The 57671-nt window shown below is 60.3% G+C and carries 54 protein-coding genes (2 of these 54 only partly in view); 9 read left to right on the top strand and 45 right to left on the bottom strand.

The window, feature by feature from the left end:
- On the bottom strand, positions 1 to 487 hold the 5' end (the start) of the coding sequence (locus O3300_RS18485; protein WP_305053772.1) for an MBL fold metallo-hydrolase. The gene continues 557 nt to the left of window position 1, outside the view; the window shows 487 of its 1044 coding nt (coding positions 1-487); the start codon lies at positions 485 to 487; its stop codon lies off the left edge, out of view.
- Between the two features lie 169 nt (positions 488 to 656).
- Between O3300_RS18485 and O3300_RS18480 the strand changes: the two genes are divergently transcribed.
- The gene (locus tag O3300_RS18480) at positions 657 to 1280 is read left to right on the top strand and encodes a TetR/AcrR family transcriptional regulator (protein ID WP_099665834.1); all 624 of its coding nucleotides are present in this window, start codon (positions 657 to 659) and stop codon (positions 1278 to 1280) included.
- Here O3300_RS18480 and O3300_RS18475 read toward each other — a convergent pair.
- Together O3300_RS18475 and O3300_RS18470 are read right to left on the bottom strand one after the other, a co-directional pair.
- The gene (locus tag O3300_RS18475; protein WP_305053771.1) at positions 1253 to 2359 is read right to left on the bottom strand and encodes an exo-alpha-sialidase; all 1107 of its coding nucleotides are present in this window, start codon (positions 2357 to 2359) and stop codon (positions 1253 to 1255) included. The two genes, O3300_RS18480 and O3300_RS18475, sit on opposite strands and share 28 nt — an antisense overlap.
- Before the next feature lie 4 nt (positions 2360 to 2363).
- Positions 2364 to 2633 (bottom strand): MoaD/ThiS family protein, encoded by a 270-nt coding sequence (locus O3300_RS18470; protein ID WP_251349478.1) that lies wholly within the window; start codon positions 2631 to 2633, stop codon positions 2364 to 2366.
- 92 nt (positions 2634 to 2725) lie between these two features.
- On the opposite strand from O3300_RS18470, the gene O3300_RS18465 reads away from it, so the two are divergent.
- The gene (locus O3300_RS18465) at positions 2726 to 3037 is read left to right on the top strand and encodes a hypothetical protein (protein ID WP_070258491.1); all 312 of its coding nucleotides are present in this window, start codon (positions 2726 to 2728) and stop codon (positions 3035 to 3037) included.
- A 1-nt stretch (position 3038) separates the two neighbouring features.
- Here the strand turns inward: O3300_RS18465 and O3300_RS18460 are convergent, their stop codons facing one another.
- The 13 genes from O3300_RS18460 to O3300_RS18400 all read right to left on the bottom strand — a co-directional run bounded on the left by O3300_RS18460 (position 3039) and on the right by O3300_RS18400 (position 16170).
- Positions 3039 to 3335 (bottom strand): 2Fe-2S iron-sulfur cluster-binding protein, encoded by a 297-nt coding sequence (locus O3300_RS18460; RefSeq protein WP_099665838.1) that lies wholly within the window; start codon positions 3333 to 3335, stop codon positions 3039 to 3041.
- A 9-nt stretch (positions 3336 to 3344) separates the two neighbouring features.
- Entirely contained in the window at positions 3345 to 4496 is a 1152-nt protein-coding gene (locus tag O3300_RS18455) for a Gfo/Idh/MocA family protein (RefSeq protein ID WP_305053770.1), read from the bottom strand.
- A 9-nt stretch (positions 4497 to 4505) separates the two neighbouring features.
- Positions 4506 to 5558, bottom strand: coding sequence for a sugar phosphate isomerase/epimerase (locus tag O3300_RS18450; RefSeq protein ID WP_305053769.1), 1053 nt, complete (start codon positions 5556 to 5558; stop codon positions 4506 to 4508).
- Between the two features lie 93 nt (positions 5559 to 5651).
- A complete protein-coding gene (locus O3300_RS18445; RefSeq protein WP_226941190.1) occupies positions 5652 to 6587 on the bottom strand; it encodes a substrate-binding domain-containing protein in 936 nt (311 codons plus the stop codon).
- 88 nt (positions 6588 to 6675) lie between these two features.
- Positions 6676 to 7701 (bottom strand): ABC transporter permease, encoded by a 1026-nt coding sequence (locus tag O3300_RS18440; RefSeq protein ID WP_305053768.1) that lies wholly within the window; start codon positions 7699 to 7701, stop codon positions 6676 to 6678.
- A complete protein-coding gene (locus tag O3300_RS18435; protein ID WP_305053767.1) occupies positions 7682 to 9169 on the bottom strand; it encodes a sugar ABC transporter ATP-binding protein in 1488 nt (495 codons plus the stop codon). Before O3300_RS18435 ends, O3300_RS18440 begins: the two co-directional genes overlap by 20 nt.
- Entirely contained in the window at positions 9169 to 10194 is a 1026-nt protein-coding gene (locus O3300_RS18430) for a LacI family DNA-binding transcriptional regulator (protein ID WP_305053766.1), read from the bottom strand. Before O3300_RS18430 ends, O3300_RS18435 begins: the two co-directional genes overlap by 1 nt.
- A gap of 169 nt (positions 10195 to 10363) precedes the next feature.
- A complete protein-coding gene (locus O3300_RS18425; protein WP_251349484.1) occupies positions 10364 to 10951 on the bottom strand; it encodes a hypothetical protein in 588 nt (195 codons plus the stop codon).
- A gap of 28 nt (positions 10952 to 10979) precedes the next feature.
- Positions 10980 to 11891: a glycerophosphodiester phosphodiesterase family protein gene (locus O3300_RS18420; RefSeq protein ID WP_305053765.1), complete on the bottom strand. Its 912-nt coding sequence runs from the start codon at positions 11889 to 11891 to the stop codon at positions 10980 to 10982.
- Positions 11866 to 13470, bottom strand: a complete 1605-nt coding sequence (locus O3300_RS18415; protein ID WP_305053764.1) for a hypothetical protein — start codon at positions 13468 to 13470, stop codon at positions 11866 to 11868. Before O3300_RS18415 ends, O3300_RS18420 begins: the two co-directional genes overlap by 26 nt.
- Before the next feature lies 1 nt (position 13471).
- Positions 13472 to 14347, bottom strand: a complete 876-nt coding sequence (locus O3300_RS18410; RefSeq protein ID WP_305053763.1) for a hypothetical protein — start codon at positions 14345 to 14347, stop codon at positions 13472 to 13474.
- A gap of 27 nt (positions 14348 to 14374) precedes the next feature.
- Entirely contained in the window at positions 14375 to 15409 is a 1035-nt protein-coding gene (locus tag O3300_RS18405) for a hypothetical protein (RefSeq protein ID WP_305053762.1), read from the bottom strand.
- Positions 15406 to 16170 (bottom strand): hypothetical protein, encoded by a 765-nt coding sequence (locus tag O3300_RS18400; RefSeq protein ID WP_305053761.1) that lies wholly within the window; start codon positions 16168 to 16170, stop codon positions 15406 to 15408. The genes O3300_RS18405 and O3300_RS18400 overlap by 4 nt, the downstream gene beginning before the upstream one ends.
- A gap of 187 nt (positions 16171 to 16357) precedes the next feature.
- Between O3300_RS18400 and O3300_RS18395 the strand changes: the two genes are divergently transcribed.
- The 4 genes from O3300_RS18395 (at position 16358) to O3300_RS18380 (ending at position 20863) form a co-directional block, all read left to right on the top strand.
- Positions 16358 to 17734 carry a caspase family protein gene (locus O3300_RS18395; RefSeq protein ID WP_305053760.1) on the top strand — a complete coding sequence of 459 codons (1377 nt, stop codon included), beginning with the start codon at positions 16358 to 16360 and terminating at the stop codon, positions 17732 to 17734.
- Between the two features lie 85 nt (positions 17735 to 17819).
- Positions 17820 to 18644, top strand: coding sequence for a hypothetical protein (locus tag O3300_RS18390; protein ID WP_305053759.1), 825 nt, complete (start codon positions 17820 to 17822; stop codon positions 18642 to 18644).
- 175 nt (positions 18645 to 18819) lie between these two features.
- On the top strand, positions 18820 to 19551 hold the full coding sequence (locus tag O3300_RS18385) for a hypothetical protein (RefSeq protein WP_305053758.1): 732 nt from the start codon (positions 18820 to 18822) through the stop codon (positions 19549 to 19551).
- 46 nt (positions 19552 to 19597) lie between these two features.
- Complete coding sequence (locus O3300_RS18380; protein WP_305053757.1) at positions 19598 to 20863, top strand: DUF6445 family protein; 1266 nt, start codon at positions 19598 to 19600, stop codon at positions 20861 to 20863.
- A 211-nt stretch (positions 20864 to 21074) separates the two neighbouring features.
- Here the strand turns inward: O3300_RS18380 and O3300_RS18375 are convergent, their stop codons facing one another.
- The 17 genes from O3300_RS18375 to O3300_RS18295 all read right to left on the bottom strand — a co-directional run bounded on the left by O3300_RS18375 (position 21075) and on the right by O3300_RS18295 (position 44702).
- Positions 21075 to 22016, bottom strand: a complete 942-nt coding sequence (locus tag O3300_RS18375; protein ID WP_035823672.1) for a LysR family transcriptional regulator — start codon at positions 22014 to 22016, stop codon at positions 21075 to 21077.
- 93 nt (positions 22017 to 22109) lie between these two features.
- The gene (locus tag O3300_RS18370) at positions 22110 to 23084 is read right to left on the bottom strand and encodes a glycoside hydrolase family 43 protein (RefSeq protein WP_151092107.1); all 975 of its coding nucleotides are present in this window, start codon (positions 23082 to 23084) and stop codon (positions 22110 to 22112) included.
- A 4-nt stretch (positions 23085 to 23088) separates the two neighbouring features.
- Positions 23089 to 24063, bottom strand: a complete 975-nt coding sequence (yjfF, locus tag O3300_RS18365; RefSeq protein WP_070279994.1) for a galactofuranose ABC transporter, permease protein YjfF — start codon at positions 24061 to 24063, stop codon at positions 23089 to 23091.
- Entirely contained in the window at positions 24060 to 25142 is a 1083-nt protein-coding gene (locus O3300_RS18360) for an ABC transporter permease (protein ID WP_099665855.1), read from the bottom strand. The genes yjfF and O3300_RS18360 overlap by 4 nt, the downstream gene beginning before the upstream one ends.
- On the bottom strand, positions 25139 to 26680 hold the full coding sequence (locus O3300_RS18355) for a sugar ABC transporter ATP-binding protein (RefSeq protein WP_305053756.1): 1542 nt from the start codon (positions 26678 to 26680) through the stop codon (positions 25139 to 25141). Before O3300_RS18355 ends, O3300_RS18360 begins: the two co-directional genes overlap by 4 nt.
- A gap of 9 nt (positions 26681 to 26689) precedes the next feature.
- The gene (locus O3300_RS18350) at positions 26690 to 27664 is read right to left on the bottom strand and encodes an ABC transporter substrate-binding protein (RefSeq protein ID WP_077398584.1); all 975 of its coding nucleotides are present in this window, start codon (positions 27662 to 27664) and stop codon (positions 26690 to 26692) included.
- A 162-nt stretch (positions 27665 to 27826) separates the two neighbouring features.
- Positions 27827 to 30184 (bottom strand): glycoside hydrolase family 127 protein, encoded by a 2358-nt coding sequence (locus O3300_RS18345; protein WP_305053755.1) that lies wholly within the window; start codon positions 30182 to 30184, stop codon positions 27827 to 27829.
- A gap of 9 nt (positions 30185 to 30193) precedes the next feature.
- Positions 30194 to 31228 carry an arabinan endo-1,5-alpha-L-arabinosidase gene (locus O3300_RS18340; protein WP_305053754.1) on the bottom strand — a complete coding sequence of 345 codons (1035 nt, stop codon included), beginning with the start codon at positions 31226 to 31228 and terminating at the stop codon, positions 30194 to 30196.
- A 68-nt stretch (positions 31229 to 31296) separates the two neighbouring features.
- Positions 31297 to 32847, bottom strand: a complete 1551-nt coding sequence (locus O3300_RS18335; RefSeq protein ID WP_305053753.1) for an alpha-N-arabinofuranosidase — start codon at positions 32845 to 32847, stop codon at positions 31297 to 31299.
- A gap of 223 nt (positions 32848 to 33070) precedes the next feature.
- Positions 33071 to 33838, bottom strand: a complete 768-nt coding sequence (locus tag O3300_RS18330; RefSeq protein WP_305053752.1) for an SDR family NAD(P)-dependent oxidoreductase — start codon at positions 33836 to 33838, stop codon at positions 33071 to 33073.
- An 86-nt stretch (positions 33839 to 33924) separates the two neighbouring features.
- Positions 33925 to 35502, bottom strand: coding sequence for an aldehyde dehydrogenase (NADP(+)) (locus O3300_RS18325; protein ID WP_305053751.1), 1578 nt, complete (start codon positions 35500 to 35502; stop codon positions 33925 to 33927).
- Positions 35499 to 36491, bottom strand: a complete 993-nt coding sequence (araD1, locus tag O3300_RS18320) for an AraD1 family protein (protein ID WP_305053750.1) — start codon at positions 36489 to 36491, stop codon at positions 35499 to 35501. Before araD1 ends, O3300_RS18325 begins: the two co-directional genes overlap by 4 nt.
- 12 nt (positions 36492 to 36503) lie before the next feature.
- Positions 36504 to 38246, bottom strand: coding sequence for an IlvD/Edd family dehydratase (locus tag O3300_RS18315; protein ID WP_305053749.1), 1743 nt, complete (start codon positions 38244 to 38246; stop codon positions 36504 to 36506).
- A gap of 196 nt (positions 38247 to 38442) precedes the next feature.
- Positions 38443 to 39513 carry an aldose epimerase family protein gene (locus O3300_RS18310; protein WP_305053748.1) on the bottom strand — a complete coding sequence of 357 codons (1071 nt, stop codon included), beginning with the start codon at positions 39511 to 39513 and terminating at the stop codon, positions 38443 to 38445.
- A 17-nt stretch (positions 39514 to 39530) separates the two neighbouring features.
- Entirely contained in the window at positions 39531 to 40478 is a 948-nt protein-coding gene (locus O3300_RS18305) for a glycoside hydrolase family 43 protein (RefSeq protein WP_305053747.1), read from the bottom strand.
- A 24-nt stretch (positions 40479 to 40502) separates the two neighbouring features.
- Positions 40503 to 41855, bottom strand: coding sequence for an MFS transporter (locus O3300_RS18300; RefSeq protein ID WP_305053746.1), 1353 nt, complete (start codon positions 41853 to 41855; stop codon positions 40503 to 40505).
- Positions 41856 to 42044: 189 nt separating this feature from the next.
- Complete coding sequence (locus tag O3300_RS18295; RefSeq protein ID WP_305053745.1) at positions 42045 to 44702, bottom strand: TonB-dependent receptor; 2658 nt, start codon at positions 44700 to 44702, stop codon at positions 42045 to 42047.
- 301 nt (positions 44703 to 45003) lie between these two features.
- On the opposite strand from O3300_RS18295, the gene O3300_RS18290 reads away from it, so the two are divergent.
- Entirely contained in the window at positions 45004 to 45681 is a 678-nt protein-coding gene (locus O3300_RS18290; RefSeq protein ID WP_099665865.1) for a type 1 glutamine amidotransferase domain-containing protein, read from the top strand.
- A 256-nt stretch (positions 45682 to 45937) separates the two neighbouring features.
- Positions 45938 to 46921, top strand: a complete 984-nt coding sequence (locus O3300_RS18285; RefSeq protein WP_305053744.1) for a site-specific integrase — start codon at positions 45938 to 45940, stop codon at positions 46919 to 46921.
- Between the two features lie 21 nt (positions 46922 to 46942).
- Here the strand turns inward: O3300_RS18285 and O3300_RS18280 are convergent, their stop codons facing one another.
- The 12 genes from O3300_RS18280 to O3300_RS18225 all read right to left on the bottom strand — a co-directional run bounded on the left by O3300_RS18280 (position 46943) and on the right by O3300_RS18225 (position 57195).
- Positions 46943 to 47593, bottom strand: a complete 651-nt coding sequence (locus O3300_RS18280) for an RloB family protein (RefSeq protein WP_305053743.1) — start codon at positions 47591 to 47593, stop codon at positions 46943 to 46945.
- A complete protein-coding gene (locus O3300_RS18275; protein WP_305053742.1) occupies positions 47593 to 48933 on the bottom strand; it encodes an ATP/GTP-binding protein in 1341 nt (446 codons plus the stop codon). The genes O3300_RS18280 and O3300_RS18275 overlap by 1 nt, the downstream gene beginning before the upstream one ends.
- Before the next feature lie 280 nt (positions 48934 to 49213).
- A complete protein-coding gene (locus O3300_RS18270; RefSeq protein ID WP_305053970.1) occupies positions 49214 to 49489 on the bottom strand; it encodes a HigA family addiction module antitoxin in 276 nt (91 codons plus the stop codon).
- A 248-nt stretch (positions 49490 to 49737) separates the two neighbouring features.
- Entirely contained in the window at positions 49738 to 51015 is a 1278-nt protein-coding gene (locus O3300_RS18265) for a type II secretion system protein GspD (RefSeq protein WP_305053741.1), read from the bottom strand.
- A gap of 5 nt (positions 51016 to 51020) precedes the next feature.
- The gene (locus tag O3300_RS18260; protein ID WP_305053740.1) at positions 51021 to 52175 is read right to left on the bottom strand and encodes a zonular occludens toxin domain-containing protein; all 1155 of its coding nucleotides are present in this window, start codon (positions 52173 to 52175) and stop codon (positions 51021 to 51023) included.
- 1 nt (position 52176) lies between these two features.
- Positions 52177 to 52479: a hypothetical protein gene (locus O3300_RS18255; RefSeq protein WP_305053739.1), complete on the bottom strand. Its 303-nt coding sequence runs from the start codon at positions 52477 to 52479 to the stop codon at positions 52177 to 52179.
- Positions 52480 to 52489: 10 nt separating this feature from the next.
- Positions 52490 to 52915 carry a hypothetical protein gene (locus O3300_RS18250; RefSeq protein WP_305053738.1) on the bottom strand — a complete coding sequence of 142 codons (426 nt, stop codon included), beginning with the start codon at positions 52913 to 52915 and terminating at the stop codon, positions 52490 to 52492.
- A gap of 2 nt (positions 52916 to 52917) precedes the next feature.
- Positions 52918 to 54459, bottom strand: coding sequence for a hypothetical protein (locus tag O3300_RS18245; protein WP_305053737.1), 1542 nt, complete (start codon positions 54457 to 54459; stop codon positions 52918 to 52920).
- A gap of 68 nt (positions 54460 to 54527) precedes the next feature.
- Positions 54528 to 54743, bottom strand: a complete 216-nt coding sequence (locus tag O3300_RS18240) for a major coat protein (protein ID WP_305053736.1) — start codon at positions 54741 to 54743, stop codon at positions 54528 to 54530.
- Between the two features lie 420 nt (positions 54744 to 55163).
- The gene (locus tag O3300_RS18235) at positions 55164 to 55481 is read right to left on the bottom strand and encodes a single-stranded DNA-binding protein (protein ID WP_305053735.1); all 318 of its coding nucleotides are present in this window, start codon (positions 55479 to 55481) and stop codon (positions 55164 to 55166) included.
- Between the two features lie 29 nt (positions 55482 to 55510).
- Positions 55511 to 56728 (bottom strand): phage/plasmid replication protein, II/X family, encoded by a 1218-nt coding sequence (locus tag O3300_RS18230; RefSeq protein ID WP_305053734.1) that lies wholly within the window; start codon positions 56726 to 56728, stop codon positions 55511 to 55513.
- 5 nt (positions 56729 to 56733) lie between these two features.
- Positions 56734 to 57195, bottom strand: coding sequence for a hypothetical protein (locus O3300_RS18225; protein ID WP_305053733.1), 462 nt, complete (start codon positions 57193 to 57195; stop codon positions 56734 to 56736).
- 427 nt (positions 57196 to 57622) lie between these two features.
- On the opposite strand from O3300_RS18225, the gene O3300_RS18220 reads away from it, so the two are divergent.
- A protein-coding gene (locus O3300_RS18220; RefSeq protein WP_305053732.1) for a hypothetical protein crosses the window boundary here: on the top strand, positions 57623 to 57671 show its 5' portion. Its footprint extends 677 nt past the window's final position; the window shows 49 of its 726 coding nt (coding positions 1-49); it begins with the start codon at positions 57623 to 57625; its stop codon lies off the right edge, out of view.

The following is a 57671-nucleotide window of genomic DNA, read 5'->3' as shown; positions in this document are numbered from 1 at the left end:
CCACGCCCAGCGGCGTCACAAAGTGTTCCGTCTTGGCGGCCAGTTGCAGCACGGCAGCGTGGTCGAGGTGGTCGTAATGGTCGTGCGACAGGATGACGGCCTTGATCGGCGGCAAGTCAGCGATGCTGATGGGCGGCTGGTGGAAACGCTTCGGTCCGGCCCACTGCACCGGCGAAGCGCGTTCGGAAAACACGGGGTCGGTGAGGAAGAATTCATTGTTCAGTTTCAACAGCAGGGTCGAGTGGCCCAGGCGAAACAGGCTGTTGTCGGGCGCGGCCAGCAGTTGCGCCCGGGTCAAGGCTTGCACGGGCACGGCTGCGGCCGGCACGGTGCTGTCGGGCTTATCGAAGAAAAACGTCCACATCAGCTTGAGCGTTGCGGCCGTGCCCAGCTTGTGCATTTGCACGGGGTTGCGGAACTTGCCGTCGAGGCGTTGTGGCGATTCTATGGGCGCGGCAGGCGCGGCGCGCAAGGTGCAAGAACTCATGATGATCAGGACTCCCAAGGATAAGAGACGACGTGCGACTCGGTGCAAGTGCATATGCGGCCCGGCAAAGAATTAACAAGGTTTAAATTACACTACACAGTGTAGTTCCTATTTCTGGCAAAGTAAACCAAGAGGTGTAAAATATTGTTTTCAAAGGAGATTTCCCGCCATGGCCGCACCGCAACGCCTCACCGACCGCAAGCGCGTCGCCATCGTCGATGCCGCCATCGCCGAGTTCCGCGAGCACGGTTTTGATGCGACCAGCATGGACAAGATCGCCGCCACGGCCGCCGTATCCAAGCGCACCGTGTACAACCATTTCCCCAGCAAGGACGAGCTGTTTGCGGAAATCCTGCAGCGCATGTGGGAAAGCAGCATGGCCCAGCCCGCCGTGCCCTATGTTGCCGACCAGCCCCTGCGGCCGCAAGTGCTGGCCCTGGTCGAGCAAAAGATGGACTTGCTGTGCGATCCGGCCTTCATCGACCTGGCGCGCGTGATCTTTGGCGAAACCATCCACTCGCCCGCGCGCGCGCAAGCGATGGTGACGCGCCTGAATGAAAAGGAAACGGGCTTGAATATCTGGATCCGCGCGGCGCAGCAGGACGGGCGCATCAAGGCGGGCGAGACGCTGGAAGTGGCGCACCTGCTGATGTCGCCCTTGAAAACCTTTGCCTTCTGGCCGCAGATCACCCTGGGCGAGCCTTTGCTGGGCCCGGCACGCCGGCGCGAAGTGACGGAACTGGCCGTCGATATCTTCCTGTGCTATTACGGCGTGGCAAAACAGACGGCATAAACGGGCGGCAAGTGGGCGGAAATGGTCTGCCAATGCTCGCCCTCGTCGCCTGAAAACCAGGCGCCGCCTGTCGTCGACGCCATCAACAGACTGCGCCCATCGTCGGCCAGCGCCAGCCCGTGGCGGTAGACGAGGTCGTAGCAATGCTGCTGCGGCAAGCCCGCGCGCAAGACTTCGAAGGTTTTCCCGCCATCGCGCGTGCGCGTCACGGCCAGCGCACCGTCGATGGGAATGCGCAGCACGTCCGCCTGCGCCGGCACGAACCAGGCCGTGTCGCCATCGCGCGGATGCACGGCCACGGCAAAGCCGAAATGCGACAGCGGCGCCGTCGTCACCTCTTGCCAGTGCCAGCCGGCATCGTCCGAGCGCCAGATGCCGTTATGGTGCTGGCACCACAGCGCCTCCGGCGCGCCGGCGCTGCGCACGATGCGGTGCGGGTCTTGCACGGCTTCGTTTTCATCGAGTTCGGGCGGCATGTAATCGGCGCGCATGCCCGTCGCGCTCAAGGCCCAGCTGGCGCCGCCATCGACCGTTTGCCACACGCCGCCGCAGGACACGCCCACCAGCACCTTGGCGCTGTCGCGCGGGTCGACGCAAATGCTGTGGATGCCGGGCACGTCATAGCCGCCGCCAAACCACTGCGCCCGCTGCGGCACGTTCCACAGGGATTCCACCAGTTGCCAGCTGTCGCCGCGGTCGCTGGAACGAAACAGGCCGCCAGGCAGGGTGCCTGCCCACAGCACGCCTGGCTGGTCCGCGCCACCGGCCGCCAGCGACCAGATCTGCCGCAAGGTCCAGTCCACCGTATCGCTGCTGCCTTCCGGCTTGGCGGGATAGGCGGGCACGGCGACTTCTTTCCATTCGCCACTGCCCGCGTCGCGCCGGTGCAGCTTGGCGCCGAAGTGCCCCAGGTTCAGGGCCGCGTACAAGGTGCCGTCACGGCCATCGTGCAGCAGCATGGAGATGGGATCGCCGGCAAACTGCACCAGCGCCAGCTGCCAGGCGCCGGCCGCATCGACATCGAACTGGAACAGGCCCTTGCGGGTGCCGAGATACGCGCGCTGCGGGACTGCTGTCATGGCGTCAACCTCCGGAAAGTGCCTGCAAGATATACACCTGGCTGTCGGGCCGCAAAGCGTCGTCGAGCATGCGCCGCTCGCGGCAGCGGGCGCCGTCGATGAAGATCACCACATTGGGGCGCAAGGCGCCCTGCTCGTCGAGCACGTAGCCGCGCAGGCGCGGCTGCCGGGCAAACGCGGCATCGAGGGCGGCGCGCAGGCGTGGCGCATCCACCTCCACGGCAGGAACGTCGAGGAAACGCGCCAGTTGTTGCGTAAAGTGCAAGTTCGCCATGCTGCCTTCGACGTCATCGGCCTGGTCCTCATTCTAGTCCCCTTTGCGGCCAATACAATTAAAATAGAGGCAAGCACACAAGGAGGCCAGGCATGACGATTACCCCGGAAGAACTAGCGGTGCTGATGCAGGAAGTGGAAGTGGCCGATCCCATCGATTTTGCCGACTTGCCCTTCGACGAGCAGGAATTGCGCGGGCTGATCGCCAACCACCTGTGCGAGATGGCCGACGCCATGGAAAGTTTCAGCCCGGAAGACCGCAACCTGGCCCTGCTGGCCGTGGCGGCCAAGCTGGTGCTGGAAAACCTCGTCTTGCACGTGCAGTTGCTGCGCCGCCACGGCTTGCCCGTCAGCGACAGCGTGGATGCGCTGCTGCAGCGCCTCAAGGGCGGCAAGCCGTCGTGAACTAATTGCCCGTACGCACGGCGCGCGCCTGGATGGTGACATCGCTGTCCGCCACGGCCACGCAAGGCAGGATGTAGCCGTCGAGCCGTTCATCGGGGCTGATGCCGGGCCAGTCCACCGTGTAGCGTATCGTTCCTTCGGGCATGTGGCAGATGCACGTGCGGCAGGTGCCGTTGCGGCAGGAGCTGAGCAGGCGGATGCCGGCCAGCTCGGCGGCAGCCAGGATGGTGCTGCCCGCATCGGCCGGGAATTGCCAACCTTGCGGGACGATTGTGATGGTAAAGGGAAGCGCGCTCATGCCTCCAGTTTAACAGTCCGGCAGCGCGGTCCAGCGGCCGCCATCCGCATGGCTGCGCAGCACGGCTTCCGCAAAGGCCAGGCCCGCCACGCCATCGGTGACGGTGGGCAGCCAGCCCGCTTCCTCGGGCACGGGCAAGCCCGATTGCAGGGCGCGGATGCGCAAGGCCGCATCCAGGTACAGCTGGGCGAACGCTTCCAGATACCCCTCCGGATGGCCCGCCGGCACGCGCGTGGCGTGGCGCGCGGCCGCGCTGTCGACCCGTCCCGGGCGCAGCAGCTGGCGGTTGCCGCCCTGCGGCGTGAACCACAGTGCATTCGGTTGTTCCTGATCAAAGTCCAGCTGCGCCTTGCTGCCGAACAGGCGCAGGCGCACCGTGTTTTCGCAGCCGGTCGCCACCTGGCTGGCCCACAGGGTGCCTTTCGCCCCATTGGCGTAGCGCAACATCACCTGCACGTGGTCGTCCAGCGTGCGGTTCGGAACAAAAGTCGACAATTCCGCCAGCACCTGCTGCGGCGTCAAGCCGCTGACGAATTGCGCCAGGTGATACGCGTGCAAGCCCACGTCGAGCAGCACACCGCCCGGCCCCGCCTTCTGCGGGTCGTTATGCCAGTTGCCCTCGTTCATGCCGCCCGCCGCGATGGCATCGGCCAGCCAATCCTGCGAGTATTCCACCTGCACGAGGCGCAGCTCGCCGATGTCGCCCGCCTCGACCATGGCCCTGGCGTGGCGCAGCAGCGGGTAGCCGCTGTAGGTATGCGTGAGCGCAAACAACAGGTTTTTCTGCTGCGCCAGCGCCGCCAGCGCCCGGCCTTCCGCCAGAGATATTCCCAGCGGCTTGTCGCAGATCACGTGGATGCCCGCTTCCAGGAACGCCGTGGCGACGGGCGCATGTAAATGATTCGGCGTGACGATGGCGACGGCCTCGATGCCGTCCGCGCGCGCGGCCTCCGCCTGCGCCATGGCGCGGTAATCGCTGTAGCAACGCTCCGGCGCCAGATGCAGCGCGGCGCCGCTGTCGCGCGCGCGCTGCGGGTCGGACGACAGAGCGCCCGCCACCAGTTCATACTGGTCGTCGATGCGCGCCGCGATGCGGTGCACGGCACCGATGAATGCGCCCTGCCCGCCCCCTACCATGCCCAAGCGTATCCGTCGCTGCATGTCGTCTCCCTATTTCAAGCCTAGCAAGTGATGAATTTGATCCTGGTCAACCGCGCTGCCCGCGAAATCGTCGAACGCGTGTTCGGCCACGTGGATGATGTGCTCGCGGATGAAGCGCGCCCCTTCGGCCGCCCCATCCTCCGGGTGTTTCAGACAGCATTCCCACTCCAGCACGGCCCAGCCGGGGAAATCGTACTGCGCCATCTTGGAAAAAATGGCCTTGAAATCGATCTGCCCGTCGCCCAGCGAGCGGAAGCGCCCGGCCCGGTCTTGCCAGTCGCCATAGCCGCCATACACGCCCTGGCGCCCGTTCGGCCGGAATTCCGCATCCTTGACGTGAAAGGCCTTGATGCGCGCATGATAAATGTCAATGAAGGCCAGGTAGTCGAGCTGCTGCAGCACGAAGTGGCTGGGGTCGTACAAGATGGACGCGCGCGGGTGGTCGTCGACGGCGGCCAGGAAACGCTCGAACGTCACGCCATCGTGCAAGTCCTCGCCCGGATGCAACTCATAGCACAGGTCCACGCCGGCCGCGTCGAACGCGTCGAGGATGGGCAGCCAGCGCCTGGCCAATTCCGCGAACGCCGTTTCCACCAGGCCGGCGGGGCGCTGCGGCCATGGATACAGGTACGGCCAGGCCAGCGCGCCGGAAAACGTCACGTGCGCCTGCAAGCCCAGGCGCTGCGAGGCGGTGGCCGCCCACAGCAGCTGCTGCGTGGCCCAGGCCGTGCGGGCGGCGGGATCGCCGCGCACCTGTTCCGGCGCAAAGCCGTCGAACAGGGCGTCGTAGGCGGGATGCACGGCGATCAGCTGGCCCTGCAAATGCGTCGACAATTCCGTCACCTGCAAGCCGTGGCGCGCCAGCAGGGCGACCACGTCGTCGCAATACTGCTGGCTGCTGGCCGCTTGTTCCAGATCAAACAATCGCGGCGCCGTTGGCAGCTGCAAGCCCTTGTAGCCCAGGCCGGCCGCCCATTGCGCCAGGTGCTCGAGCGAGTCGAACGGCGGCTCGTCGCCGAGAAACTGGGCCAGGAAGATGGCCGGGCCCTGGATGGTTTTCATATCGATGTCCTGTTAGATAAAGCCGGGGTCAGACCCTCAATGCCGCTAACGCAAAGGTCATTGCTAGCGGGCGAGGGGGTCTGACCCCAGATTTTAAAAAGGCGAGTTCGGAAAGTAGAACTGCTTGGCGTTCTCGCGCGTGATCAGCACCGACGGGATGATGGTGTTGGCCGGCAATTTATCACCTTTCAGGCGCGCTTCCGTCGTCAGCTTGATGGCGTCGTACATGAACTTGGGCGAGTACGACACGTCGGCCACGATCAGCGGGTCGGAACCGTCCATGATCTTCTTCACGGCGCCCTTCGCGCCCGCGCCGCCGAACACTTGCTTGATGTCCGTGCGCTTCGCTTGCGCGATGGCCTTTTGCACGCCGATGGCCATGTCGTCATCGGCAGCCCAGACGGCGTCGATATGCTTGAAGCGGGTCAGGTAATCCTGCATGACCTTGAAGGCGTCGTCGCGATTCCAGTTGCCATACTTGGCATCGAGCACCTTGATGTCGGGATGGCCCTTCATCACGGCGGAAAATGCGTCGTAGCGCTCGTTGTCGAGCGTCGTCGGCATGCCGCGCAGCGCGACGATATTGCCCTTGCCATTCAGACTCTTCGCCAGGTATTCGGCCGGCAGCTTGCCGAAGGCCGTGTTGTCGCCCGCGATGTAGGCATCCTGCGACTGCGTGTTCGTCAAGCCGCGGTCCACCACCGTCACGTACACGCCCTTGTTTTTCACTTGGGCGACGGGCTGCGTCAGCGAGGCCGACTCGATGGGGAAGATGACCAGGGTGTTGATCTTGTTCACCGTCAACATATCCTGCAGCTGGTTCGCCTGTTCGGGCGCCGTGGCGGCCGTCTTGACGATGATTTTCAAGCCAGGATGGGCTTTTTCCAGTTCCGCCTTGGCCTGGTTGGCCCACCACACGATGCCCGAGGTAAAGCTGTGCGTGGCCGTGGGAATGGCCACGCCGACCACCAGCTTTTCTGCCGCTTGCGCACTCGGCAGCGCCCACGCCTGCATCACCAGCACTGCCATCCCTGCTACCCGTATAAAGCTCTTCATGCTGCTCTCCTCCAAGGTTGTGGGCGCCCAGTGGCCGCCCTTTCAGAACGCCGCTCTTGTTTTATTTGCGGCCTCGCTGCAGGAAGGCGACGGCGATGATCACCACGCCTTGCACTGCGGCATTCAGGTAGACACTGATGATGCTGGTCAAATTCAGGATGTTGCTGATCACGGATAATAAAATCGCGCCAATGACGGTGCCGACGATGCGCCCTTCGCCCCCTTTCAGGGCCGTGCCGCCCACGACGACGGCGGCGATGGCTTCCAGTTCCCACAGCAAGCCCGTCGTGGGCGTGGCCGAGCCCAGGCGCGGCACGTACAGCACGGTGGCGATGCCCACGCACACGCCCAGCAGCATGTAGGTGGCGATTTTCACCTTGTCGACGTTGATGGCCGCGTAGCGCGCCACTTGCTCGTTGGAACCAATCGCCTGCACGTGGCGGCCGAACGTCGTGCGGTTCAAAATGATGGCGCCGGCCGCCGCGACGAAGAGGAAAATCCAGATGGGGATAGGCGCGCCCAGCACGCTCGTGTAGTAGACGGGGCTGTACAGCTCGGACAGGGTGGCGTCCAGGGTCAGCGCGCCGCCATCGGCCAGGTACGTCAATACGGCGCGGAAGATGCCGAGCGTACCCAGGGTAACGATGAACGGCTCGATATTGCCCTTGCTAATTAACAAGCCATGCATCAGGCCGAATCCCGCGCCCAGGATCAAGGCCATGGCGATGCCCAGCACCAGCATGGTGATGGGCGCCAGGTCGCCGCCCGCCCCTTGCGCCAGCGCATTCATGAAATAAATCATGCAGCCGGCGATCAGGGCCGCCATGGAGCCGACGGACAGATCGATGCCGCCAGAAATGATGACGAAGGTCATGCCGACGGCGATGATGCCGATGAAGGCCGTGCGCGTGAGCACGTTCATCAGGTTGTCCAGGGTGGCGAAGTCGCCATTGAGCAAGGTGCCCGCGATGCACAGGGATAACAGGCCCAGCACGGGGCCGAAACCCTTGATGCGCGCGCCCAGTCTGGCGATGCTGGCGCCGGGGGCGCCGGTGGAGACAGTGGTGTCAGTGCGTGCCGGTTGCATGGGCAATCAACTCCTCTTCGGTCAGGTGGTCAGCAGACAGGGTGGCTTGCAAGGTGCCGGCGCGCATCACGGCGACCCGGTGGCACAGGCCGATCAATTCGATCAGTTCGGATGAAATCACGATCACGGCGCGCCCTTCGGCGGCCAGGCGGTGGATCAAGAAGTAAATGTCGCGCTTGGCGCCCACGTCCACGCCGCGGCTCGGTTCATCGAGCACGACGACACGGGGGTCCGAATGCAGGTATTTCGCCAGCGCCAGCTTTTGCTGGTTGCCGCCCGACAGCATGCGCGCGCGGCTGTCCAGGTCGCCCGTGCGGATATTGAAGTCCAGCACGGCCTTGGCCAGCGCCGCTTTCTCGCCTGCCACATCCAGCCACGGCCGCGCATAGCGCTCCATCGTCATCAGGGTGAGGTTTTCGCGCAAGCCAAGGTTCACATGTAGACCTTTTCCCTTGCGGTCTTCGCTCAAATACGTCATGCCATGCTGCATGGCCTGTTTGGGCGTGCGGATGTCCACGGGCTGACCATTGAGATGGATCAACCCCGCGCTGCGCGGACGCAAGCCCAGCAGCGCCTCGAACGATTCCGTGCGCCCCGCCCCCACCAGGCCCGCAAAGCCCAGCACTTCGCCGGCCCGCACCTCGAACGACAATTCCTTGGCCCAGCCGGGCACGCACAAGCCATCGACCTTCAACAACACGGGCGCGTCTTTCGCCAGCGCCACTTTCGCCGGGAACATGTCCGACAATTCGCGCCCCACCATCAGGTTCGCCATCTGCTGGCGCGTGAGGCTGGCCGTCGGCTCGCGCGTGACGAAACGCCCGTCGCGCATGACGATGACCTCGTCCGTGTTGCGCTCCACTTCATCGAGCTTGTGGGAAATGTAGAGAATCGTCACGCCGTCCGCTTTCAGCTGCGCCATCACGGCGAACAGGCGCTGGGTTTCCGACGACGTCAGGGTGGCCGTCGGTTCATCCATGATCAGGAAGCGGGCGCGGCGCGACAGGGCCTTGGCGATTTCCACAAGTTGCTTTTCAGCCACAATCAAATCGCGGATTTTCGTCTCGGGCGACACGTCCAGGCCCACCTGTTTCAAATAGCGCGACGCTTCTTCCTGCATGGCGGCCTCGTCGAGCAGCCAGCCGCGCGTCTTTTCGTGGCCGAGAAACATGTTTTGCGCCACCGTCAGGTGCTCGGCCAGGTTGAATTCCTGGTGGATCAGCACGATGCCGGCCGATTCCGCCGCGCGCGAACTGGCAAAGCGCCGGGGCTGGCCATCGATCAGCAGCTGCCCTTCGCTCACCGCCTCGTAGCCGGCGAGAATTTTCATCAGGGTCGACTTGCCGGCGCCATTTTCGCCCAGCAAGCCATACACGCGCCCCGGCGCCAGGTTGAAACTGACGCCATGCAAGACGCGCACGGGGCCGAAATCCTTGCACACCCCCTCGAAACCGACGGCAACGCTCACTATGCACTCCCTCGCAAGACCAAGTTATGGTTAAGCAACACGCCCGGCACCTGCGCCGCCGGGTCCGCCAAGCGCTGCAGCAACAGTCTCGCCGCCGTCTCGCCCAGCTCGCGCATGGGCTGGGCAATGGTGGTGAGGCCCGGATCGATCTGCGCGGCGATGGCGATATCGTCGAAGCCGATGACGGCCACGTCTTCCGGCACGCGCTTCTTCAACTGGCGCAGCGCGCTCAAGACGCCAATGGCCAGGGTGTCGGACACGGCAAAGATGGCCGTGGGCGCGTCGGGCTGCGCCATCATCCGCAAGGTGGCGGCCGTGCCCGCTTCGTAATCGAGGCTTTGCACCGTGTGCACCCACTGCGGCTGCACGGGCAGGCCGGCCCCCGCCAGGGTGTCCAGATAGCCTTGCTGGCGTTGCCGCGCGTACAGATAGCGTTCATCCGAGTTGATCAGCCCGATGCGCGTATGGCCGCGCGCCAGCAGATGCGCGACGGCGTCGGAGGCGGCCCGGTGGTTGTCGATGCCGACATAGGGCACGGCCACGGCGGGGTCGAATTCGCAGCACGCCACCCACGGCAGGCTGACGGATTCATGCGACAAGGCATGCTGCACCGTGTCCGGATCGAGGCAGATGGCGCCGTCGGCGCGGTGCATGCGCAGCAAGTCGAAATACGAGCGCTCGCGGCCCGCGTCGGCGCCCGTGTCGCACAGCAACACGAAATAGCCGTGTTCGCGCGCCACCGTGTCGATGCCGCGCACGATCTGCGCATAAAACGGGTTGCCCACGTCGGGCACCATGGTCAGCAGCATGCGGCTCTCGGCCGTGCGCAGGCTGCGCGCCAGATGGTTCATGCGGTAGCCCAGGGCCGCCACGGAAGCGAGCACCTTGTCGCGTGTGGGCGCCCGCACCCCGGCTTGCTCGTTCATCACGCGCGACACGGTGGCCACCGACACGCCCGCATGCGCGGCAACGGCGCTGATGGAGACGGTTTCTGTCGGCAAAGGTGATGGAACGGCTGGCGGCATGAAGGTGCTCAATAAAATGTAATCGATTACATTTATAGGCCAGTCGCGCGCGCGATGCAAACATTATCGATGCTGCGATGCGCAAAAAAGAGGTAGGAATGCGGCAGGAATGCGACAGAAAAAGGCAAAAACGGGGCAAAAACGGCCCTGCGCGGGCCGTCGGATACAGCTATTTCTGGGCTTGCAAGGCGCTTTGCTGCACGGCAAAACCGGCGCGCACGGCGGACAGGGCCGCCACCCACAGGATCAGGCCGGCACCGAGGCAGCCGATGGGGTGCATGGGCCCATGGCGCACGGTCAGCGGATAACCGATGGCCCACACGCACAGGGCCATGCCGATGGCCAGGTGGCGGCGCGCCTTGAACAGCCAGGCCAGCGGAAAGAAATGCAGGCCCACGATCAAAATGACGGCGGGAATGAACCACGCCTGCAAGCCCATGTTTTTCAGGACGTTGCCGACGATGAAGATGGCGATCCATTGCCCGGCGTTCACGATATTGAACAGCCGCCCCACGCGTTTCGCTTCCGGCGATTGTTCCGCCGCCGCATGCGCGGCGCGGTGGCGCCGGAACTGGCGCCACGCCAGCATGAACAGCAGAACGGTGATGCCGGCGACCGGCAGCAGCCTGAGCGGATGCGCGCCATACGTCTGCACGCACCAGGCGGCCACCCACAGGCCGCCAAACAGGGAAAAGAACATGGCGCCGATGGCGCTACGGGCCAGCGCGGCGGCGGGGTCGGGTTGCGGCAGGGTCATGGCATGGTCTCTCGGCAAGTAAAAACGCTTACTTCATCATCGCACAAAACGTCTCGGGATTGCCGTCAAGAATGACGCCGCTGGGCCAGCGGTGGCTGCGCTGCTGGGCGCGCAACAGGGACGCGGCCAGGGCCGAGTCGCCATCGACGGCGTACACGAAGACGGGCATGTTCAGGCTGGCGGCATCAGCCAGCAGATTCGGATTGGCGTCCAGGCTGCGCGCATCCACATGCACGCCGGTGGGCATGCCGATCTGTTGCTGCACGCGCTGCAGCCACGGCTTGTCCAGCTTGGGCGGGCGGGCATTTTTCGCGATATAGCGGCTGACCCGGTTGGCGCCGGCCGCCTGCGCATTGCGCGCGTCAAACACGAGCAGGCCCAGGTAACCCTGCGGATCGGCGCGGCGCGCGCACGCCAGGTTGTTCGGCACGCCCGACGTCAAAAACCAGTTGCCGTGCTTGATGTTCGCGCGCAACTGTCCCACCAGGGTGGCGATCGGCGCGCACGACGACACCACATCCTTGATTTCCGCATTCAGGGTCTTGGCCGGGAAAGCCGTCGCCAGGTCGGCGACATCGGTGACGAAGGGCGGCGTTTCCGGCGTGGCCACGCCGCGGTTCTTCATGCTGGCGGCGCGCCAGTCGTCGGCCGTCAATTGTTTCACGGTGCGGGGCGAGCCCGTGTCGACGACTCTGCCCGTCAGCAAGTCGTGGTGCACCACCCAGCTGCCGTCGCCCAGCAGCTGCAAATCCGTCTCGACGCCGTCCCAGGTGCCGAAATACGTGTTGCGCAGCGCGCTCAGCGAGTTTTCCGGCGCATTGCCGGCGCCGCGGTGCGCATGCATCTTCATGCCCAGGCAATCGGCTTGCGCGGCCGTGCTGGCCATGGAGAGCAGCAAGGCCAGCGCGGCCGCCTTATTTTTGTTGCGGGTGATAGCCATAGTGAATTCCCTGCAAAACATGGATGCGGATCGCTTCGTTGACGGGGTAACTGTAGCCCTGCCCCACCGCCACGACGTGCGTGATATTGGCCAGGATGGCCTTGCCGGCGAGATTCCAGCGCGTGCTGTCGGACTCGCCCTGGCGCGTCCAGTCCAGCATTTGCCGGAACAGCTCGCTACGCGTGACATTGTTGTCCAGCACCGACAGCATGCCCCAGGTGCCCGCAAAGGCCGTCGCCAGCACGCCCGTGGCGATCCAGGCGGAGCGCCGGCTCAGCTGTCCATCGGCGCCCGCCTGCTCGCCACGGCGTATGGCCAGCAGCAATAGTACGACGGTCGCGATCAGGTACAGCAATTTGGAAAAGTGGCCGATGGCGCCCAGCAGCGAGAAGAACAGGGCCACGGGCGGCACGATGGCGGCGCGCGCCGCTTCCTTGCCTTCGTGGAAGAACCTGCCGCCCGCTTCAAAATCCGTGCGGCTGGCACGGTATTCCACCAGTTTTTCCGCCGTCTGGCGATCCAGGAACTGGTCGAACAGGCGGCCGAACTCGGCCGGACTCGCATACGCGGCCTGCACCGTGGCGCTGGCCGGCAACTTCAACGCTTCGCGCAATTCCGCCTGCACGCCGGGGCGCGCGACAAAAGCGGCAAACGGCAAGCCCGGCGGGATGCGCTCGCCGCGCACGGAGACGCCCTTGCTGGCCGCCTCGGCCGCGTAACGGCGCTTGACGGCGGCGCGGAAGCCCAGCTCATCGTCGGTACGCCAGTTGGCGGGCACGGGCACTTTCTTGCGCACATTGTTGACGACGGCAGCCTGGCGCCGCATCGGCACCGAATGCGGCTGCCAGCCGCGCCGCGACAGGCTGCTCACGTATTCCTGCCACGACGATTGCTGCTTGGCGCGCAAGCCGGCATCGCTGTCGGGGATGATGCCCGCATACAATTCCCACTTGCCGGCCAGCTCGCGCATGGCCTCTTGATATTTGTCATAGTAGCCGGACGGGCCGCCTGCCACCTGGCGCACGTTGGCGCGCACCAGCTGCTCCTTGGCCGGTCCCATGCGCTCGTCGAGATGCCGCACCGAGACAGCCAGGAAGGGGAACAGGGCCAGGAAGGATTTCCCCTCGGGCTTGGCGAACAGGGTGGGATCGTCAACCAGGCCCTGCAGCTGCAAGCTGCCGCCTACCAGCGAACGCTGCAGCAGGGTGGTGTTGAAAGCCATGCGGCGAAATTCCGCGTCGCGCGTATTGACCAGCACATTCACCGTGGTTTTCAGCACGCCGAAGACGACGCCGGCCGTCACCACGCAGCAGACGAGGATCTTGGTCCAGCCCGGCCCGCTGCCATTGTTCTTCAGCCGGCGGCGCCACATCAGTTGCAGCACCACCAGCGCGGCGGCGATGCCCGACAGGCTGCGGCCATAGAATTCCACCCCTTCCACGTCTTCCGGCTTGACGTTGCCCCCCACCACGTCGAGCAGGCGGGCATTGAAGCCCAGCTCGAAGCACAGATACGCGATGGTAAGGACGATCAGGATCAAGGTCTGCCGGATTTGCAGACTGCGCAAGCTGGCGGCCATCCTATTTCCTCAAATCGATGACGACGGGCTTGATTTCTTCCGTCTGGAAACTCATGGCGGCCGGTACGCGCGAAGCGCTGTCGCCGGCACGCGCGGCCGGAGTTGCCGCTGCCGGGGCGCCAGGCACGGTGCGGGCTGGCGCGGGCGCTTCCTGCGCCACCTGGCGGCGGTTCCGGCCGGTGGCGCGCGTGGCGGGCTTGGTGGCGGCTGCCGGTGCGGCGGCCGGAGCGGCGGGAATCACGCGCCCGCTGTCGCTGCCCGGCACGGTGGCGATGACGGGGCCGGCGGCGCGCAAGGCATCGTCGGCAAACGGCTGCGCGCGCGTATCGACGCCGGGCGGCACGGGCACGCTGGCGTTGAGCAGCCGGCTGTCCGTATAAATCATGCGCGCCAGGCGGTTGTAACTGGGAAAGTCGATATTGAGCGATTTGCCATCGGCCGCCAGTTCCACGCGGGGGCGGTCGTTGCAATTGCCGACCGTCCACTGCAGCACGTCCGTGCCCTGGAACGCCAGCACTTCATAGCGGTAGGCACAGCCGCGCTCCTGGGTTTCGACGATCACCACGGTGCGCTCGCCCACGTTTTCCACGCGCGCCACGCGGGCCGTGATGGCCTTGTCCAGCGGCACGACGCGGAAAGCCTGCGACAGCTTGATCGAATACTTGCCCTTCGGATCCTTGCGCAAAGTGCCTTCCGTGCCGTCACGCAAGCGGAAGGTGGAAATCGGCGTGCCGAACAGCTCGGCCGTATCGAGGCCCATCAACACGCCGCCACGGCCATTCGGCGTCATGGCGCAGCCCGTCAACAGGACGCCGGCGGCCAGGCCCATGGCCAGTTTGCGCCAGTGCGCAGATGCAAAATTCTTATACGTTGCCATACTTGATAACTTTCTCTTATTTCGGGGTCAGGGATTGATCACGGCCAGCGGATTGCCCGGGCCTGGCGGCGGCAAGACTTTCTGGCGGTTGCGCGACAACACAGTGAAGGCGCCCAGGGTGTCCGGTCCGGCGACGATTTCCAACTGCTCGCGCTGCAGCCAGGTGCGGATTTCCGCCTCCGTGGCCTCGGCGCGGAACAGCACGCGCGTGCGCACGCCCGTCTCGACGCCGCTGCCCTGTGGAGCACCATTGCGGAATTCCGCATTGCCGACGACGGCGCCCTCTTTCGGCAGGAACAGCCACGCCGATTGCACCACCATCACGCTGGCGGCCACGGCCGTGACAAGTTTGAGCCAGCGGCTGGAATTTGCCGCCTGCATTGGCACCTTCACCGGTGGCGAAGTAGCATCGGCCGGAGCGATCTGCAACTGCTGCAAGCCCTGGCGCAGCAATTGCCGGTAGGCCACGCGGCCATCCGTGCCCAGCTCGCTCGACAAGGGCGTGCCCGTCAAGGCGTAATCGTCGCCCGGCAAGGCCACGCGGGCGATCACGCCCGGTGCGGCTGCCGCCCCGTTGGCGCGGCCATGCAGCTCCAGCCAGCGCGCCGCCTGCAGGCGCTCCTGGCTGAATACGCCCAGGCAGGCGCCCAGGTCCGTCACGGCCAGCGTCACCGGCATGTCGCACAGCACCAGGCCCGCGCGCGGGTCGGCGGGCGCGTCGCGCTCCTCGACCACGAGGCCGCAGGCGTCCGCGTACGATGTGTCCGGCGTGACGAGCCAGCCGCGCCAGCGCTGCCGCGTGCTGTCCCAGGCGTCGAGCAGCACGGCGCCGAAGCCGGGGCGGCGCGCCAGCAGGTGGATCTGTCCGCCCGCGATGGGCCGCCCGGCCAGCGGCGCGGCGTCGCTGCGGCGCGCGAAGCGTTGCATCAGGTGTTCCGGCACGGCGACGCCGCGCCAGTCGGGGGTAGCGCCCGCCACCTCGTCGTCCAGCACGTCGATGGAAGACGGGGGCGACGGCAGGCGCGCGGCAACGATGGCCAGGGTGGGCGTCAATGCATTCATGCCGGTGGCCTTTCATCCGGGTTCGGGGGAGGGGACGCGGGGTCCAGGTGCAGGGATAACGCGGCCACGCACAAGATATCCAAAACTATTTGCGCCGCCTGCATGTCGCGCGCGGCCAGGGTATCGCCCACGCGCAGCTTGAGCAGGCTCAAGACCCAGCTGCCCAGCAAGGTGGCGCGGTGGGCCGGCTCGACCACCTGGCGCCCCGCGCTGGCAGGCTCGCCCTTCTGCCTGTGGACCAGGCCCAGCTTGCCGCCGTGATAGTGCGCGGAGGCAATCTGCTCGGCCAGTTCCTTGACGGGCATGCCGCCGCAGCCGCAATGGCGCAGCAGCAAGATCAAGTCGCGGGGCAAGGTCGTGATAAAGCTGTCGGCCGCCTCGCGCACCTGCTGTGGCGTAAGCTGGTAGTCGCGCAGCGGCTCCGCATAGGCGTCGGGCGCGCGCAGCTCGCAGCCCTCTTGCGCATCGGCATCGTCGTCGTCACGCTGCTTGCGCAGCTGGTCGATGATGAAGCGCTTGAAGTACAGAAACAGGGCACCGACGTGGTGGGGCGCGGCGTCGCTGTCGCTGTGCAAGACTTTTTCGATGAAGAACTGGTGGCGCAGATCGGCCAGGGAATCGCCCAGCGACGCCGCTTCGCGCGGGCGGCACGGGGTCAGCGCGGCGATGACGCGCTGGTAAAACTCGCCCAGTTCGCCTTGTGTCAGCTGCGGGCGGCGGGTCCAGAAAGCATGAATCCGTTCAAATTGTTCCGATTGCACAGCCGGTCCGATCGTGTGTTGGGCGCCACGCGCCACTGGCCGGCGACGACGCGCACCGGCAAACAAGCAATACGCTGGCCAGACAAGAGAAACTTGTCAGTAAGGTAAAATGCATTTAAGCAATTTTCTCATATCACCGTCAAAATCGCTAACTTTTGTTACTTTCACGACAATTCCCGAGACGCCGATGCATCGCCTGATTTCCCTGTTTTTCAGCCTCATCTTTTTACTCTGCGGTAACGGCGTGCAAGCGGCCACGGGGAATGCCGCCAGCGGTCCCGGCAAGCGCATCGCGCTGGTGATCGGCAACGCGGCCTATCCGCAGCCCCTGTTAAATCCCGTGAATGACGCGCGCGCCATGGCCGAACGCCTGCGCCGCCTGGGCTTTGAAGTGCTGCTGCGCACGGACATCAATGCGGCGCAGCTGCAAAAGGCGTCGGCCGAGTTTTCCACGCAGGCGCGGGGCGCCGATATCGCCCTCGTGTTTTACGCGGGCCACGGCGCGCAGGCGGGCGAAGCCAATTATGTGCTGCCGCTGGGCGCCAACATGAATGCGCTGAGCGCGTCCGCCATCGCCGCGCAGGGCGTGTCCGTTTCCAGCCTGGCGGGCGACTTGCAGCGCACGGGCGCGCGCGGCGCCGTGCTGATCCTCGACGCTTGCCGCCAGGAATATACGCGCGGCGGCGCGGTGGTGGTTCCCGGCGGCAACGCGGCCAGCCACGGCTTTGCCGATACGGCCGCGCCACGGGGCGTGGTGATCGCCTATTCGGCCGGTCCCGGCGCCCTGGCCCGCGATTTCTGGTCGCCCGATTCGCGCAACAGCCCCTACACGAGCGCCCTGCTCGACGCGCTGGACGCTCCGGGCTTGCCCATGGGCGACGTGTTTTCGCAGGTGGCGGCACGCGTCGCGGCCATGACGCACGACGTGCAAAAGCCCCGCGTGTCGTTCGGCGAAACGTCGGCGCGCCTGGTGCTGAACATGGGCAGCGGCAAGGGCGTCAGCCCGCCCCCCGCCGGCGTGCTGGCCTCGGGCAACAGCGGCATGCGCGCGCCAGCGCCAGCCATGGAAAAGCCGGCCGCACCGGGCGTCAAGGTGTGGCCAGGCAACGTGCTGCAAGACATCAACTATGAAATCCGCATGCAGATCGCGGCCCGTCCGTTTCCCCGCCAGCAACTGGAAAAGCGCGCGCGGGGCGGCGACCTGGTGGCGCTGACGGCCCTCGGCTATGGCATCGGCGGCGGCGACGCGGGCATCAAACAGCCGAAGATCGGCATGCAGTGGCTGGAAAAGGCGGCCGCCAAGGATTTTCCGATTGCCCAGACCTATCTGGCCGAATTGCTGATGGTCAAGGGCGACCCCGCCTCGCTGAAGCGGGCGGGCGCGCTGCTGGACGCCGCCTCGCAGGCGGGCTACACGGCCGCCCATGCGTATAAATTCGACCTGGCGCGGCGCACGGGCGCGCCGCCGCAGGATGCGGCCCGGCATTTGCAGGACGCATTCATGGGCTTGATGAAGGATTACCAGGGCGCCGCCAAAGACCTGATGCAGCCGCCCAAAAAATAATTTCAAATAATTTTGGATTTCCCGGAACTGCCCCCGTTATCCGTGGGTACATGCAATACAGCATGACAGTGACCAGGGAAATCCCATGCAAGCATCCAGCCCAGCAGCAATCACCACCGGCCAACGGGGCCGCATCCTCGCCTACCAAGCCAGCGGACAAGGTTCCGTCAGCGTAGCCGGCATTCAACATGCCTTCGACGTCGCCACCCACTGGCGCTCCGACGTGGCGCCCGCCATCAACGCCGTCGTCGACGTGCGTTTTAACGAGTCAGGCGGCCTCGACACGGTCAGCGCCGTGGCGACGCAGCAACTGGCGCAGGAAGAGATGGCCGGCGCGGCGAAACTGGCGCGCGACAAGGGCCAGCAGCTGTGGGGCCAGGCCGTCTCGGCCCTGGGCATCAAGGTGCTGGCCAGCCTGGGCGTGCTGGTCGCCGGCGCCTTTGTCTTCAACACCATCGGCATCCGTTTGTTCGCCTCCGTGTCGCGCACGTACTGGCAGTTGCTGGGCCTGTCCGCGGACAGCCTGGAAAGCTTTGCCCGCGATGGCGGCGGCGGTTTTACTTCGGCGCAATTTTTCTTCCTGCTGGCCATTGCCGCCTGCTGCGCCACCATGGCCAGCAATCACCCGAAAGCGGCGCTGGGCAAGTGCGCGCCGCTGCTGTTCATCGTCATCCACAGCAGTTTGCTGTTCATCAAGATCAAGGGCGCCGTCAGCGACGCGGGCAACGCCATGGGCGGCATCATGGGCTCCCGCGCGGCCCGCATGGCCGAGCAGATGGCCAGCGAAATGCTGGGCCAGGTGTGGCAGGGACTCTCGTTCGGCATCGGCTTTTATCTCGTGCTGGCCGCCAGCATTGTCTTGGCCGCGTACGGCTTTGGCGAATACAAGCGCTTAGGAGGCAAGCACTGAAAACCTACTGCGCAGCCCACTTCCGGGTCGGCGTTGCTCACCGTACATAAAGTACGGTTCCGCTACTCAACCCGGCATTGGGCTTGCTCGCTACGGTTTTCAGCGCTGCCGTGACTTTCATAACTCTAAAAATTGAACCCGTCATTACCGTTTAACTCATTTTGAAGGAAATATCATGCAACGTACCCTCCCCGCCCTGCTCGCCATCGCCGTGATCCTGTCCGCCTGCGGCAAGACAGATAACGCCACACCAGCCACTTCTGCCCCCGTCGCCGCGAATGTCGCGGACCTGGCCGCCAAGGCGCAAGTGAAGGCGGCCGCCGCCAGCCTGCCGCAAGCGGACGCTGCCACGCCGACGTCCAGCTATGTCGACATCACCAGCGGCAACCAATTGATGTACAGCTACATCGCCCTGTCTGGCGTGCCGCCCGACTACGCGGCCGTGGCACAGCGCATCTCGCGCGAATATGCGGGCAGCAACGATGCCTTCCGCAAGCAGGAAGTGCTCGACGCCCTGAAACCGCAGATCGACGCCAAGGTCAATGAGGCGAAAACCCGGCGCTACCTGCGCTACCAGATCAATGGCCAGGGCGCGCTGTCGCCGTACGCCATGGACAAGGCCGCCTTCCCGGCCAAGTTCGCCGACGCGGGCACGTATTACTACATGTACGACAATGGCGACTACAAGCTGGCGTTCACGAATGGCGACGGCTATTCGCTGCTGAAGGTGGACCAGGACGCGGCCCGCAAGATCGAAGCGGCGCGCAGCGGCTACAAGGACTTCGCCATCGTCGTGTACGCCTACGCCCAGGAAGCGGACATGGCCAGCAACCAGGTCAAGGCACAGATCGTCAAGGTGGCGATCAAGCTGAACGGGGAAGAAATTCCCGTCAGCCAGGCGCGCTAGAACGGCCTCGGTTACACTGTTCGCCACATTGCATCGGGATAGCGACATGGGCGAACAGACACTGGCGGAACAACATCTGGCAAACGGGCAACGGCTGCAACAGGCGGGCAAGCTGATCGAAGCGATCAATGCCTACCAGGCCGCGTACAAGCAAGACCCGGCCCTGGCCGAAGCACAGCATTTCCAGGGCCTGGCGATGCTGGAGCTGGGTCAGGGCGCCATCGGCCTGGGCCTGTTAAAACTGTCGCTCAAGCAACAACCCGACAATGCCCTGTTCCACTACAACCTGGGTAACGTGCTGCGCGGCACGGACAGCGAAGCGGCGCTGGCCAGCTACGCCACGGCGGCGCGGCTGGCGCCGCACGAGCACGATTTCGCCATCAGCCACGCCGAATTGCTGTTGGGGAAACAGCGTTTGCTGGAAACCATCGCCGAACTGGAACGGGCCCACGCCCTGCGCCCGCAGCGTTGGCAAACCCTGCAGGGACTGGCGGAGCTGTATTACCGCACGGGACAGCAGGAACTGGCGCTGGCCCGCTACGCGCAAGGCCTGGCGCTGCATCCGGCGCTGGCGCAAACGTGCTGCATCGGCTTTGCCAGTCCGCAAGCGGAACAGGCAGAAACATTGACGCCGCTCAATGTCGCGGCCACCCTGCACGATTTTATCCGCGAAACGGACTTGCACATCCTCGACGATTTCCTGCCCGACCCGGCCGCCTGGCGCGCGCAGGCGCTGGCGTTGCCGTTCGAGCAGCAGCGCTATGCGGGACAAAACTATCCGGGCAGCCAGACGGCGGGCCAGCCCAGCCAAGCCATCATGGAGCGCATCGCCACGGCCCTGGGCCGCCCCATCCGTTTCATTTCGCCCGACAATGGCTCGTACCGCCTCAGCTATGCGGACGCCATGGCGCGCACGGATATCCACGTGGACAATGAGACGGGCAACAATTTCAATTTCTATGCGGGCGTGCTGTATCTGAACCCGCCCGAGCAGTGCCGGGGCGGCACCACCTTCTGGCGCCACCAGCCCAGCGGCTGGTACCGGAGACTGCCCGAAGCGGACGTCAAGGCGGGCGGCTACGCCAGCTTCAAGGATTTCCAGAAACGCTGGCTGCCGAACAGTAAAGTACAGAAATTCAACGACTTACAAGAACAGCGCGACAGTTGGCAAGCGCTGCTGGAAGTACCGATGCGCCACAACCGCCTGATCGTCTACAAGGGCCATTACTTTCACTCGATCAGCAATGTGTTTGGCGACACGCCTGAAAATGGCCGGCTGGTGCAGCTGTTTTTCTTTGAAGTGCCCGATTAAGCATGCTGCGCGGGTATTGTCGGATTACGCCCTGCGGGCTAATCCGACCTACCTGTCTTTTTTGAAGTGCCCGATTAATTGGCGGTAAAAAAATTTCCGAAGTTGGTGACGGCGCCGAAGAAAATGTTCAGGGCTAGGCGCCGTGCCGCAGGCAGTACGAATGTACGACAAGGCACGGCAACAACGCCATGGACGTTTTATTCGGTGATCGTCAATACATGTCTGCAGCCGTGGCGCGTACTGCCTTCAACAGCATGTCCGCGCCCGGCGACAACAGATGATCCTGCTGGCGGATGATGCCGAACGCATCCATCTTGCACGGCAGCTCGATGGGCAAAATGCTCAGCACGTTCAGCGATTCGTAGTAATGCGCCACTTCCGTCGGCATCACGTGCAGCGAATCCGTTTGCTGCAGCAAGGACGTGATCAAGAGCAAGGCCGTCGTGTCGACCACGTCCACGGGCGGTTCCAGGCTGGCGCGGCGGAACATCATGTCGAAGCGGTGGCGCAGGATGCTGCCTTGCGGCGGCAAGATCCACGGCTGGCCCGCCAAGTCTTTCAATTGCAGATTCTTGCGCGACAGCAGCGGATGGCCATTGCGCGCCACGGCGCTGGCCGGCTCTTCCGTCAATTCCTCGTAGATGAGGCCGGCGCTGCTTTCCTTTTCCAGGATGCGCCCGATCATGAAGTCCAGGGTGCCGTGCTGCAGCATGTCCATCAGGGTATTGCTGTGCTCCAGGTGCACGCCGATGCGCATCAGCGGCGCCTGCTGCTTGATGCGGGCGATCGCGCGCGGCAGCAAGGCCATGGCCGGCGTCATGATGACGCCCACTTCCACCTGGCCCGTCAAGCCCGACTTCAGGGCGACGATGTCGTCATGCGCCAGCGACAGGCTCGTCAGGGCCATGCGCGCGTGGCGTATCATCGTCTCGCCGTAAATGGTCGGCTCCATGCCGCGCGGCAACCTGTCGAACAGGCGCACGTCCAGCATCTCTTCCAGGTCCTTGATTTGCTTGGACGCGGCCGGCTGCGTCATGTGCAATTCTTCCGCCGCGCGGTGGATGTTGCGCTGCTCGTCAAGGGCGATCAACAGCAGCAATTGCCGCGTCTTCAGGCGGGCTCGCAAGAACCAGTTGGGGTTGAGGGTATCCATGAATAAATCATATCATGATCGATATCGGTTCTAACTCAATATCGATGTTATAGATATCGGTGTGTCTCCTTTTTGTGCGTAGTCAACGAGCGTTCAGGATGCCTTGCAGGCGGCGCTGGGATTGGCGGCCGGACCGGCCGTCTGCTGGATGAATTCAATGGTGCCGTCGGGCTTGTATTTCAGCTCTTCCACTGCCACGGAGCGCCGGTATTCTCCGCCGCCGGGCAACTTGTCGTTGTGATAGAAGATGTAGGACTTGCCGTTGAATTCGATGATGGCCTGGTGAATGGTTTTCACGACGGCATTCTTGTCCATGATGGTGCCGCGGAAATGCCAGGGACCTGTCGGCGTCGGCCCTGTCGAATACGCCGTTTCCTCGGGGAAGTTGCGCGAGTACGACAGGTAGTAGGTGCCCGCATGCTTGTGCATGTAGGCCGCTTCCGTAAACGCATCCATGCCGAAGGTCAGGATCGGGCCGTCCAGCTCCGTCATGTTCGCTTTCAGCTTGGCGTATTTCAAGACCGTGTTGCCCCAGTAGATGTAGGCCTGGCCGTCCGTATCGATGAAGACGGCCGGATCGATGTCGTCCCAGGGAATGGCCGTCTGCTTCGTCATGTCGTTCGTGATCAGGGCGCTGCCGCGCGCATCGACGAACGGCCCGGTCGGGCTGTCGGACACGGCCACGCCGATGGCCTTGCCGGCGATGGTCTTGTGGTCGACGGTCGAATAAAAATAGTATTTGTTGCCGCGCTTGACGATGTCACCGGCCCAGGCATCCTTGCCGGCCCACGCGAAGGTCGAGTAACGCACGGGCGAGCCGTGGTCCGTCCAGTTCGCCATGTCGCACGAGGAATACACGCGCCACTCGTTCATGCGGTAATCCGTATCCGTGGCGCTCGCTTCATCGTGGCCGACGTACAGGTACACTCTGCCATTGTCGACCAGCGCGGCCGGGTCGCCCGTGTAGATATTCTTCACGATGGGGTTGGCCGCCTGCACGCCGAATGGGGCGCAGGCGAGCGCCGCCGCCATGCCGATGGCTGCGGCAAGTGTGTGTTGCTTGAACATCAGATTAACTCCCGTTGGTATTTTTCTGGCCCATGGCCATCAGTCTTTGCACGACGCAAAAGACAAACAGCAGGCCGCCGATGACGATCTTGGTCCACCACGAGCTGAGCGTGCCGTCGAAGGCGATCAGGGTCTGGATGGTGCCCAGCACGAGCACGCCCGACAGCGCACCCGCCACATAGCCGTAGCCGCCGCTGAGCAGGGTGCCGCCGATGACAACGGCGGCAATCGCGTCCAGTTCCGTGCCTTGCGCATGCAAGCCATAGCCGGACAGCATGTAGAACGAAAACAGCACGCCGCCGAGCGAGGCGCAAAAACCGCTGAAGGCATAGATCAGCACCTTGGTGCGGCCGACAGGCAGCCCCATCATCAAGGCCGATTGTTCATTGCCGCCGATCGCATACACGGCGCGGCCGAACGGCGTGGCGTGCGCCAGCCAGATGGCCAGCAGCAAAGTGACCACGGCGATCACCACGCCCGGCGAGACAAAACCACCGAGAAATTGCAACTGCGTCTGCGACATGGCGACGAACAGCGGATCATCGATGGTGATGGAGTTGATGCTGATCAAGTAGCACAGCCCGCGCGCCAGAAACATGCCGGCCAGGGTGACGATGAACGGCTGCAATTTGAAATAATGGATCAGCGCGCCCATGCTGGCGCCAAATACGGTGCCCAGCGCCAGCACGGTGACGATCACCAGGAGCGGCGGCCAGTGCGCCACGTTGAGCAGCCAGGCGGCAATCATGGTCGACAGGGCCAGCACGGAACCGACGGACAGATCGATGCCGCCGGACACGATGACGAAGGTCATGCCGACGGCGATAACGAGCAAAAAGGCGTTATCGATCAATAAGTTAAAAATGACCTGCGTCGACAGCAGGCCCGGGTAGGCGGCGCCGCCCAGGCCCAGCATCACCACCAGCAGCAAGACCGTGACGAGCGAGGTGAAATACGGGGTGTGCAGCAAGCCCTTCATGCTTTTCTCCGATGCAGCAATTGCTTGAATTCCGACGATTGCGACAGGCAGACGAGGAAGACGACGACCGACTTGACGACCATGTTGACTTCCGGCGGCACGCCCAGCGAATAGATGGTGTAGGTCAGGGTCTGGATGATGAGCGCGCCGATCATGCTGCCGACTAAGCTGAACTTGCCGCCAGCCAGGGACGTACCGCCCAGGGTCACGGCCAGGATGGCGTCCAGTTCCAGCATCAGGCCCGCGTTGTTCGCGTCGGCGCTCTTGATGTTCGAGCTGATCATCAGCCCCGACAGGCCCGCGCAGGCGGCGCAAAAGACGTACACGAAGAAGATCAAGGTCGCCGTCTTGATGCCGGCCAGGCGCGCGGCGACGGGGTTGATGCCGACGGCCTGGATGAACAGGCCCAGGGCGGTTTTCCGCATCAGCACGGCCGTGATGAGGAACACCAACGCCACGAGGAACAGCGAGAACGGCAAGCCGAACAAATAACCGCTGCCGATGAAGAAGAAGGGCTGATAGTAGACGGTGACGATCTGTCCATCCGTCAACAATTGCGCCAGGCCGCGCCCCGCCACCATCAGGATCAGGGTGGCGACGATGGGCTGCAAGCCCAGGCCCGCCACCAGCACGCCATTCCAGGCGCCGCACAGCAGGGCCGCGCCCAGGGCCGCCGCCAGGGCCCAGCCCATGGGAATGTTGCTCACGTAGGTCGGCACGCCATTGTCCATCACCATGGTGCCGCCGATCAACATGGCAGCCACGGTGCCGGACAGGGCCACGACGGCGCCCACGGAAATATCGATGCCGCGCGTGGCGATCACCAGGGTCATGCCCAAGGCCGCCAGCATCAGGGGCGCCGCGCGGTTGACGATATCGATCACGCTGCCGTACAGATGGCCATCGCGGATTTCCAAGTGGAAAAAGCCGGGGATGGCAAAGAAATCGACCAGCAGCAGCAAGCACAGCGCGGCCAGGGGCCGGCTCAGGGGGTGATGTAAAACGGTATGCAAGGCGGACGTACCCGTAGTGGAAGCCGGACGCGCCAGCGGCGCGCTCGATGGCGTGGATAAACTCATGTGGCGTCTCCCGCAATCACTTGCAGCACGGAACTATCGTCGAGCTCGCCGCGCGCATAGTCGCCGCAGGCCTTGCGGTCGCGCATGACGAGAATACGGTCGCTGCAGCGCAGCACTTCCGGCAGCTCCGACGAGATGAACAGGATGGCCATGCCCTTGCGGCACAGCTTGCTCACATAACTCATGATTTCCTGCTTGGCGCGCACGTCGATGCCGCGCGTCGGCTCGTCTAAAATCAGCATGGCCGGCGACGTCACCAGCCAGCGCGCCAGCAAGGCTTTCTGTTGATTGCCGCCCGACAGGCTGCCGATGGGGGTTTCGATGCTGGCCGTCTTGATGCCCAGCGCTTTCACATATTCGTCGGCCAGCGCCTGCTGGCGTTTGAACGGGATGGCGCGCAGCAAGCCCGTGCGGGCCTGCAAGGCCAGGATAATGTTTTCGCGCACGGACAGCGACAGGATCGCGCCCTCGTGCTTGCGGTCTTCCGAGCAAAAACCGATGTCCCGGGCAATCGCGTCGCGCGGCACGTGGAACTGGCGCGGCTTGCCTTGCATGGTGATGCTGCCGGAATCGGCCTTGTCGGCGCCGAACAGCAGGCGCGCCAGTTCCGTGCGGCCGGAACCCAGCAAGCCGGCCAGGCCCAGCAATTCACCCTGGCGGATGTGGAAATCCATGGGCAGCAAGGCGCCCTTGCGGCCCAGTCCCTGCGCTTCGAGCACGGTCGGACCAAAGCTGGCGGCGCCCGCCACTTGCGCCAGATCAAGCTCTTGCGCCACGGTGTCGGCCGCCACGCCGATCATCTTGTTCACCAGCGCCAGGCGCGACAGTTCGCTGCACGCGTACTCTCCCTCGCGCTCGCCATTGCGCATGACGGTGATGCGGTCGGAAATGGCATACGTCTGGTCGAGGAAATGGGTGACGAACAGAATCGCCATGCCCTGCTCGCGCAGGCGGCGCAGCACGGAAAACAGCAGATTGACTTCCGCCTCGTCCAGGCTGGACGTGGGTTCATCGAGGATCAGCACGCGGGCCGAAATGTTCAACGCGCGCGAAATGGCCACCATTTGCTGGATGGCCAACGGAAAGCTGGACAGTTGCGCCGTGACATCGATATCGATCTGCAATTGCTGCAGCAAGGCACGCGCCTGTTGCTGCATGCCACGCCAGTCGATAGCGCCAAAGCGGCGCGGATAGCGGCCGATAAAGATATTTTCCGCCACCGACAGGTTCGGGCACAGATTGATTTCCTGGTACACGGTGCTGATGCCCAGTCCCTGGGCATCCGAGGTGGACGCGGGGGCAATGGGCTTGCCATCGAGCAAAATCTGGCCGCTGTCGGGCGTATAAACGCCCGTCAGCACCTTGATCAGGGTCGACTTCCCGGCGCCGTTTTGCCCCATCAGGGTGTGCACTTCACCCGGATACAGGCGCAGGGCAACATCGCTGAGGGCTTTGACGCCGGGAAAGGACTTGCTGATGCCGCGCAACTCCAGCAAGGGAGCTGGCGCGGCAGTGTGATGCGCTTGCGTCTTCATCATGCGGCAAGCTTAGTACTTACGGTTCGGGAATTCCTTGGCGGCCACCTCGGCAGGGAACACGCCTTCTACCGTCGTGATGCGCGCTGGCACGGGTTTACCGGCCACCACGTCGCGGGCGATGGACATCAATTGCGGGCCCAGCAGCGGGCTGCACTCGACGGTCACGTTCAGCTTGCCGGCGATCATGGCCTCGAACGCGCCTTTGACGCCATCGATGGAGATGATGATGATGTCCTTGCCCGGTTTCATGCCCGCTTCTTCGATGGCCTGGATGGCGCCGATGGCCATGTCGTCATTGTGCGCATACAGCACGTTGATCTTCTTGCCTTCGGCCTTGAGGAACGCTTCCATCACTTCCTTGCCCTTGGCGCGCGTAAAGTCGCCCGTTTGCGAACGGATGATCTTCATCTTCGGATTCTTGCCCACCACTTCCAGGAAACCCGCCTTGCGGTCGATGGCCGGTGCGGAACCGACCGTGCCCTGCAGTTCGACGATGTTCAGCGTCGCATCCGGCGTTTTCTTGGCGTGCTCGAGCAGCCATTGCCCCGCGCGGCGGCCCTCTTCCACGAAGTCGGAACCGATGAAGGTGACGTACAGCGATTTGTCGGCCACGTTGACGGCGCGGTCCGTCAAGATGACGGGGATCTTGGCGGCCTTGGCTTCGCGCAAGACGGTATCCCAGCCCGATTCGACGACGGGCGAAAAGGCGATCACGTCGACTTTTTGCGCGATGAACGAACGCAGGGCCTTGACCTGGTTTTCCTGCTTTTGCTGCGCATCGGCAAATTTCAGGGTGACGCCATCTTTCTTGGCGGCATCCTTGATGGAGACGGTATTGGCGGTGCGCCATTCGCTTTCGGCGCCTACCTGCGAAAAGCCCATGACGAGGGGCTTGGCGGCGAAGGCGGAAGAAGTAGCCAAGGTGGTGGCAGAAGCGGCCAGCAGCATGGCGCTGGCGAGGAGTGTGCGGCGTGTCAATGTCATTCTTGTCTCCAGTTTTTTTTGGAATACCATCACAGCCGGATGCCGGATGGGCGGTTTTTTATGAACCCATGGTAGGAGAAAGCAACATAGCCATCCAATCAATTCTTTTTCGCTTGCGATACCGATTTGCGTATCGGTAGAACGAGCAGGCGCCTTCTTCCCTCAGCGCAACAGGCGCAGCCCGTACAGACCGCCCGCCACGGAATCCTTGCCGGCGACAAATTTCACGGTCAGTTTGCCGTTGCCAGCCGCCACCAGGGCCTGGGGAATGGCGATATCGAGCGTGTGCAGTTCCTGCGGCGCATCGGCCGCCACGGCGACCGTTTGCAGTTTCGTGCCGTTGAGAAAGACGTCAAATACGCGGCCCGCATCGAGGGTGGACAGGGTCAGGCGCAGGGTTTTCGCTTCGGCGTGCGGGTCGCTCAGTACATAGCTGAACCAGCCCGTCGCATGGCGCCAGTGCCGGCCCTTGTTGACGCCGTTTTCTCCCCCTTCGGCCTGGAAGAAATGGTCGGATTCCGGCTGCTGTTGTCCCGGCGCCACCTGGTCGATGGTGAGCGCGTCGAGCGCCAGGCGCTCGGATTCCGCCTGGCGCGTGCTTTCCTGCAGTTTCGCCAGCCTGGCCGGCGTGGATACGGGCCAGTACAGCATGTAGCGAGAGTCATGCAGGCGGAAGAAGGGAATCAGCCGCAAGGTGGCCGCATCCTTGCCCTGGATCAAGCCGGGTGCCGTGAAGGTCAGCGGCTGGCCCTTCACGGGTTTGATTTTGCGCATGAAATCCTGCTCGTCGCTGACGAACAGTGGTGACGATTCCAGCGGACACACTTGCCCTTGGGCGATATGCCCCATGCGCGTATCGTCGGCAAAATAATTCAGTTGTTCATGGGCGAACGGCTGCGTCTTGGCGGCCAGCACGATGGGACCATGCAGCACGGCATAGTAATTCGACTGGTCCGGCATCTGTTCCAGGCGCGTCGTCATCGGCAGCACGACATCGACGCTGTCGCCGGCTTTCCACGCGCGCGTGATGGTCACATACTCGCCCGGCACGCTATTCACGCGCAGCGCCTTGCCGTTGAGTTTGACGCGCAGCTTGCCCTTGGCTACCCACTGCGGGTAGCGGATCTTCATGCTGAACGTTTTACTTCCTTGCACCGTGATGCGCGTCGTGTCACGGTCGGGGAACCGGGTCGATTGGACGATCTTGACGCCCTGCTCTTTCCAGTCCAGGGTGGACGCCATGAACAGGTTCACGTACAGCGCGTCGCCCTCATGGGCGTAGATGAACTCGCCATACTTGGCCTGGCTTTCGATGCCGGAACCCACGCAGCACCACATGCCCTTGTCCACTTGCGAATACACGCGGTAGTGGTTCGGCCGCATGGGCGTAAAGTAGACAAAGCCGCCCGTGCCGGGGCGCTGCGATGACAAGATGTGGTTGTACAGGGCGCGCTCGTAGTAATCCGCGTAGCGCACCTGTTCGTCGCGCTGAAACAGCTGTTCCGTCAGCTTGAGCATATTGTAGGTATTGCACGTTTCCGGCCCTTCGACCTCTTCCACCATCGAGGAAAAGTCTTGCTCGTCGTGGAAATGTTCCTTGACGCTGTTGCCGCCGATGGCCACCGTGCGCTTGTCGTGCACGGTTTGCCAAAAGAATTGCGCCGCCTGCTGCCAGTCGCGCCGGCCCGTCAGCGCGCCGATGCGCTCGAAGCCGATCACCTTCGGGATTTGCGTATTCGCATGCAAGCCCGTCAGCTTGTCCTGTTGCGCCACCAGCGGTTGCAATATGGCCTGGTGCGAAAAGCGCACGGCCAGGTCCAGGTAGCGCTGCTCGCCCGTCATGACGTAGACGTCGGCCAGCACTTCATTCATGCCGCCGTGCTCGGCGCGCAGCATCGATTGCATCTGTGCATCCGTGAGCGAGGCCGACAGTTTCACGGCCCAGTCAGACAAGGCGATCAGCATGGTTTTTGCTTGCTCGCTGCCCGCCTGCTGATACGCGTCGCGCAAGCCGGCAAACACCTTATGCAGGTTGTACCACGGCACCCAGCGACCATTGACGGAAAAGGTGTCGGCCTGCATGTCTCCCTTGGCGATGGCTTGCCAGGCGGCGCTGCCGTCGGGAACGCCGCCCAGGTAGCCGTTGCCGTTGGCGTCCTGGCATTTTTTCAGCTCCGCCAGCACGTATTCGAGGCGTTCGCGCGCCTGCGCATCGCCCGTGGACGCCACCATCAGCGCCAGCGCGGACAGATAATGCCCGCCCAGGTGGCCATCGAGGCCCGTCGACTCCCAGTTGCCATAGCTGGGCTGCACCTGCGGCAAGCCCGCCTCGCGGCGGAACGGCGCCAGCAATTTGTCCGGCTCGAAGGCCAGCAGGTAGTGCAAGTCCGTCGTCTGCGCATCGAGGAACGGTCCCGTCCCCAGGCGCACGGACGAGAGGGGAAACAGCTCCGCTGCCTGCAGGACAGGCGTGGCCAGGCCGCCGGCGGCCAGCGCCAGCGTCAACAAGGTCTTGTGCATGGCGCGTCCTTAGGGTTTGGCGGCCGGCAATTCGCGGCTGCGATAGCGGTTCAAGTCGCGGGGATCGACTTGCGGCCAGCCGTCCTTGTCCCACGTCATGGGCAGGATCTTGAGCTTCTGCAAGTAATTGTCCGCCGTTTCATATGCGTGCAGCACCAGGTAATCCTTGCCGTCAAACGTGTAGGCGCTGTTGTGGCCCAGGCCCTTCCAGTCCTTGTCGCCTTTCAGCAGCACCGTGCCGCCGCCCTGCGCCATGTCGCGGCCATCCCTGTCCAGGTAAGGGCCCGTCACGCTGGTCGAGCGGCCCACGGCCAGGTGATACGTGCTTTTTTCCTTCTGGCAGCACAAGCCCCAGGAAACAAAGAGAAAATAATCGCTGCCGCGCTGGAAGATGAACGGCGCTTCGATTTCCTCCGGTGCGGGCTTGAATTCGCCGGCCCTTGGCGGCAAGGGCACGCGTCGCGCCAGGGAATGCCACTCTTGCGGTTCCGCAATACGGGTCCAGTCGGGCGTCAGTTTTACCAGCTTGATGCCATTCCAGAACGAGCCGAACGACATCCATGGCGTGCCCTTGGCATCGGTGATGATGTTCGAGTCGATGGCGTTCCACTCGTCGCGCTCGGGCACGGATTGCAGCAGCATGCCCTGGTCCACCCAGCGGTAGTCGGGCGAACGGGGATTCAAGGTGGTGTTGACGGTCACGCCGATGCCCGACGTGTTCTTGCCGAAGCCGGACACCGAGTAGTACAGGTAATATTTTCCGTCATGAAATTGCACGTCGGGCGCCCAGATATGGTCGTCAAACGATGGCGCGGCCGTCCTGGCCCAGGTCGGCTGGCCGGCAAACACGCGCCCTTCCGGCTGCCAGTCGAGCATATTCTTCGAGCTGTAAAAGGTGATGCCGGGCCCCGTGCTGTACAAATAATACGTGTCGCCTTCCTTGGCCATCACGGGGTCGTGCACGCTGACCTGGGCCGCGTGCGCGGCAGCCATGATCGCCAGGGTGCTCAGGATGGCGGCCGCGCCGCGCGTCAACATGTGCATCGTCTTCTCCAAAATGGTCAGCCGGCCCATCATGCGGGCCGGCTTGATGAATGACAAGGGGTGGCAGGCTAGTCGACCGCCACCACGACGACGGCCTTGGCGGGCACCGACACGGTCAGCTTGCCGCCTTGCGCCTTGGCATTAAACGCCACGGGCTGCACGGCTTGCGGTTGCGCAAAGCTGTTGACGGCATCCATCTTGCCTGCGGTCAGCACGCGGCCAGTCACGGCGGTCACTTTTTGCCCCGCCAGCGCCACGCTCACGTCGACGGCCTTGTGCGGATTCGTGTTGACCAAGGACAAGTACACCTTGCCATCCTTGGCGCGCGCGGCCGAGGCGCTCACTTCCGGAATACTGACCTTGCCCAGGCTGTACTTGCCATTGCCATTGATGGCGACCGGTAACGATGTGGCATCCTGGAACGGCACGTACATTTCAAACGCGTGATACGTGGGCGTGAGGAAATATTTATCCTTGTCCGTGATGATCATCGCTTGCAGCACATTGACCATTTGCGCGATATTCGTCATGCGCACCCGGTCCGCATGGGCGTGGAAAATGTTGAAATTCAAGGCGGCGACGAGTGCATCGCGCAAGCTGTTTTGCTGGAACAGGAAACCCGTGTTGGTGCCCGGCTCGACGTCGTACCAGGTGCCCCATTCATCGACGTACAAGCCCGTCTTTTTCGAGGGATCGTTCTTGTCGATGGCGGCGAGATTGTTCTTGATCAAGCTATCGATGCGCAGGGTGCGGCTCAAGGTGGAAATCCACTCATTTTCGCCAAAGCCCGTGGCCGCGCCCTTCTTTTCCCACACGCCGGTCGGCACCGTGTAGTAGTGGAAACTGATGGCGTCCATCATGTTCGGCTTGATTTCGCGGCTCAGGGTGCTGGACCAGCTGATGTCGTCGTCATTGCCGCCGCTGGCGATGAATTTCGGGCGCGCGCTTTCCGGCGTCTTCATGAAGGTGTGATAGTGCTTGTACAGGTCGGCGTAGTACTGCGGGCGCATATTGCCGCCGCAACCCCAGGCTTCGTTGCCGATGCCAAAGTAATCGACTTTATACGGCTGGGCGCGGCCATTCTTGCGGCGCAGTTCGGCCAGGGTGGACTTGCTGTCCGACGTCATGTATTCCAGCCATTCGGACATTTCCTGCGGCGTACCGGAACCGAGGTTGCCGTTGATATAGGTCTGTGCGCCCAGCAACTCAGCCAGATCGAAGAATTCATGCGTGCCGACGGCGTTCGATTCTTCCACGCCGCCCCAGTTGGTATTGACCTTGGTCGGACGCTGGGCGCGCGCGCCGATGCCATCCTTCCAGTGGTATTCATCGGCAAAGCAGCCGCCCGGCCAGCGCACCAGGGGCACGTGCAACTGCTTCAGCGCGCCCAGCACGTCGTTGCGCCAGCCTTTGGTATTCGGAATGGACGATTCCGGCCCCACCCACATGCCTTCGTAAATGCCCGTGCCCAAGTGTTCGGCGAACTGGCCGTAGATGTTTTTATTGATCACGGAACCAGGCTTGGCCGCATCGATGGTGACGCTGACGGGCGCGGCAAAAGCGCCGCCGACGGCCATGGCCAGGCTGAAGGCCACGATGCTGGTGTTGATACATTTCATGCTGTCTCCTGTTTTTAAGTGAAAAGCAAGGGCCGGGATCGACCCGGCAATGGATGTGGCGATGCCTCTCCTGCCGCGGGGTTGGGGCGGCAAGAGCGGTATTTCAAAGGAGGGGGATGGCTGGGGGCAAACCCGCGGCCGACAAAACGCCCAGGGCTAGGCGCAGGGTCGCAGACAGTACGCTAGTACGGCAAGACCCTGCAACAACGCCCTGGACGTTTTGTCAGACCCAGCCGGCGTCGACGATGAACTCTTGACTCGAGCACATCGCGCCGTCATCGGAGGCAAGGAACAGCACCATGGCGGCGATGTCCTGTGGCATCAGCTTGCTTGGCAAGCATTGGCTTTTCTTGATTTCCACTTCCGCTGCCTCGTCGACCCACAGGTCGATCTGGCGCTGCGTCATGACCCAGCCGGGCGTCACCGTGTTGACGCGGATATTGTGCGCGCCGTAATCGCGCGCCAGGCCCCGCGTGAGGCCCACGACGGCCGCCTTGGTGGTGGCATACACGGGGTAGCCGCCCGACTTCATGTGCCACGAAATCGAGCTGACGTTGATGATGGAACCGCCGCCCTTGCGCTTCATGCCCTCGAAGACGGCCTGGCACGTAAAGAACATGGGACGTTGATTGATCGCAATACGCTCGTTCCAGTATTCCAAGGTGACATCCTGCGCCTGGTGGCGCTGGTCGTTGGCGGCATTGTTGACGAGGATATCGAAGTCGCCCAGTTGATCGGCCAGTGCGGCCATGACGGCTTGCAGGGATGCAATATCCGTGATGTCGCAATGGCGGAACACGGGTGCCGTCCAGCCCGCTTCAGCCAGGCGGCGGCACAGGGCCTCGCTCGCTTCCACGGCGATATCGACAAACGCCACCACGGCGCCCTGGGCGGTAAATTCCGCCACCAGGGATTCGCCGATGCCGCTGCCGCCACCCGTGATGAACACGCGCTTGCCCTGCAAGCTGCCATATTTCGCCAATTGCTTCATCTTGTCTCCACCTGTTTATTTTTTATGTACAACGTGCAACGCAAGCTGGCGCGGCAAGGCCATCGGCCCCGCCGCGCAGCAGCTTTTTACTCCTTGCCGAGAACGCCATCCTTGCGGCGCCAGATCCCCAGCGGATTATCGTCGCGCAGCGACTCCGGCAGCAAGTCCTGCAGCAGGTTCTGGTACGACACGGGACGCAGGAAGCGGTTGATGGCCGCCGTGCCCACGGACGTGCTGCGGCCATCGGACGTGGCCGGGAACGGGCCGCCGTGCACCATGGCCGTCGACACTTCCACACCGGTCGGGAAACCGTTGGCCAGGATGCGGCCCACGCGGCGTTCCAGCACGGGCAGCAAGCGGCGCGCGTCCGCCAGGTCGCCCGCATCCATCTGCAGGGTGGCCGTCAGCTGGCCTTCCAGGCTTTCCGTGATGGCAATCAATTGTTCCATGTCGCGGCATGCCACCAGCAGAGAAGCCGGGCCGAAGACTTCGTCGCGCAAGTCGTGTTTGGCCAGGAAAGCCTCGCCCGACGTGACGAACAGGGCGGCGGCGCCCTTGCCCTCTTCTCCCGTGTTTTGCACCAGCGGCGTCACGTCCGCGTGCTGCGCCAGGGCGGCGACGCCCTTGGCATAGCTGCTGGCGATGCCGGCCGTCAACATGGTGGCGGCCGGCGCGGGCGCCAGCGCTTCGGCGGCAGCGGCGGCAAAGGCCGTAAAGTCGGCGCCTTCCAGGCCCAGCACGAGGCCGGGATTGGTGCAGAACTGGCCCACGCCCATCGTCAGCGAGGCGGCAAAACCGCCGGCGATCGCCGCGCCACGGGCGGCCAAGGCTTGCGGCAGCACAAACACGGGGTTGATGCTGCTCATCTCCGCGTAGACAGGAATCGGTTGCGGACGCTCGGCCGCCACCTTCATCAGGGCGATGCCGCCCGAACGCGAGCCCGTGAAACCGACGGCCTGGATGGCCGGATGGGCGACCAACGCCTGGCCGATGCCATTGCCCGTGCCCGTCAGCAAGGCAAATACGCCGGCCGGCAGCTTGCAGATGGCAATCGCCTTGACGATGGCGCGCGCCACCAGTTCCGACGTGCCCGGATGGGCCGAATGGGCTTTCAGGACGACGGGGCAGCCGGCCGCCAGGGCCGAGGCCGTGTCGCCGCCGGCCACGGAAAAGGCCAGCGGGAAGTTACTGGCCGCAAACACGGCGACGGGGCCCAGGCCGATCATGCGCAAGCGCAAATCTGGACGGGGCGGCACGCGCTCCGGCAGCGGGCTGTCGATGCGCGCATCCGTCCACGAACCCTCGCGCAGCAAGCCGGCGAACAGTTTCAACTGGCCCACCGTGCGGCCGCGTTCGCCTTCCAGGCGCGCGCGCGGCAAGCCGCTTTCCGTCATGGCGCGCACGATCAGGTCGTCGCCCAGGTCCAGAATTTGCGCGGCGATGGTGTCTAAGAAGTCGGCGCGCTCCGCATCCGTGGTGGCGCGGAACGGGTCGAACGCGGCTTGCGCCAGACGGCACGCTTCGTCGATTTGCGCTACGTCAACCATGTGGAAGGCGGGCGCGATGTGCGCGCGCGCGGCCGGGTCCCACGCTTCGAAGGAGCCGCCATTGCCCTTGACGGCGACGCCGCCGATCCATGCATCACCGGTGATATGGAAACTCATAATGTGCTCACTTTCGCAAATTCGGTTGGGAAGACGTCGAGGCGGTTGCGCAAGGCAGGGCCAAAGGCCGGCGCTTCGATTTCAAAGGTTTCGCCCGGCGCCACGCTGACGCCATCGGCAAAGCTCAGGGTGGCCGTGCCGAAGAAATGCACGTGCACGTCGCCTGGGCGCTTGAACAGCGGATACTTGAAGTGGTGGTGTTCCAGGTTGGCAATCGTGTGCGACATATTCTCTTCGCCGCTGACGAAGGCCTTTTCCCAGCGCACCTTGCCGGCCGCGTCCAGCACGCGCGAAGTACCGGCTATGTGCGCGGGCAATTCGCCCACCAGCAGGGCGGGACCCACGCTGCAGGCGCGCAGCTTCGAGTGGGCCAGGTACAGATAGTTCTGGCGCTCCGTCACGTGGTCCGAGAATTCATTGCCGATGGCGTAACCGACCCGGTAGGGCTGGCCGTCGTCGCCGATCACGTACAGGCCGGCGATTTCCGGCTCTTCGCCGCCATCGAGGGCAAAGTCCGGCATGCGCAGCGGCTGGCCGCCCGCGCGCACGATGGAGCCGTCGCCCTTGTAAAACCATTCGGGCTGCGCGCCGGCCGTGCCAGCGGCTGGCTTGCCGCCTTCCACGCCCAGGCGGAACATTTTCATCGAGTCGCTGAGCGACTCGGCGTCGCCGCCGATCTTCTTGTGCATGGCGTCGCGCGCGCCGGCGCTGCCCAGATGGGTCAGGCCCGTGCCCGTCACGTAGCAGTGCGCCTCGTCCGCGTGGTCGAGCGGCGGCAGCACGCGTCCGGCAGCGGCCACGTCCGCATAGGAATGCGTGACGTTGCCGACGGTAGCATTCACCAGGTCCGCCAGATTGATACGCTTGCGGATGGCGTCTTGCGCCAGCGCATACGTCGTGTTGTAGCCTTCGATGACGCGGATCTGGTCGTCTTGCAGCAGACCGACGAGGCGGCCGCCGTGTTCATTCGTAAATTGCAGCAACAGCATGGAATTCTCCGCTTAGTGTGAGTGGCGCGGCACGGCGGAACCGCGATTGCCGACCAGGAAGTCGAAATCGCAGCCTTCGTCGGCCTGCAACACGTGTTCGATGTACAGCTGCTGGTAGCCGCTCTTCGGCCCGGGCGCGCTGCCCAGTTCGCGGGCCGCCAGGCGTTCGGCGATTTCAGCGTCGCTGATGTCGATATTCAGGCTGCCGTTGTGGCAATCGAGGGCGATCATGTCGCCATCCTTGACGATGCCCAGCGGGCCGCCCGCCATCGCTTCCGGCGCCACGTGCAGCACGACGGTGCCGTAGGCGGTGCCGCTCATGCGCGCATCCGAAATGCGCACCATGTCGGTGATGCCTTGCGCCAACAGTTTCGGCGGCAAGCCCATGTTGCCCACTTCCGCCATGCCCGGATAACCTTTCGGGCCGCAATTCTTCATGACCAGCACGGAATCGGCATCGACGTCGAGATCCGGATCAAGGATGCGCGATTTATAGTGTTCGAAATCCTCGAACACGACGGCCTTGCCCCGGTGCTGCATCAAATGCGGCGAAGCGGCAGACGGTTTCAATACGGCACCGCGTGGCGCCAGGTTGCCGCGCAGCACGCAAATGCCGCCATCGGCCAGCAAGGGGTTGTCCAGCGTGCGCACCACTTCATCGTTGTAGATCGGCGCTTCGACGCAGTTGTCCCACAGCGACTTGCCGTTGACGGTCAGCGCATTCTTGTGCGGCAGCAAGTCGCCTTCGCCCAGGCGGCGTATGACGGCCGGCAAGCCGCCCGCATAGTAAAACTCTTCCATCAGGAAACGTCCCGACGGCAGCAAGTCGACGATGGTCGGCGTGCCGCGGCCCACACGGGTCCAGTCTTCCAGCTCCAGCGGCACGCCGATGCGGCCGGCAATCGCCTTCAGGTGGATCACGGCATTGGTCGAACCGCCGATGGCGGCGTTGACCTTGATGGCGTTTTCAAACGCTTCGCGCGTCAGCACTTTCGACAGGCGCAGGTCTTCGTGCACCATTTCGACGATGCGGATGCCCGACATGTGCGCCAGCACGTAGCGGCGCGAATCGACGGCAGGGATGGCGGCGTTGTGCGGCAGCGACGTGCCCAGCGCTTCAGCCATGCTGGCCATGGTCGAGGCCGTACCCATGGTGTTGCAGGTACCGGCCGAGCGCGACATGCCCGATTCGGCCGACATAAACTGGTGCAAGGTGATGGAACCGGCCTTCATCTGCTCGTGCAACTGCCATACGGCCGTACCGGAACCGATGTCCTTGCCATTCAACTTGCCGTTCAGCATGGGGCCGCCGCTGACGACGATGGTGGGGATGTCGACGCTGGCCGCGCCCATCAGCAGCGCCGGCGTCGTCTTGTCGCAGCCGACCAGCAGCACGACGGCGTCCATCGGGTTGCCGCGGATCGATTCTTCCACGTCCATCGAAGCCAGGTTGCGCGTCAGCATGGCCGTCGGGCGCAGATTCGATTCGCCGTTCGAGAAGACGGGGAATTCCACGGGGAAACCACCCGCTTCCAGGATGCCGCGCTTGACGTGTTCGGCCAACTGGCGGAAATGGGCGTTGCAAGGAGTCAGTTCGGACCAGGTATTGCAGATGCCGATGATGGGCTTGCCGTGAAACTCGTGGTCAGGTATGCCCTGGTTTTTCATCCAGCTGCGGTACATGAAGCCGTTCTTGTCCTGCGAGCCGAACCACTCGGCAGAGCGCAGGGCAACCTTCTTTTTTGTCTCAGACATGCCATTCTCCTGGTTGTGCCATGCCGGATCTAATGTCGTCGGCCCGGGCAGCGATGTTGGAATACTAAAGAATCCTGCCATGCCTTTCCAATCAATTTTTAATGCGTTCCGATACCGAAAACGGTATCAGCATGCCGTAATGAAAACGCCCTGCGGGCGCGTGGCGGCAGGGCGTGGGCTGTTTTGGCAGGAGTACTTATCCGGCGGAAAAGCGGTACAAGGTGTGCGTCCGATACTCCTCGCCCGGACGCAAGATGCTGTTCGGGAAGTGGGACTGGTTCGGCGAATCCGGGAAATGCTGGGTTTCCAGGCATAGCGCGCTGCGGTAGCCGTTGGCGCGCAGCTTGCCGGGCTGGCTGCCGTCGAGGAAATTGCCGGAATAAAACTGGACGCCGGGCTCCTGCGTGTACACCTGCATCACCCGCCCCGACACGGGATCGCGTACGGTGGCGGCCAGGCTGAGCAGTTGACCAGGCTGTTGATTCAGCACAAAGTTGTGATCATAGCCACGGCCGATGCGCAGCTGCTCGTGCGGTAAATCGATGCTGTGGCCGATGACGGTGCTCTGGCGCAAGTCGAACGGCGTGCCGGACACGTCCGCCAGTTCGCCCGTGGGAATCGAACCCGCGTCCACGGGCAGGTAGCGGTCCGCGTTGATCGTCACCTCGTGACCGAGGATATCGCCCTGCCCCGCCAGATTGAAATAGCTGTGGTTGGTCAAGTTGACGGGCGTGGCCTGGTCCGTTACGGCGTGGTAGCGCAGGCTCAGGGCGTTGTCGTTGTCCAGTTCGTACACGACGGTCACGTCCAGCTTGCCCGGATAGCCATCTTCGCCGTGCGGGCTGCTGCGCGTGAACGTGACGCCGGCGGCATCGTCCCGGGTGAAAGGCTCGGCCTGCCACATGACCTGGTGAAAGCCTTGGTTGCCGCCATGCAAGTGATTCGGTGCATTGTTGACGGCCAGCTGGTAATCCTTGCCGTCGAGGCTGAAACGTCCCTCGGCAATGCGGTTGCCGAAACGCCCGATGACGGCGCCCAGGAAAGCGCCATTGGCCAGATAGGGTTCGAGGCGCTCGAAACCGAGCACCACGTCGGCCAACGTGCCGGCGCGGTCCGGCACGTGGATTTCGCTGATGATGGCGCCAAAGTCGAGCACCTTGACTTGCATGCCCTGGCGGTTCGTCAGGGTAAATACGGTCACGTGCTGGCCACCGGGCAGGGTGCCGAACGGCGCTTGCGTCACTGAAACGGAATCAACTGGGGTCATGGCGTCGGGTCCAGGTTTTACAGGGTCGATGAGCGGCCAAACACGGGCATGCCTTGCGCATCCCAGCGCAGCGGTTTGACGAACGTGTGGCGATCCGGGTTCCACAGCGGATCGCCGACGATTTCCGTGTAGGTGCGGGCATGGTACACCAGCAATACGCCGTCGCCGTCCTCGGCCGTCGTGAAGCTGTTGTGGCCGGGGCCGTAGATGCCGTGCTCGTAGCAGGTGGCAAACACGGGCTCGGGCGACTTGCTCCACGAGAACGGGTCGAGCAAATCGGCTGACGCATCGGCCCACAGCAAGCCCATCGCATAATTTTCATCGGTGGCGCTGGCCGAATAGCTGATGAAGATCTTGCCATTGCGCTTCAACACGGACGGCCCCTCGTTGACCCAGAAGCCGCGGATTTCCCAGTCGAATTCCGGCTTGCTCAACATCACGGGCGGACCGGCCAGCTGCCACGGCGTGGCCATCGGCGCGATATACAGGTTCGAATTGCCTTCGATGGCCACATCTTTCTGCGCCCACAGGTAGTACAGCACGCCGTCGTGCTCGAACGTGGTGGCGTCCAGGCAAAAGGTATCGATGCCCGTATCGATCTGTCCCATGAATTCCCACTCGCCTTCCAGCGGGTTGGCATTCGTATTGCGGATCGCATACATGCGGTGCTGGAACAATTTATGCCTGATCTCGCGGCTCGGCGCGGCGGCGAAATACACATACCAGGCGCCCTGGTTGAAATGCAATTCCGGCGCCCACACCAGTTCGCTGTACGGGCCCGTTGCCGGCTTGTGCCACACGTCGACCGTGGGCGCGTCGGCCAGGCCGGCGATACTGTCGGCGCGGCGCAGTTCGATGCGGTCGTACTGGGGCACGGAGGCCGTAAAGTAATAATAGCCGTCGCTGTGACGGTAGATATGCGGGTCGGCCCGTTGTTCGATCAGCGGTTTCAAGACGTCTGCCATGTTGCTTACTCCATTCAGTTATTCTTACGCGGCGACAAAACCGCGTTTGTGCATTTCCGACTTGACGCCGCTGTAGTACGCATCGCTGATGCGGTACTTGAACATCAGCAAGCCCATCAGCAGGTGAAAGAAGCCGGGGATGATCGACAGCATCAGGGCGATGCCGTTCAGGGCGAATTGCGTTTGCTCATGGTTCGGCTGGTAGTCGAAATACGCGAGCAGCACGCCCACCAGGCCGCCCGCCACCGCCATGCCCGCCTTCTGGCAGACGGAAATGCCGCCAAAGGCGAAGCCGGAGACGCGCTTGCCCGTCTTCACCTGTCCATAGTCGATGGTTTCCGCGATGGCCGACCAGAATACGGGCGCATGCAAGTCCACCACGAAGGACAGCAGGAAATACAGGGCGAAAGCCAGCACGGTATCGCTCGGTTTTACGAAGAAATAGATCGCCAGGCTGATCAGCGCGACGCCGATCTGCGTGTAGCGGAACAGTTTAACTTTGCAATAGAACTTGGTGATCCAGGTCGAGGCGATCATGGCCAGGATGGCGGCCACCACGCCCGTGGTCAAAAAGGCGGCCACCGTTTCCGTGCTGCCGCCCAGATAGTATTTCGCGTAATAAATGGCGACGGAACCGCGCACCACGTAGCCGATGGTGCCCGTGACGCACACGCCGCACAGCACCAGCCACTGGTCGTTCTGCAGCAGCACTTTCAATTGCGCCAGCAACGATTGCTTTTCCACCACGTGCACAACCCGCTCGGTGGTGGAGAAATAGCAGAACAGGAACAGGGCCACGCCCATGACGGCCATCACGGCCATGGCTGCCTGGTAGCCGACGGCCGGGTTGCCGCCGCCCCAGCGCTGCGACAGGACCGGCACGACGATGGTCACCATGAAGGCGCCGATCTTGGCGAAGAACAAACGGTAGCCGTTGGCCGACAGGCGGTCCTGCGGGTCGCTGGTCAAGCCGCTGATCAGGGAAATATACGGGATGCCCACGCCGGCCGTCATGATCGTCATCAGGATATATGTGGAATATGCCCAGATCAGCTTGGCGTCGTACTGCCACTCGGGCGTGCTGAAGACAAAGAAGACGCTGACGCCATACGGCACGGCCAGCCACAGCAGATACGGACGGTAGCGGCCCGAGGCAAAGCTGTAGCGGTCCGTGATCTGGCCCATGACGAGGTCGGCGATGGCGCCGATGACTTTCACGGCCACGAACAGCAGGGCCAGGTCCGTGGTTTTCAAGCCATAGATATCGGTATAGAAAAAGGTGATGATCAACATCATCGACGAAATGACGACATTGAGCGCCATGTCGCCGGCGCCGAAGCCGACCTTTTCAACGGTGGATAATTTTTGCGTCTCCATGCTTTCCGTCCATTCTTTTTATGATGAATCGTGCGTGACTGTCCAACTGACAGGGGCGTTGCCGGCCGAAACCATGGCAACGCCCTTGGATACTGCTTTTTTCACTCATGTAAAACGTTCAGGGCAAGGCGCGTTGCCGAAGACAGTACGAGGAGTACGGCGAGGCAATGCAACGCAGCCATGGACGTTTTACATTTTCCAGCGTAAAGAGAGGCCAACTGTCCGGTCATAGCGGCGCGTATCGCGCGCATACACGCCCGGTTCGTTCCAGTAATCCTTGAACTTGGTATCGAGCAAGTTATTCCCATCGAGGGTCACGGTGAACTGCTCGTTGATCTTGTACGACAACGAACCGTCGAGCTGGGCCGTCGGCGCCACTTTCAAGTCCAGGCCAGGGCCGCCCTGATTGTAGCTGTCGATGAATTTCGAGCGCCAGTTGTAGGCCAGGCGGCCCGACCACGCATCTTTTTCGTACAGCAACACCAGGTTGTAGGCGTAGCGCGACACGCCCGTGATCGCATGGCTGCCCGTCTCGTCGTCCGTGGTGCCGCTCATGTAGGTGCCGTTCGCTTGCAAGCCCAGGCCGCTCAAGATGCCGGGCAAGCCGTCATAGAATTGCTGGTAGCCGATTTCCAGGCCCTGCAGCTTGCCGGCCGCCGTGTTGTACGGGCGGTCCACGTCATATGTCTTGCCGGCAATGGTTTCGCTGGAAATGCGTTGCTGGATATACCCGTCGAACTTGTGGTGGAACACGGTGGCCGTCACGGAACCGGCTGGCGCGAAATACCATTCCAGTGCCGCGTCGACGTTGTCGCCCACGACCGGTTTCAAATTCGGATTGCCGCCCGCGCCCGTCGCCTTCACCGTTTCCGTCGAGTTGACGAGGGCCACGCCCGGGTTCAGCTGGGCAAAGCCCGGGCGGCTGATGGTGCGGCCCGCCGCAAAGCGGCCAACCAGGTCGGCGCGCAGCTTGATTTTCAGGGCCACGCTCGGCAGCACATCGGTGCTGGACGTGTCGCTGACGACGGGCGTGTAGACGCCATCCTGCGAGCTGTTGCCCTGCAAGCTTTGTTCGGTGCGCACGACGCGCACGCCCAGGGTACCGTCAACGGGATAGTCAGCCAGCTTGAAGGCGACCTTTGCCTTGGTGTAGATGGAATACGTCTTTTCCGTATCCTTGAAGAACGAACCCGGGTCCATGGCGCGCGCCGCGCTGCTGCCCGTGACGGCCTGGCGCACGGTGCCCGTGTTATTGAGCAAGAAACTGGCGCATGGCGTGTACCACTGCTTCAAGCCGTAGTCGGGTCCGCCGCTGGACATCGGTTCCGACAAGCAATTGAGGCCTGGAATCGACGTCACGCTCTGGCGGCCGAATGGAAATGCGGCGCCGGACACGTCCGGTGCTTCCGCATTGCCTTCATAGCTTTTGATCGATTCGGCTTCGCGCTTGACACCGCGCAAGCCGACGCTGATTTCCTTGAAGATGCCGCCGGCACTCGGCGTGTACGCCAGGTCGGCGCGCACATCGTTCGAGCTGCCCTGGTCCTGGCCGTAGCGGTCGAAAAAGCCCTTCAAATAGTAATTCGACGGGTCTTGCAAGTCGATGCCCGTGTAATCGACGTGCAAGGTGCCGTTCTGGTTGGTATTGATGGTGGCGTTCGGCACTTGCGTGATGGCGTCGAGGATGGGATTGCGCCATTTGAAGGTACTTCTGGTGCTGGCCACTTCCGACGTGAAACGCCATTCCGGGTTGATATCCCACAAACCGCCGACGGCAAACTGGTGCGTTTTCGTCTCGTTCTTGTTCGCCTGCGTCGACATGATGGTGTTGACGTTGGTCGAGGTGAGGGTTTGCAGCTGGTTGGTGCCGGGAATTTTGGTGGCGGACACGGGCGTGCCCCACCATGGCAAGCCGACGAAGTAATCGGACTCGGCATCGAGCAGGAAGCGCGTGGCCATGCCTTCTGCGTACAGCTCGACGTCGGCGTTCGGACGCCATTGCAGCACGGCATTGGCGGTCGTGCGGCGGCGGTCGCCCTTGATCGGCAGCAAACCCACCTGGTCAGGCCCCGTCAAACCAGGCAACAGGAAACTTTTATCCACGGGCGCCGTATTGAATGCGCGTTCTTCATGGTAACGGTGCTGCTGCTGCGACAAGCCCAGCAGCGCGCCCACTTCGCCGATGCCCGTCTTCCAGCGGTTCGCCACCATGCCGCTGATGTTCGGGTCTGTGGCTTTCGATTTGTCGCTGTAGACGGCGCGCGTATTCACGCTGGCCGTAAACTCCTTGAAGTCGAACGGGCGGTTGGTGCGCACGTCGATGATGCCGGCCACGCCGCCTTCGACCTGGTCGGCGCCCTGCGATTTGTACACGTCCACGCGCTGCAGCATGGTGGCGGGAATGTCGGCCAGGTTGACGTAGCGGCCCGTGGTGGTGAACAGTTCGCGGCCATTGAGCAGGGTCGTGACGTCGCGCAAGCCGCGGATCATGACGGCGCTGGCCTCGCCCGAATCGCGGCGGATCTGGATGCCGGAAATGCGCGCCAGGGTTTCGGCAACATTGTTATCAGGGAATTTGCCGATGTCGTCGGCCACGATGGAATCGATGACCTGGTCCGAGCGCATCTTGATCTGCTGCGAATTTTGCGCCGAGCGGCGCACGCCGCTGACGGTCACGACCGACACTTCCGCAGCGGGCTCGGCACTGGCATCGGCTACCACCGCCTCCTGCGCCCATACCGAAGCCGTGCTCAGCAAGCCAATACCGGCCAATGCCGCAACGGCTGCCTTCAAGGTGAATGGACGAGGGAAAGTGGCCGCGAGCGGACCGGTGGCGTTGCGCATCATGAATCTCCAGATATTGTATTGATATTTTTGCACTGCTTGCATGTCGTTCGCATGCTCGGCGTTTATCTTAGGGGCTGGGCGATAATCTCTCCAATCAATTTTTCCACTGTTTCGATATCAATTTTGATATCGGCAACTGGAACACTTTGGAGGTTGCAAACGGACAACGGCAGGGGCGTCGCGGGCATTTTCATCACAGACGTGCACAAAAACAGGCAGCACTGGCGTGCAGCATGAAAGTGCGAACAGGACTAAGCTGATGGCGTAACACTCCCCCCACACCGCTTGCACAGGAGTTCGCATGAACGTTTTAATGGTATTGACCTCGCACGACCAGTTGGGCGACACGGGCCACAAGACCGGCTTCTGGCTGGAAGAATTCGCCGCCCCGTATTACGTGCTGAAAGACGCGGGCGCGCACCTGACCCTGGCTTCGCCCAAGGGCGGCCAGCCACCGCTGGACCCGAAGAGCGACGCCCCCGAATCGCAGACGGCCGCCACGGCCCGCTTCAAGGCCGATCCGGCCGCCCAGGCCGCGCTCGCTTCCACCGTCCTGCTGTCCAGCGTGAAAGCGGCCGACCATGACGCCGTGTTCTATCCGGGCGGCCACGGCCCCCTGTGGGACCTGGCCGAAGACCGGGACTCGATCGCCCTCATCGCAGCGCTGCAGGCAGCCGGCAAGCCCGTCGCCGCCGTCTGCCACGCCCCCGGCGTCTTGCGCCACGTCAAAGGCGGCGATGGCCAGCCGCTGGTGAAGGGCAAGCAGGTGACGGGTTTCACGAATACGGAAGAAGACGCCGTGGGCTTGACGAAAGTCGTGCCCTTCCTGGTGGAAGACATGCTCAAGGATAACGGCGGCATCTACTCGAAGGGCGCGGACTGGGCGCCATATGTGCTGACGGACGGCATCTTGATCACCGGGCAGAATCCGGCCTCATCGGAGGCGGCGGCGCAGGCGTTGCTGAAATTGCTGAAGTAAGGCTAGTGGCTGAGACGGGTGGCTGCGCAGCGGCAGGCGCAGCCATAACTATCACGCACGGCAATGCGCACAATGCTAGCGAAAGAAACGGCAAGTCTTGATTTGTCTGGTGCGGCTGGCGGGGATCGAACCCACGACCCTTGGCTTCGGAGGCCCAAATTAGCACTAGCATCCATAGGCGTTAGCGAGATTTTTTACCTTTGTTGGCACAATTTTGGCACACTGTTGCCTAATTTCAATACTGCCAACAAACACTATGCCCACCATCCGCAAAAAAGGCGAAGGCCAGTACCACGTACAAATCCGCAAACGTGGCTACCCGACACAGACCAAGACCTTCACCAAGGAAGCCGACGCCAAGCGTTGGGCAACCATCATCGAGTCCGAAATGGAGCGCGGAGTGTTCGTATCTCGCACCGAAGCCGAGGCTACACTCGTCAAAGATGTGCTGCAACGATTCGCCACCGAAATACTGCCGACCAAGCGCAGCGAACAATCGGACAAATCTCGTATTAAAACATTGGTAGAGGCATTTGGAGATTATCGCCTGGCCAGCTTGAACTCAACACAGATCGCAAGGTTTCGTGACCAACGCTTGAAGGTCGTCGGGCCACAATCCGTGATTCACGAAATAAATTTGCTGAACCGGGTTCTTAAAACCGCCACCATGGACTGGGGTATCGCTCTACCTGGTGGATTACCAACTGCCCAGGTACGCAAGCCGACTAAGCCCCGTGGTCGGGATCGCAGGGTAACAGAAGAGGAAATTACCAAGATTCTCGAAATCACTGGCTCTGACGAGTTGCGAACGATTGTTACCTTAGCTGTCGAAACAGGCATGCGCCGGAGCGAGTTGGCCTCACTGACCTGGGAGGAAATTGATCTAAAAAAACAAACCGCTCATTTGCCAAAAACAAAGACGGATATTCCCCGCACTGTACCTCTATCCAAAGCGGCCGTTATAACTCTAGAAACTTTAGGCCCCAAAAATAGTGGGAAGGTGTTTTCGCTGAAGGGAGAGTCGATGAGTCAAGCCTTTGAGCGAGCTTGCGAAGCACATCGAGCAAACATCACAGGCATCCGTTTTCATGATTTACGCCACGAGGCTACAAGTCGATTTTTCGAAAAGGGGCTGAACGTTATGGAGGTAGCAGCAATTACAGGGCACAAAACACTGGATATGTTAAAACGATATACCCACTTACGTGCTGAAGATCTAGCACGCAAGCTAGACAAATAATTAATAAATTTTTTGAGATAATCAATCAAATTCATCAATTGCATCTAATAATAGATTCACTTCAGTATAAGGATTTAGAAGATATGGCTCAAGCATTTTTTCTTGAGCCGCAGCCTTGGTCTGCGCATTCATATCTCTGGCATTCATCCTTGCAATTCCAATATCTCCACCAATTAAGTCAAATACTTTCTTTTCTCCTTTATCATATTTTTGAATTCCAATCTTCGCCAATTCTTTTCTAAGTGCGCTACTATTCATCAGATCCGTGAAGCTCGTGTAAGAAGCTGAGTTTTTCACGAAATGTAAAAGTATCCACAATTCGAAACAAACATTAGATATTGCAACATTTACCCCGTTCCGCTTAGCCAAGCGCATAGCTTTTTCATGCAACTCATTCGAATACTTCGCTATAGATTCTCTATCATAAACCACCCAAAACACATCATCAGCTAAACAATCTCTCCGATTTTTATGAGCGACAGCTTCCTCCACCAATTGAACTGGTGTATTCTTTTTTGTTTCCTCCAATACTATTAGCTCTCTACGACGATCCCCATCATAAAATTTATTTAAATATTTCCTTATATACGTTGGTTCAGTTTTCTCACCCTCACAATAAATATGCATTTGCGGCAATACCTTGCGTTTTGGCTTATTTAGCTTTTTTGGCATTATGATGACTCCGAAGCGTGATTTTCGACATCAACAAGCGCGTTGTTCTCACGAATCAGGCGAGAAATAGCTCCATAGTTTACAGAGGGTAAAGCCCCAAATCGGCCATCGTTATACCAGTCAGCGAAGGGACTTGTTGACTTTAAAGTATTTTTATCATATTCGTTGAGACTATAGATCTCACTTTGTCCATCGTGCTTCTCAACAAACCATATTTGATCGCGCCTCATAATATTAGGAGACATCAAATGAAAACTATGAGTGGAAAATATTAATTGAGAATTATTGATGTTGACTTCTGGATCGTTAAAGAGCTTAATTATTAGCTCAGCGATATGAGGATGATAGCTTGCGTCAATTTCATCAACAATTAGAACGGAGCCAGTTTTAAATGCTTTCAACAAAAATGGCAACATTGTGAAAAGCTTTTGCGTCCCCATTGATTCTTCGCTACGCTTAAACTTCTTAATTTCCCCATCTTCCATTTTATGACCAAAAAGATAATCCTTCTTGGTTCTCGCAATAATTCTTTCTCGGAGATGCTTAGGAAAATTTTCAGGAATTAAATCCGTCGGCAACGGATCGCCATCCTTTTGTTCAATCTCGTCAATTCCGGTATCAATATTGCAAAGAAAATCAGAAGCCAATCGCAAAACACGCGGGTCTTCATATAATGGTCCGAAGACATCATCCATACTACCGTGGAACATGAAGTTGCTCCATATGTAGTCATACACAGAACGCATAACTTCAGACGACCCCGCACTATTACCGGCTTTTGCCAAGTAAGAGTTATTCTTAAAGAATGGTATTTTTCGTGACTTAGCCTTATACAAACCACCAAAATATACATCATTCCAGTCGGTGTGAGGTTCTCGCTTAAACAAAATAGCTTTAACGCGAGACGGAAAGAATTCTAAAACCTCATCAAGAATTTCAAAATTATTGAATGATACAGAATAACGATAACGTTTTTTGTCGGTATTTACAAACTCTAATGAGAATTTAACTGGCGCATCTAAAGTATCCGCAGATAAAAGATACGGCTCATAGCAACGAATCTTTTCTCCATCTTTTAGATCACCACTATTACAAGCAATATATCTCAGCGCACTAAAAGCACGCAAGAAATTCGACTTGCCAGAAGCATTAGCACCGTAGATAGCCGCACTTCTGAGGGCTCCAATTTTGTCCTCGGCAGGGAAGACAACATTGTCCGCCAAGTGTCGTTTAGGGTTCTCCACATACATACTGAACACTTGCTCGTTCTTGATCGAACGAAAGTTTTCTATGGTGAAATCAATAATCATCGCAGCTCCAAAATCTTCTCTAAACGTCATTTTCGGCTTTTTTCTCCGAAAACTAAACCTTAACACTAAATTCATCGGCCTGTAAGCACCGAAGTGGAGGAGGAAGGGCCTCTTGCTCAAGTTAACGAGAAGTAATCTACAAGATTAAGTACGGAAAGTAAGTAGCACAGGCCTGGAGGCATCGTCGCTGGCCGGGACGACCGGCCAAAACGCTCCTACATGCCACCGTGAGGCAGAAAGGGTTTCGCTTCGCTCCAGCCCTCGCGGGCCTCAAATCGCCCTTTCTTCAGACCTCAGCTAGCAAATCGAGCTAAGCAGTGAACAGTTTAATCTTCCGACGCGCAACTTTGCCTGCCTGATAGAGATCGTACCGCAACTGCATTCCGGCCCATAGTTCAGGGCTAGTGCCAAACGCAGCACTGAGACGATACGCCATGTCGGGTGAGATTTTCGCAGCGCCAGTTACGATGCGTTGCAACGTGCTACGGCTGATATGAAGACCAGCAGCAGCTTCCTTCAGGGTCAAGTCGCCAAGGTACTCCTTAAGCACCGCACCCGGATGCGGCGGGTTATGCATATGGCTCAATACAGGTTCGAACATCACGACTTCTCCTCTAATTTTGCCAGGCCAGCCTGTCAGTGATGCGCATGACGTTTTTTCGCCTCCGCGAAAATTCAGCGCTAGTCCGGTAAAAGTCAATCCAAAGACAAAAAAGAGATATTTTTTGTCTTTTAACTGATTTTTGCTTGTCTCACTAAAGACAAAAAAATATCAAGTTTTGTCTTTCACGAGACATACGTTGTCTCTCACCATCATTAAAACGTGTCGTCACACTAGTTCGCAAGCACTTTAGCGGACACGACAAGGACAAGATCAGTCTTGATCCTATCGCCCGATTTCGCAGACCAAGAGGCCGGCAGGAAAGGCATTGCTGACGTTGAATCCGTGGCCTGCGAATCATCCAACCCACCCAGTACGATGACTTCGCCATCGTTCATTGAAACAGTAGTTTTCAACTGACGCTTGATGAGTGTTGGCGACCCGGTCACGCCAGTGGAGGTCGCTTTGAAGCTGCTGATTTGCGCATCGACCTCCATTCTGATACGACTATTCCCAAGCACTTTCGGAACAACATCAATGATGACACCTGAAGGCCGATACAGCACGTTTTGCACTCGATTCCCAGCGTTGTCATTGCCAGTGCTGGCGACAGTCGGCGTCTCATTGCCAACAATTAAATTCAGCTTTGTGCGATCTTCACCAACCAAGCGACTGTTAGACACCTGCTTGAATCGTCCGTCAGTGTTGAGCGCATCAATAACCAGTTCAAAATTGGCATTCTTTAGACTCAGAGCCGTACCTGCATTAATGGTGCCGAGCGAAGCGCCGAACCTGGCGCCCAAAATGGTGGCGGCCAGCGAGATGCCACGGCCAGATGCGGAATTGCTTGCAACTTCTAACCATGAAGCTGAAACGTCAACAGTCTTGGCAATCATATCGATTGCGTTGCACAAAACAAGCATCTTGGCGATATTTCGCTTAGTGCCGGTCAGGACAACATGTTCACCTGCCAGGGTGGCAGCCTGACGACCAAATCCAGAGGAAATCACAGCTGCTACAAATTCACTGGTACGGTTTTGCGGTAGAAATAACTCCGATTCATCGTCTTCCATACGCTGCGGCATCGGCATGATGTCAGAGCTAACATGGGCATCGGCAGGAATAGAGGCGGTTTGCAGCGCCTTGGTGCTCACAGCGCCACTAAACTGCTGTGCTGATAGCTGAGACGCAATAGAAGCATCCTGTGCCCCATTGTGAGCGCTCCCACGCTTCAGTGCCAAGTAGTAAACACCATCTCGCAATGTCGTCTGAATGCCCTCTTGTTCAAGCAAATTCTCCACGAAACGTGGCAGCTCGGCAGCATCGATAGACTTTACATCAATCGTGATGCGCCGATCCAGACCCACCACGTCCGGTGCAACGACAAAATCACGCTTCATCATGCCCTTGAACATGGCTTGCCCGAACTGGACGATAGAGACGGCATTGAAGCTCAATGAAACAGGTTCCGCAAACACCAATGTAGGGGCAAGAAAAAGTGCGATAAACATTGTCTTCATTGAGTACCGCCCTTGATCCACAAGCCGTCCGAAATCTCAGCCTCCCAGCCGGCAGAGCCAGATTTAAACTTGAGCGGAGAGACCAAGCGCCCATCCGACAAAACGACGCTGACGGAACCGGCGTTAGAAAAATAGCCCTTGCCGGTAAGTGTCTCTGAATACTTGACTGGCTGGGAAGCGTCTACCACAGCCTTTGTAGAAGGAGATAACAAGGGGCCAAAGTAGTACGCCCCCGAAGCGCCGAGTAAGAGGCCAAGCAAGAGGGAGAAGGCAAGAAATTTAGTCATGTGTTTGTGTGGTGGCTTTGGAGGTGATGGACGTGACGTGAGCAACTCGTAGTCGTGGGGGATACGTACCGGCCCAATAAAGCCCTGGCGCCTACCGACGCGGGCTTGCAAATGCCAGCTCGACAGAACGGAATGGATACCGTGTTGGTAGCTGTCGCTAAATACCTGCGTCGTGTTGTAGGCATTATTTAGATCATCGCCGCGGAAGTGCCAGCGGTCTGCCACGATGCCGTCCGGGGAGCATCCGAGCCGCACTACACCGATATGCAGGCGAGGCATTGAGCCATTGCTGTAGCCGGCAGTGAGCAATTGAATACCGGCCGAAACGAACGGGATTTTCATGCGGTCAAGGCGGTTCATACGCACCACATATTCAAACAACGACTGACGCAACTGCTTGTCAATCTGGTCGATGTTCTGGCAGATAAAATAGACATCCCACCCGTACTTCCTGGCATGAATACACCATTCGAGGATGGGCTTACGGCCTTTGTCCTGAAAATCGCGGGTGTTCAACCAGGACGCGCATTCATCAAGAAACAAGGCCCCGTTATGCGACTCATCAAAGCCAGGCAGTAGTTTGGGTGACGGTGGAAGGTACTCGAAAGCCTTATCGTAGGACTTGATGATAGGCTTGAAATCAATGAAGCGGTTGCCCGATCCGATGGCATACAGGTCGGCCACGTCTGGCTTATCGGGCATTCTGACCAGGCTAACGCGAGACTGACCAGGCAGCATATGATCGAGGAATACATCGCAGTTGGTAGCAACGCGTTTGCCAGCGTTCAAATAGTCACGCAACAGTTTCATTGCGCCTTTACCCTTACCGGAACCGAGCTTGCCGGTGATTGCGTAGACGGCCATATCAGATCAACTTATCGAGAATAGTTTTCTTGTACGTGTACAACGCACAGGCTGCCCATACGCTGCAATACACGGTGGCAAGTGTGTATGTGACCGAATTGAACGCCAGCGATAAACCAACGGCGAAGTTAGGATGCGACTGGCTAATACTCTGGATGACAGGGCCGCAGACAATGTTCGCGCAAACCTGACCGGCGGCCCACAACGCGGCAACCATGGCAGTCAAAGTAGTGACGGCCCAAACGCGCATGCCGACTTTGGCGGTATTCTCGAAACCAAGAAAACCAATAAGAGTTGCCCACATGATGGTGCTCCTAATTGACGGCCAGTGCGGCCCGGATTTGCTGAACACAGCCCAGCAGACATAAGAAAGCCAGCACGCCATTGATGAACGTCTGGAAGGTGGCGAGCGGAGAGCAGATATCCATCATCACTGCCCCGGAACCATTGGGACTGTCGATCATTGGATTTACGCAGGCGGCGGTCGGGATATTCGGTATGAACGACCAATTAAAGCGGTTTGCAGCAACGTTGATCTGCGACTGCGAATAGGTGTTCCAAGAACCGATGCTATCCGTCCAGCCCTTGGTCTGATTGAAGGTATCCTGATCGGCTGGAGCCGTAATCTGACAGCGTGGTTGCGACGTACCACCGCAGGAACTGGTCTGCGCAGAAACATGGCACGTCGGCGTAAAGCAAGCGGCGGCCAAAACTGGCAAGAAGCGAAGAAAGCGTTTCATGTTCAGTCCTGGATAGCAGATTGAATCTGATTGACGCAGCCGTAGACACAAAGCACGCCAAGCACTGCGTTAATGAAAAAGCTCAGGCGGCCGAACCATGTACAGATGTCCATGTTCACGGTAACGTTGCCTATAGGGGTTTTGAGCGAGGGATTCTTGCACGATGCAGTAGGGATCGAGGGGATGAACGACCAGTTAAACTGGCTTGAGCTGATAGCGTCCATCTTGCCCTTCATGCCAGTATCAGCAGTCCTGTTGGCGGCGCTGGTGTCATTGGAAGCAATACTCGTGGCATCATCGCGAGCAAATTCCACGCTACATAGACCCTGACCTGGGCCACCACAACCTAACCCGTTGTCGGGTTTCTCGGGAGGCACAATGTAGACGTGGACAATGACATAACCCCCAGTGCTGGGATCATAAACGCCTGTATCGAGGCCGGTTTTGCTACCGTCCTTTTTAGTGATTCCAATGTCGAAACCATTACCGGCATTCGTCGCGACTTCGACCGTTTTAGAGCCATCGGCAGACGACAACGTTAGCTTTGTTGCGTCATTAATGCCATCGCAAGCAGGATTCGCCTTGTCTGTCAGGAACAACTTCGTACCAGCATCAAACAGCACTTCGCATGTGGTGTCGTCAGGTTTTTTAACTTTAGTGGCGTCAGTTAAACTGCATAGATAGTTGCCGCCGGCATCCTTACCACTTTCAGCATAGCCAGGATCGCAGGCCACAGTTACGTCAGTAGCGAGATCGTATAAATAGGCGACACTCACATAACGCAAGATGCCGATACAACACTCAACACCAATTGTATGAATAAACTTATGGCCATTAAACCGCATCAAAAACGACTCGGCAGTATTCAACGGAGTTGTACAATCCGGATAAGGCTTATTCTCTGTAGGCACGCAAGTAGTGTGCAACGCAATGAACGGTATGGCCTTCGGTAGTGCAGGAGGCTTTTGCGGCACAACTTCGATACCAGTAACGAGACCACCTGCGTTATAAGAGCCGTTATATTGAGCGCGCTGTATAGCTGGATCGACACCTGCCGCGCCAACATTATTGACACGTGGGGCCTGAATTAGCACACCGAGATCGGAAGGGCCGACAGGAACGCCGGGCATGCCCTGCGCGGTGGTTGGAGGCCCTTTACCAGAAGCCGCAATAATGGGCTTCGGCGTCACATCACGCTTACCACTGCCTGCGGCAGGATCGTTGAATTTTTTCGGATCAGGATTGCCCCGCTTCGTGTCAGGTTTGAGATTTACAGTAATAGCAGGCCTAGGTTGCTGAGTCGATGGAATCGGCGTCTTGCTTGTGCAAGGTGCGCTCAAAGCAAACTTATTACAGTCCCACCACAGGATGGCAGTGATGATGCCGGTCTGGCCCGCGACAAGATCACCGATCAAGATAGAGCCGCCAGTCAGTTCAAGCAGCCATGCCGCAATGATGGGAACGAAAGCCTGTGATCGCATAGGAATGACCACTAGCGCGACGGAAACGAGAGTGACGGCGATGATTTTCTTAAGAGATACCATGGCGTATGGCCCATAAAAAACGGCCAGAGTCGTTAAACGCTGGCCGAGGGTGAAGTCCGGGAAGGAGATTAGCCAGCTTTGCTGAAAACTTTCTTCATCATTTTGATGCCCCAGAAGCCGCCCGCGACCAGTACGGCGACCGCGAAAGCAGCGGTGATGTAGGTAGTAGCTTGCGCGGACAAAGCGGTGATGGCCTCGACACCTGGATCACCTGCAGCAAATGCAGCACCCGAAACAGCGAGAGCGACGGTCACAACGGCACCACGTTGAACATTTTTTTTCATTTTCATTCCTAACAGTTTAGTTAAGGCCATCAATAAGATTGCGCTGTGGCCGACAGCACAAAATTTTCGCGGAGGCGAAATTCATACGTTTTCGCGGAGGCGAAAATACTAGTCGAGCGACTCAACGGCCTGTCTTGCAATCCGTCGTATCGCGCCACCTGCATAGCCGATACCAAAGGCGCTCAAGCAATATCCGATAATTTCGTAGACGGTCATTTGTGATCCAGGAGTCGATGCAACAGATACTTGATGAAGTACACTCCAGCTACAAATAGTCCTGTCAGAAAAAGGATCGGCCAAACGGACTTGAGCAAAATCATCGTTGCCCCCCAGCTATCCAGCCAAGAGCAAAAATGACCACCAGGGCTATACACATGATCAGTTCAGGTGTCATCGCGTCCACTTAGAAATTCCTTCTATTTATTCTTCGATAAGATCCAGCGTATGCTCGACTGGAATGACTTTGACAATCTCACCGGTCTGCTTGTCTTTTGTTTCGTAAGGCTTGCGCTGGAAGCCTCCCAAAATGCAGGTACAGGAAATTTCCTCGCCCTTCTCACCCAGCCGGGCTTTGCTGCGAATCTCGACCAATTGCGGCCGGGAATATGCGTCGGCTGCTGGCGTCATCACCTGGGTATAGCGCTTACCGTCATAAGTCTTAGACCCTTCAATACGGCCTGCCACAACCACGTGCATTGCCTTTACTGTTGGCAAGTTCTTCTTCTCTTCAATCTTCATCACATTTCCTTCTGCCACAGCATTTCCTTTCACGCCGCAAGGCGCATCATTTCCCGGCTTACTTGATACTCTTCACGATTACGCGCCGGCATAAAACGCAACCGTTTGTCTGTCCTGACTGGACTAAAATCGGCGGGCAAGGCACCGTCATTGGCTACCACGACAACATCGCTTCCGCGCCATGACACACCAGCTTCCTCAAGCAACTTTCGATTACGATAGAACGTGGCCTTCGGAACCTGCTTTCTCGCCACTTCATCGCCCAAAGTACACATCACAGTCCAGAAGCCGTACAACCGCAGACCGTTGGAATCGCCGTACATATTTTTCAATCGTTGTAAAACCGCTGTCGTCTTGCGTACGGTATCCATGCCCTGTTTTCCTTCACGAAGAAGCTTCTCCACTTCCTTGTCATAAACACCCTCCAAATAGGCGTCATTCACCTCAGAAACCAGAGGATTTTTTCCGAAATCGTACTTAAACTTATCGCTATGAATACCCACCTCAAGGCGTAGCGTCTTATCTGCCAGGCGCTGAAGCGCTTCCAATTTTCGCTCTACCCAATCGGCCTTTTTCACATCAGCAGACCCCGTGCGCCGAGCGTCGCCGGTAACGTACAGATACATGAACAGCTCCGAAAAGAAACCTCGTAACCGCCCCCGGTCATGCACGCGAAACTCTGTACCCTTGTGATAGCCCTTTACCGTCGTGGTCTTGCCCGGGAAGTGAAAAGCCATATCAAACTTGCCAGCCCCCCTGCTACGACGTGGAAAGCTCATTAACTGAATACCCTGAAAAAACTCTTTGCATTGCTGCATGGACAATCGGAAGGTCTGCGCGACATCAACTCGGTGCACCGTCCAATAAGAGGCCGGCAAAAAATCAACTTGTAGCAAATCACCAACCAATGCGACAAAATCGCTGCAAACCCTACGAAAGTCGGACGACCCACCATAAACGTTATGACCCAAAAAAATCTTGTGCACAGAAGCCTCGATAAGCACATAAGGCTCACACGGGCAAAGATCAGTACGACCGGTGCGCTCGTCATAGACGAACTCGTCGTATTTCGGAATGACGGAAATACGTGCGTCCCATGAGCCAGACAACTCGCCTGCGAAAATTTCGTACTTCAGCACACCCGTGGACATCTCCACGCCAGACCGTCGCAAACACTGCTGCTCAATGAGTTCGATAATGGAGGTGTCCATCGACGGGGAACGAAGTTTTATGGTGTCGTATGCCATAAGTTTTAAACCGGCTTTCCAACATCACGATAATTATTAAAAGTCTCACCGGTGAGACTGTCAGGCGGTGCTACCACGCCCGCCTGACTAAAAACAACGTCAACACCAACAGCACCGCCTTCGGCGGTTGCGTCACAAATTTCGCCCGCGCGCGCTGGCGCGCACACGATCGAACTTTGCGACGCCACAGCACGACGCAGGGCAACAGCAGAAGCAACAGCAGGATTCGCTAAGGCGCGAAGCGCAGCGGATACGTCCGCAGACGGGATGCGTTTACGACTGGGATAGAAGAATTTCATGCGTAGATTGCTGTACGGTAGATAGCGCGCCCAAAGTTCTTTAGCTTCGCGTGCTTGTGAAATTATCAACAACAAATCTGGCGCCCCACCTTGGACGAGCACCCCGGCGGCGCAGTGAATTTGGAAAAGAATGAATTTGCTGGTGAGCTGGAGTCGAGCTGACCTCATGCTTTACGACCTGGTTCTGTTTTGCGAGGGCGACCGCGACCTTTGGGCAAATTGATCGTGGTGAGAACTTCTGAGGGATAGGAGAGTGGATCACGCTGGACAAATTTTTCTACCCAAGCAGCCACATCTTCACGACGCCACAGCAGACGCTTGTTTCCCGGAAGCCGGCATATTGGAGGCAAGACCTGTGGCTTACGCGAAGCATCGCTACGGATACTCGCAGGCGACTTGTGTATCAAGATCGCAAGTTGCTCAACGGTAAGGATTTGTCCAATCATTCTGTGTTTTCCTATTTCTATACTGTGAATATAAATCACAGAAGAATGAAATATAAATACAATGCGGCAACTTGTCAAGTAAGTATTTGTCTATTCAGTGAATTGGCATCACACTAGAAGGGATAATTTCCCTAATGAAGGATCACATCATGAATCTGAGTAGTCGTTTGAAAGCGGTAGTGATAGAAAAGACAACTG

Source organism: Janthinobacterium sp. SUN206, from assembly GCF_030587305.1.
Taxonomy (GTDB): Bacteria; Pseudomonadota; Gammaproteobacteria; order Burkholderiales; family Burkholderiaceae_D; genus Janthinobacterium; species Janthinobacterium kumbetense.
Note: the sequence above shows the minus strand (reverse complement) of the source record. Positions and strands in the feature narration are given on the sequence as shown.

Coding starts and splice junctions, on each gene's coding strand:
- O3300_RS18370 (WP_151092107.1), bottom strand. CDS start 23,084: ATGTTCAAGCAACACACACTTGCCGCAGCCATCGGCATGGCGGCGGCG.
- O3300_RS18410 (WP_305053763.1), bottom strand. CDS start 14,347: ATGGCAACGTATAAGAATTTTGCATCTGCGCACTGGCGCAAACTGGCC.
- O3300_RS18300 (WP_305053746.1), bottom strand. CDS start 41,855: ATGGAGACGCAAAAATTATCCACCGTTGAAAAGGTCGGCTTCGGCGCC.
- O3300_RS18325 (WP_305053751.1), bottom strand. CDS start 35,502: ATGAGTTTCCATATCACCGGTGATGCATGGATCGGCGGCGTCGCCGTC.
- yjfF (WP_070279994.1), bottom strand. CDS start 24,063: ATGAAGGGCTTGCTGCACACCCCGTATTTCACCTCGCTCGTCACGGTC.
- O3300_RS18255 (WP_305053739.1), bottom strand. CDS start 52,479: ATGTGGGCAACTCTTATTGGTTTTCTTGGTTTCGAGAATACCGCCAAA.
- O3300_RS18480 (WP_099665834.1), top strand. CDS start 657: ATGGCCGCACCGCAACGCCTCACCGACCGCAAGCGCGTCGCCATCGTC.
- O3300_RS18290 (WP_099665865.1), top strand. CDS start 45,004: ATGAACGTTTTAATGGTATTGACCTCGCACGACCAGTTGGGCGACACG.
- O3300_RS18460 (WP_099665838.1), bottom strand. CDS start 3,335: ATGAGCGCGCTTCCCTTTACCATCACAATCGTCCCGCAAGGTTGGCAA.
- O3300_RS18455 (WP_305053770.1), bottom strand. CDS start 4,496: ATGCAGCGACGGATACGCTTGGGCATGGTAGGGGGCGGGCAGGGCGCA.
- O3300_RS18445 (WP_226941190.1), bottom strand. CDS start 6,587: ATGGCAGTGCTGGTGATGCAGGCGTGGGCGCTGCCGAGTGCGCAAGCG.
- O3300_RS18295 (WP_305053745.1), bottom strand. CDS start 44,702: ATGATGCGCAACGCCACCGGTCCGCTCGCGGCCACTTTCCCTCGTCCA.
- O3300_RS18345 (WP_305053755.1), bottom strand. CDS start 30,184: ATGCACAAGACCTTGTTGACGCTGGCGCTGGCCGCCGGCGGCCTGGCC.
- O3300_RS18330 (WP_305053752.1), bottom strand. CDS start 33,838: ATGAAGCAATTGGCGAAATATGGCAGCTTGCAGGGCAAGCGCGTGTTC.
- O3300_RS18245 (WP_305053737.1), bottom strand. CDS start 54,459: ATGGTATCTCTTAAGAAAATCATCGCCGTCACTCTCGTTTCCGTCGCG.
- O3300_RS18350 (WP_077398584.1), bottom strand. CDS start 27,664: ATGACATTGACACGCCGCACACTCCTCGCCAGCGCCATGCTGCTGGCC.
- O3300_RS18440 (WP_305053768.1), bottom strand. CDS start 7,701: ATGCAACCGGCACGCACTGACACCACTGTCTCCACCGGCGCCCCCGGC.
- O3300_RS18430 (WP_305053766.1), bottom strand. CDS start 10,194: ATGCCGCCAGCCGTTCCATCACCTTTGCCGACAGAAACCGTCTCCATC.
- O3300_RS18360 (WP_099665855.1), bottom strand. CDS start 25,142: ATGAGTTTATCCACGCCATCGAGCGCGCCGCTGGCGCGTCCGGCTTCC.
- O3300_RS18425 (WP_251349484.1), bottom strand. CDS start 10,951: ATGACCCTGCCGCAACCCGACCCCGCCGCCGCGCTGGCCCGTAGCGCC.
- O3300_RS18340 (WP_305053754.1), bottom strand. CDS start 31,228: ATGCACATGTTGACGCGCGGCGCGGCCGCCATCCTGAGCACCCTGGCG.
- O3300_RS18260 (WP_305053740.1), bottom strand. CDS start 52,175: ATGGCCGTCTACGCAATCACCGGCAAGCTCGGTTCCGGTAAGGGTAAA.
- araD1 (WP_305053750.1), bottom strand. CDS start 36,491: ATGCTGTTGCTGCAATTTACGAATGAACACGGCGGCCGCCTCGTCGGT.
- O3300_RS18465 (WP_070258491.1), top strand. CDS start 2,726: ATGACGATTACCCCGGAAGAACTAGCGGTGCTGATGCAGGAAGTGGAA.
- O3300_RS18265 (WP_305053741.1), bottom strand. CDS start 51,015: ATGTTTATCGCACTTTTTCTTGCCCCTACATTGGTGTTTGCGGAACCT.
- O3300_RS18395 (WP_305053760.1), top strand. CDS start 16,358: ATGCATCGCCTGATTTCCCTGTTTTTCAGCCTCATCTTTTTACTCTGC.
- O3300_RS18250 (WP_305053738.1), bottom strand. CDS start 52,915: ATGAAACGCTTTCTTCGCTTCTTGCCAGTTTTGGCCGCCGCTTGCTTT.
- O3300_RS18380 (WP_305053757.1), top strand. CDS start 19,598: ATGGGCGAACAGACACTGGCGGAACAACATCTGGCAAACGGGCAACGG.
- O3300_RS18470 (WP_251349478.1), bottom strand. CDS start 2,633: ATGGCGAACTTGCACTTTACGCAACAACTGGCGCGTTTCCTCGACGTT.
- O3300_RS18285 (WP_305053744.1), top strand. CDS start 45,938: ATGCCCACCATCCGCAAAAAAGGCGAAGGCCAGTACCACGTACAAATC.
- O3300_RS18280 (WP_305053743.1), bottom strand. CDS start 47,593: ATGCCAAAAAAGCTAAATAAGCCAAAACGCAAGGTATTGCCGCAAATG.
- O3300_RS18230 (WP_305053734.1), bottom strand. CDS start 56,728: ATGGCATACGACACCATAAAACTTCGTTCCCCGTCGATGGACACCTCC.
- O3300_RS18475 (WP_305053771.1), bottom strand. CDS start 2,359: ATGACAGCAGTCCCGCAGCGCGCGTATCTCGGCACCCGCAAGGGCCTG.
- O3300_RS18315 (WP_305053749.1), bottom strand. CDS start 38,246: ATGTCTGAGACAAAAAAGAAGGTTGCCCTGCGCTCTGCCGAGTGGTTC.
- O3300_RS18450 (WP_305053769.1), bottom strand. CDS start 5,558: ATGAAAACCATCCAGGGCCCGGCCATCTTCCTGGCCCAGTTTCTCGGC.
- O3300_RS18375 (WP_035823672.1), bottom strand. CDS start 22,016: ATGGATACCCTCAACCCCAACTGGTTCTTGCGAGCCCGCCTGAAGACG.
- O3300_RS18240 (WP_305053736.1), bottom strand. CDS start 54,743: ATGAAAAAAAATGTTCAACGTGGTGCCGTTGTGACCGTCGCTCTCGCT.
- O3300_RS18225 (WP_305053733.1), bottom strand. CDS start 57,195: ATGAGGTCAGCTCGACTCCAGCTCACCAGCAAATTCATTCTTTTCCAA.
- O3300_RS18405 (WP_305053762.1), bottom strand. CDS start 15,409: ATGAATGCATTGACGCCCACCCTGGCCATCGTTGCCGCGCGCCTGCCG.
- O3300_RS18355 (WP_305053756.1), bottom strand. CDS start 26,680: ATGATGAAGACGCAAGCGCATCACACTGCCGCGCCAGCTCCCTTGCTG.
- O3300_RS18415 (WP_305053764.1), bottom strand. CDS start 13,470: ATGGCCGCCAGCTTGCGCAGTCTGCAAATCCGGCAGACCTTGATCCTG.
- O3300_RS18385 (WP_305053758.1), top strand. CDS start 18,820: ATGCAACGTACCCTCCCCGCCCTGCTCGCCATCGCCGTGATCCTGTCC.
- O3300_RS18235 (WP_305053735.1), bottom strand. CDS start 55,481: ATGAAGATTGAAGAGAAGAAGAACTTGCCAACAGTAAAGGCAATGCAC.
- O3300_RS18310 (WP_305053748.1), bottom strand. CDS start 39,513: ATGACCCCAGTTGATTCCGTTTCAGTGACGCAAGCGCCGTTCGGCACC.
- O3300_RS18335 (WP_305053753.1), bottom strand. CDS start 32,847: ATGAAATGTATCAACACCAGCATCGTGGCCTTCAGCCTGGCCATGGCC.
- O3300_RS18275 (WP_305053742.1), bottom strand. CDS start 48,933: ATGACGTTTAGAGAAGATTTTGGAGCTGCGATGATTATTGATTTCACC.
- O3300_RS18305 (WP_305053747.1), bottom strand. CDS start 40,478: ATGGCAGACGTCTTGAAACCGCTGATCGAACAACGGGCCGACCCGCAT.
- O3300_RS18390 (WP_305053759.1), top strand. CDS start 17,820: ATGCAAGCATCCAGCCCAGCAGCAATCACCACCGGCCAACGGGGCCGC.
- O3300_RS18420 (WP_305053765.1), bottom strand. CDS start 11,891: ATGGCTATCACCCGCAACAAAAATAAGGCGGCCGCGCTGGCCTTGCTG.